This window comes from Luedemannella flava (genome assembly GCF_039528515.1).
In the GTDB taxonomy this organism is placed as follows: Bacteria; Actinomycetota; Actinomycetes; order Mycobacteriales; family Micromonosporaceae; genus Luedemannella; species Luedemannella flava.
In genome coordinates, this window is record NZ_BAAALT010000247.1 from 1 (window position 1) to 43,175 (window position 43,175).

Annotated in this window: 38 protein-coding genes; 10 read left to right on the plus strand and 28 right to left on the minus strand. The window is 72.2% G+C overall.

The annotated features are described in order from the left end of the window. Window positions 1-234: 234 nt before the first annotated feature. The 3 genes from ABD211_RS28145 to ABD211_RS28155 form a co-directional block, all read right to left on the minus strand. A complete protein-coding gene (locus ABD211_RS28145) occupies window positions 235-600 on the minus strand; it encodes an STAS domain-containing protein (RefSeq protein WP_344138374.1) in 366 nt (121 codons plus the stop codon). Window positions 601-646: 46 nt separating this feature from the next. Next, window positions 647-1,411 (minus strand): ATP-binding protein, encoded by a 765-nt coding sequence (locus tag ABD211_RS28150; protein WP_344138376.1) that lies wholly within the window; start codon window positions 1,409-1,411, stop codon window positions 647-649. A 103-nt stretch (window positions 1,412-1,514) separates the two neighbouring features. Next, window positions 1,515-2,447: an NADP-dependent oxidoreductase gene (locus ABD211_RS28155; RefSeq protein ID WP_344138378.1), complete on the minus strand. Its 933-nt coding sequence runs from the start codon at window positions 2,445-2,447 to the stop codon at window positions 1,515-1,517. A 684-nt stretch (window positions 2,448-3,131) separates the two neighbouring features. On the opposite strand from ABD211_RS28155, the gene ABD211_RS28160 reads away from it, so the two are divergent. Then, window positions 3,132-4,028 (plus strand): pectate lyase family protein, encoded by an 897-nt coding sequence (locus tag ABD211_RS28160; RefSeq protein ID WP_425560548.1) that lies wholly within the window; start codon window positions 3,132-3,134, stop codon window positions 4,026-4,028. Between the two features lie 64 nt (window positions 4,029-4,092). Here the strand turns inward: ABD211_RS28160 and ABD211_RS28165 are convergent, their stop codons facing one another. Genes ABD211_RS28165 through ABD211_RS28175 form a run of 3 tightly spaced genes read right to left on the minus strand, consistent with a single transcriptional unit; the run spans window position 4,093 to window position 6,244 of the window. Further along, window positions 4,093-4,911, minus strand: coding sequence for an SGNH/GDSL hydrolase family protein (locus ABD211_RS28165; RefSeq protein ID WP_344138382.1), 819 nt, complete (start codon window positions 4,909-4,911; stop codon window positions 4,093-4,095). Next, window positions 4,908-5,552: a nucleoside/nucleotide kinase family protein gene (locus tag ABD211_RS28170; protein WP_344138447.1), complete on the minus strand. Its 645-nt coding sequence runs from the start codon at window positions 5,550-5,552 to the stop codon at window positions 4,908-4,910. Before ABD211_RS28170 ends, ABD211_RS28165 begins: the two co-directional genes overlap by 4 nt. A 2-nt stretch (window positions 5,553-5,554) precedes the next feature. Continuing rightward, window positions 5,555-6,244 (minus strand): class I SAM-dependent methyltransferase, encoded by a 690-nt coding sequence (locus tag ABD211_RS28175; RefSeq protein WP_344138384.1) that lies wholly within the window; start codon window positions 6,242-6,244, stop codon window positions 5,555-5,557. Between the two features lie 171 nt (window positions 6,245-6,415). Between ABD211_RS28175 and ABD211_RS28180 the strand changes: the two genes are divergently transcribed. Both ABD211_RS28180 and ABD211_RS28185 read left to right on the plus strand, forming a co-directional pair. Continuing rightward, a complete protein-coding gene (locus tag ABD211_RS28180) occupies window positions 6,416-7,402 on the plus strand; it encodes an SCO2521 family protein (RefSeq protein WP_344138386.1) in 987 nt (328 codons plus the stop codon). Continuing rightward, the gene (locus tag ABD211_RS28185) at window positions 7,392-8,270 is read left to right on the plus strand and encodes a hypothetical protein (protein ID WP_344138388.1); all 879 of its coding nucleotides are present in this window, start codon (window positions 7,392-7,394) and stop codon (window positions 8,268-8,270) included. Before ABD211_RS28180 ends, ABD211_RS28185 begins: the two co-directional genes overlap by 11 nt. A 2-nt stretch (window positions 8,271-8,272) precedes the next feature. Here the strand turns inward: ABD211_RS28185 and ABD211_RS28190 are convergent, their stop codons facing one another. The 5 genes from ABD211_RS28190 to ABD211_RS28210 all read right to left on the minus strand — a co-directional run bounded on the left by ABD211_RS28190 (window position 8,273) and on the right by ABD211_RS28210 (window position 14,050). Next, the gene (locus ABD211_RS28190; protein ID WP_344138390.1) at window positions 8,273-9,262 is read right to left on the minus strand and encodes an SCO2522 family protein; all 990 of its coding nucleotides are present in this window, start codon (window positions 9,260-9,262) and stop codon (window positions 8,273-8,275) included. Beyond that, window positions 9,259-10,182 (minus strand): SCO2523 family variant P-loop protein, encoded by a 924-nt coding sequence (locus ABD211_RS28195; RefSeq protein ID WP_344138392.1) that lies wholly within the window; start codon window positions 10,180-10,182, stop codon window positions 9,259-9,261. Before ABD211_RS28195 ends, ABD211_RS28190 begins: the two co-directional genes overlap by 4 nt. 10 nt (window positions 10,183-10,192) lie before the next feature. Beyond that, window positions 10,193-12,079, minus strand: coding sequence for an SCO2524 family protein (locus ABD211_RS28200; RefSeq protein WP_344138394.1), 1,887 nt, complete (start codon window positions 12,077-12,079; stop codon window positions 10,193-10,195). 12 nt (window positions 12,080-12,091) lie between these two features. Beyond that, entirely contained in the window at window positions 12,092-12,907 is an 816-nt protein-coding gene (locus tag ABD211_RS28205) for an SCO2525 family SAM-dependent methyltransferase (protein WP_344138396.1), read from the minus strand. Window positions 12,908-13,069: 162 nt separating this feature from the next. Next, entirely contained in the window at window positions 13,070-14,050 is a 981-nt protein-coding gene (locus ABD211_RS28210; protein ID WP_344138398.1) for an FAD-dependent oxidoreductase, read from the minus strand. Window positions 14,051-14,222: 172 nt separating this feature from the next. Here ABD211_RS28210 and ABD211_RS28215 point away from each other — a divergent pair, with 172 nt between their 5' ends. The 5 genes from ABD211_RS28215 (at window position 14,223) to ABD211_RS28235 (ending at window position 19,783) form a co-directional block, all read left to right on the plus strand. Then, on the plus strand, window positions 14,223-15,695 hold the full coding sequence (locus ABD211_RS28215) for a pyridoxal-dependent decarboxylase (RefSeq protein WP_344138401.1): 1,473 nt from the start codon (window positions 14,223-14,225) through the stop codon (window positions 15,693-15,695). A 409-nt stretch (window positions 15,696-16,104) separates the two neighbouring features. Next, on the plus strand, window positions 16,105-17,127 hold the full coding sequence (locus tag ABD211_RS28220; RefSeq protein WP_344138403.1) for a sulfate ABC transporter substrate-binding protein: 1,023 nt from the start codon (window positions 16,105-16,107) through the stop codon (window positions 17,125-17,127). Window positions 17,128-17,131: 4 nt separating this feature from the next. Then, window positions 17,132-17,980: a sulfate ABC transporter permease subunit CysT gene (gene cysT, locus ABD211_RS28225; RefSeq protein ID WP_344138405.1), complete on the plus strand. Its 849-nt coding sequence runs from the start codon at window positions 17,132-17,134 to the stop codon at window positions 17,978-17,980. Then, window positions 17,973-18,797: a sulfate ABC transporter permease gene (locus ABD211_RS28230; RefSeq protein ID WP_344138407.1), complete on the plus strand. Its 825-nt coding sequence runs from the start codon at window positions 17,973-17,975 to the stop codon at window positions 18,795-18,797. The genes cysT and ABD211_RS28230 overlap by 8 nt, the downstream gene beginning before the upstream one ends. Continuing rightward, window positions 18,794-19,783 (plus strand): sulfate/molybdate ABC transporter ATP-binding protein, encoded by a 990-nt coding sequence (locus ABD211_RS28235; RefSeq protein ID WP_344138409.1) that lies wholly within the window; start codon window positions 18,794-18,796, stop codon window positions 19,781-19,783. The genes ABD211_RS28230 and ABD211_RS28235 overlap by 4 nt, the downstream gene beginning before the upstream one ends. Before the next feature lie 3 nt (window positions 19,784-19,786). Here ABD211_RS28235 and ABD211_RS28240 read toward each other — a convergent pair whose 3' ends face one another. From ABD211_RS28240 to gltB, 9 genes are all read right to left on the minus strand, one after another. Further along, on the minus strand, window positions 19,787-20,242 hold the full coding sequence (locus ABD211_RS28240; protein WP_344138411.1) for an RrF2 family transcriptional regulator: 456 nt from the start codon (window positions 20,240-20,242) through the stop codon (window positions 19,787-19,789). A 42-nt stretch (window positions 20,243-20,284) separates the two neighbouring features. Then, on the minus strand, window positions 20,285-21,121 hold the full coding sequence (locus tag ABD211_RS28245) for a carbohydrate ABC transporter permease (RefSeq protein ID WP_344138413.1): 837 nt from the start codon (window positions 21,119-21,121) through the stop codon (window positions 20,285-20,287). After that, window positions 21,118-21,960, minus strand: a complete 843-nt coding sequence (locus ABD211_RS28250; protein WP_344138415.1) for a carbohydrate ABC transporter permease — start codon at window positions 21,958-21,960, stop codon at window positions 21,118-21,120. The genes ABD211_RS28245 and ABD211_RS28250 overlap by 4 nt, the downstream gene beginning before the upstream one ends. 158 nt (window positions 21,961-22,118) lie before the next feature. After that, complete coding sequence (locus ABD211_RS28255) at window positions 22,119-23,408, minus strand: ABC transporter substrate-binding protein (RefSeq protein WP_344138417.1); 1,290 nt, start codon at window positions 23,406-23,408, stop codon at window positions 22,119-22,121. A gap of 374 nt (window positions 23,409-23,782) precedes the next feature. Then, window positions 23,783-24,565 (minus strand): N-formylglutamate amidohydrolase, encoded by a 783-nt coding sequence (locus ABD211_RS28260; protein ID WP_344138418.1) that lies wholly within the window; start codon window positions 24,563-24,565, stop codon window positions 23,783-23,785. A gap of 141 nt (window positions 24,566-24,706) precedes the next feature. Then, complete coding sequence (locus ABD211_RS28265; protein ID WP_344138420.1) at window positions 24,707-25,600, minus strand: acyl-CoA thioesterase; 894 nt, start codon at window positions 25,598-25,600, stop codon at window positions 24,707-24,709. A 42-nt stretch (window positions 25,601-25,642) separates the two neighbouring features. Beyond that, the gene (gene pyk, locus ABD211_RS28270) at window positions 25,643-27,067 is read right to left on the minus strand and encodes a pyruvate kinase (RefSeq protein ID WP_344138421.1); all 1,425 of its coding nucleotides are present in this window, start codon (window positions 27,065-27,067) and stop codon (window positions 25,643-25,645) included. 220 nt (window positions 27,068-27,287) lie between these two features. Then, on the minus strand, window positions 27,288-28,766 hold the full coding sequence (locus ABD211_RS28275) for a glutamate synthase subunit beta (protein ID WP_344138423.1): 1,479 nt from the start codon (window positions 28,764-28,766) through the stop codon (window positions 27,288-27,290). Further along, the gene (gene gltB / locus ABD211_RS28280; RefSeq protein ID WP_344138424.1) at window positions 28,759-33,387 is read right to left on the minus strand and encodes a glutamate synthase large subunit; all 4,629 of its coding nucleotides are present in this window, start codon (window positions 33,385-33,387) and stop codon (window positions 28,759-28,761) included. Before gltB ends, ABD211_RS28275 begins: the two co-directional genes overlap by 8 nt. Window positions 33,388-33,695: 308 nt before the next feature. Between gltB and ABD211_RS28285 the strand changes: the two genes are divergently transcribed. Then, window positions 33,696-34,349, plus strand: coding sequence for a GNAT family N-acetyltransferase (locus tag ABD211_RS28285; protein ID WP_344138427.1), 654 nt, complete (start codon window positions 33,696-33,698; stop codon window positions 34,347-34,349). 878 nt (window positions 34,350-35,227) lie between these two features. Here ABD211_RS28285 and ABD211_RS28290 read toward each other — a convergent pair. Both ABD211_RS28290 and lgt read right to left on the minus strand, forming a co-directional pair. Continuing rightward, window positions 35,228-36,430 carry an FAD-dependent oxidoreductase gene (locus tag ABD211_RS28290; protein WP_344138429.1) on the minus strand — a complete coding sequence of 401 codons (1,203 nt, stop codon included), beginning with the start codon at window positions 36,428-36,430 and terminating at the stop codon, window positions 35,228-35,230. Beyond that, on the minus strand, window positions 36,430-37,527 hold the full coding sequence (gene lgt, locus ABD211_RS28295; RefSeq protein ID WP_344138431.1) for a prolipoprotein diacylglyceryl transferase: 1,098 nt from the start codon (window positions 37,525-37,527) through the stop codon (window positions 36,430-36,432). Before lgt ends, ABD211_RS28290 begins: the two co-directional genes overlap by 1 nt. 114 nt (window positions 37,528-37,641) lie before the next feature. On the opposite strand from lgt, the gene ABD211_RS28300 reads away from it, so the two are divergent. Further along, window positions 37,642-38,160: an NUDIX hydrolase gene (locus tag ABD211_RS28300; protein ID WP_344138433.1), complete on the plus strand. Its 519-nt coding sequence runs from the start codon at window positions 37,642-37,644 to the stop codon at window positions 38,158-38,160. On the opposite strand, the gene ABD211_RS28305 is transcribed toward ABD211_RS28300, so the two are convergent. The 6 genes from ABD211_RS28305 to ABD211_RS28330 form a co-directional block, all read right to left on the minus strand. Beyond that, a complete protein-coding gene (locus ABD211_RS28305; protein WP_344138435.1) occupies window positions 38,153-39,376 on the minus strand; it encodes a cation:proton antiporter in 1,224 nt (407 codons plus the stop codon). The genes ABD211_RS28300 and ABD211_RS28305 overlap by 8 nt on opposite strands. A 5-nt stretch (window positions 39,377-39,381) precedes the next feature. Further along, window positions 39,382-39,864: a cation:proton antiporter regulatory subunit gene (locus tag ABD211_RS28310; protein WP_344138437.1), complete on the minus strand. Its 483-nt coding sequence runs from the start codon at window positions 39,862-39,864 to the stop codon at window positions 39,382-39,384. Window positions 39,865-39,899: 35 nt separating this feature from the next. After that, on the minus strand, window positions 39,900-40,703 hold the full coding sequence (gene trpA, locus ABD211_RS28315) for a tryptophan synthase subunit alpha (protein WP_344138439.1): 804 nt from the start codon (window positions 40,701-40,703) through the stop codon (window positions 39,900-39,902). Then, complete coding sequence (trpB, locus tag ABD211_RS28320) at window positions 40,700-41,902, minus strand: tryptophan synthase subunit beta (RefSeq protein ID WP_344138441.1); 1,203 nt, start codon at window positions 41,900-41,902, stop codon at window positions 40,700-40,702. The genes trpA and trpB overlap by 4 nt, the downstream gene beginning before the upstream one ends. Next, the gene (trpC, locus tag ABD211_RS28325) at window positions 41,899-42,708 is read right to left on the minus strand and encodes an indole-3-glycerol phosphate synthase TrpC (RefSeq protein ID WP_344138443.1); all 810 of its coding nucleotides are present in this window, start codon (window positions 42,706-42,708) and stop codon (window positions 41,899-41,901) included. The genes trpB and trpC overlap by 4 nt, the downstream gene beginning before the upstream one ends. Before the next feature lie 175 nt (window positions 42,709-42,883). Next, on the minus strand, window positions 42,884-43,175 hold a 292-nt coding region (locus ABD211_RS28330; RefSeq protein ID WP_344138445.1), incomplete at its 5' end, for a Trp biosynthesis-associated membrane protein.

A 43,175-nucleotide genomic window follows, 5' to 3' on the forward strand; every position in this document is an offset into this window, starting at 1 on the left:
GGCGGCTCGGCCTGCGGGCCGGCGCCGCGTCGCCGTGGGGCCGACGCCGGCGCCGGCGCGGGCGCTGACTTCTTGGCGCGCAGGTCCTGCTCCAGCGCCGCCTGGCGCGCCACGACCTGATCGAGATAGGCGTTGTTCTGCTGCGACATCGGCAGGGTCCTCCCGGGCACCGACTCGGGCCACGCTCCGCTATGGACGATCGGGGCCGAGTCTGCCGGGCGGTGTCAAGCGGGGTCAGCCCTCCGCGGGCTGCGGGCCGGCCGTCGCGGCGGCGACGCCCTCCTCGACGGTGGCGTAGCTGCCGAACATCTCGGCGAGGCCGCTGATCTCCAGGACCCGGCGCACCATCGGGCTCGGCGCGGCGACGAGGAACCGCCCGCCGGCCTCGTCCAGCTGGCGCCGGTAGCGGACGAAGACCCGCAGGCCGGCGGAGTCGCAGAAGCTCAGGTCGGCAAGGTCGAGCACGACGTTCACGCGGCCCTGCTCGACCTGTCCGTCGATCGCGGCGGCCAGGTCCGGCGCGGTGGCCAGGTCGAGCTCACCGTTCACCGCCACCACCGCGAGGTTGTCCCGCTCGTCCACACCGATCGTCAGAGACATGCCACCGTCCGTCCGCTCAATATTGTTCGGGCCATGCGGGAGCGGGTCACTCCCGCAGGTCGGCCCAGACGACCTTGCCCTCCGCGATCGGCGTGGCGCCCCACGCCGTCGCGAACGCGTTCACCAGGGTGAGACCCTGCCCGCCCTCGGGGCTGACGTCCTCGACGCGGCGCATCCTCGGCAGCCGGGGGTTGGAGTCGCGCACCGACACGTGCATGCCGTGGTCGGTCAGCGTGGCCACCACGAGGAACCGCCCGGTCGCGTGCAGCACCGCGTTGTTCACCAGCTCGGTCACGACCAGCTGGGCCGCGGGCAGGACCCCGTCGAGGCGCCACTCGGCGCACGCCTGGGTGACCATGCGCCGGGCGTCGGCGGACGCGGCCGGGGAGCCCTCCAGCTCCTGCCAGCGGCGCGGGGCCGAGGGCGTGGCGTGGACATGCTCGATGGCCTGTTCCGTCGTCGCGAAGATCGGGACCTGGGGCGGGCGGAGGCTGTCGTGCCGGCGGCACATCGCCAGCGCCCGGCCGGGCCACGCCCGGGCCTGGACGGCGACCGGGTGCAGGGACTCGCCGGCCCCGGGGTCGGCGACGAGGTCGCCGAGGTCCACCACGAGCCCCTCGGGGCTGTCGGCCAGCGCGTCGGTGATCCACCGGCAGGCGCGCGCGCCGTCGCCCCGGCGCAGCCGGCCAGCCACCAGCAGCACGGGGACCGGCTCGGTCTGGACGGTCTCGGCGCGCAGCTCGCCGGGTTCAGCGGCCGCCGCGGTCGCGGTGGAGTCGCCTTCGCCGTCGTCGTACCGCAGCCCGCTCAAGACACACCCCTTCGCCGCACCGAGCCTAGTGTGACACGTGTGATCGTCCCCAACTGACCCGCGCACCCCCACTCAGCGCTAACTGTGCCCGGTCGGCCAGGAGCTAAACCAGCACGTGCGCCGACGTGACGCGGAGCACGATCTTGCCCCGGCCGTGCCCGGTCGCCAGGTCACGGTGCGCGTCGGCAGCGTCGCGGAGCGGGTACACGCGCCGCAGGTGCAGGCGGAGGTCGCCGCGCAGGGTCAGGCGCACCAGGTCGGCCAGCCGGGCGCCCGAGCGGGCCGGCGTCAGGGCCGGGATGCCCAGCTCGAGCGCGGCCTCGTCGGAGACCATGGTGCGCACCCGGCCGCGGTCGCGCACCAGCTCGGCGGAGGCGTACAGGGCCTCGGGGCCGGCCGCGTCGAGGGCGGCGTCGACCCCGTCGGGCGCCACGGCCCGGACCCGGTCGACCAGGCCGGGCCCGTACGCCACCGGGACGGCACCCAGCGAGCGCAGGTAAGCGTGGTTGGCCGGGCTGGCCGTCCCGATGACCGTCGTGGCGCCCCAGGCCCGGGCCAGCTGGACCGCGATGGTGCCCAGGCCGCCGGCGGCGGCGTGGATGAGCACGGTGTCGCCGGGACCGACCCGCACGGCCTCCAGCGCCATGTGCGCGCCCTGGCCGTTGCCGGACAGGCCGCCGGCGACCTCCCAGGGCAGCGCGGGGGGCTTCGCCACGACCTGGTCGGCGGGCACGACGACGCGCTCGGCGTAGCCGCCCAGCAGGCCGTAGCCGAGGACCTCCGCCCCGACGGCGACCCCGGTGACGCCCTCGCCGACCTGGTCGACCACGCCGGCGAACTCGTTGCCGGGCACCACCGGGAAGGTGAGGTCGACGGACGGGGGCGCCCAGCCCTGGCGTACCCCCAGATCGAAGGGCAGCACCCCGGCGGCCCGCACCCGGACGCGGACCTGGCCCGGACCGGCCTGCGGGTCGGGCAGGTCGGTCAGGGTGAGCACCTCGGGTCCGCCGAACTCCGTCAACGCCGCAGCCTTCATGGAAAACGACGCTAGGACCTCAACCGGACATGAGGTCAAGCCGATAGTTGATCTCTGCAACAAACCTGCAAACGCCGCGCATTGACTGACACCCACGCGGGTGCGACGGTCGGCTATTGGAATGCGCTTTCCTCGCGCTGCCCGTTCCCGTCCACATCGAACAGGAGTTACGCATGCGCGTACGGACAGTGGCTGTCCTCTCCACTTGCGCCGCGGCCGCGGCCGGGGCGGTCGCCGCGACCCTGCCGGCCAGTGCCGCCACCGAGGCNGGCCGCCGCCCAGGCCGCCGGGCCCACCCCCGCCGCCCTCGCGCTGGGCCGGCAGGTCCTCGCCGCGAACGACGGCTGGGCCGCCTCCGGCGCGGGCACGACCGGCGGTGCCGCCGCCGACGACGCCCACGTGTTCACGGTCAGCTCCCGCGCGGAGCTCATCGCGGCCCTCGGCGGCGACAACACGACGAACCTGAGGAACGCAACGCCGAAGATCATTTTCATCAAGGGCAGAGTCGATTTCAACACGGACGACGCGGGCAACCCGCTGACCTGTGAGAACTACTGGGACCCGGCGTACACGCTGCAGGGCTACCTGACCGCCTACGACCCGGCCACCTGGGGCATGGTCACCCCGACCGGGCCGCTGGAGGAGGCCCGGGTCCGCTCGGCCGCCAACCAGCGGGCCCGGGTGATGGTCAACGTCGGCTCGAACACGACCATCATCGGTCTCAGGGGCGCCAAGATCCTCGGCGGCAACCTGCTGGTCGGCAGCTCCAGCGTGTCCGTGTCCAACGTCATCATCCGCAACATCGCGTTCGAGGACGCCCGCGACTGCTTCCCGGCGTGGACCCCGACCGACGGCGCGACCGGAAACTGGAACTCGCTCTACGACAGCGTGACGCTGTCCCGGGCGACGAACGTCTGGCTGGACCACAACACGTTCACCGACGGCGCCAACCAGGACTCGACCCAGCCGGTCTACTTCGGCCGGCCGTACCAGGTGCACGACGGGACCTCGGACATCATCCGCGGGTCGGACCTCGTCACCATCTCGTACAGCAACTACTTCGAGCACGACAAGACGATGCTCATCGGCTCGACCAACACCCCCGGTGACCCGACCACCAACCCCGGCGCCGACCTCGGCCGGCTGCGCGTCACGCTGCACCACAACCGCTTCGCCAACCTCGGCCAGCGGGTGCCGCGCGTCCGGTTCGGCCAGGTCGACGTCTTCAACAACTACTACTACCAGACCGACGAGGACGCCTTCGGCTACGCGTTCGGCGTGGGCGTCGGGTCGGCCATCTACGCGGAGAACAACTTCGTGCTGCGCAGCGCGGACATCCCGCTGGACGCCTTCGTCTACGACTGGGGCGGCACGAGGATGACCGAGAAGGGCACCCTGGCCCGCGTCGGCACCGGCGTGATCACCCCGGTGAACCTGCTCGACGCGTACAACGCGACGCACACCACCCAGCTCGGCACCGACGCGGGCTGGACGCCGGTCCTGCGGACCGGGCTCGACCCGACGGCCAGCGTGCCGGGCCTGGTCAGCGCGCAGGCGGGCGCGGGCAAGCTGCCGCTGTAGGCGGCACGACCCGCACAACCTGTGGGGCCGGCGTCCGCCGACACGGACGCCGGCCCCACGGCCGTCAGGACATGCCCGCCAGTACGGGTTCCAGCGCGGCGAACCACCGGGCGGCGATCTTCTCGTTGCCCGACCAGACGGGATGCACCCCGTCCGAGGTGTCCTTCGCGGTGTCGAAGCCCGTCCACAGGTCCACCGGGAGCACCGGCGAGGCGGGCGTCGACGTGGCGTTCACCCACGCCGGGATCGCGCGGTTGAGCGCGGTCACCCGCTCGGCGCAGGACGGGCAGTCGGGCGGGTCCATCGGCAGGATCTGCGCGACCAGCACGACCATCGCCGGGTCGGCCGCCCGCAGCTGCGCCACCAGCGCGGTGTAGGCGTCCAGGACCTGCCGCGTCGTGCGCCCCCGCCAGACGTCGTTGGTGCCCAGGTGCATGAGCACGACGCGGGGGCGGGCCCGCTCCAGCCAGCCCGGCAGGGCGTTGTCGGCCACCATCCGCTCAGCCGTTATGCCGCCGTGGCCCTCGTTGTCGCCGTCGTGCCGCGGGTACTCGCGCGGGTAGTCGGTCGGGCAGGCCTGCCTGCCGCGCGTGCCCACGAAGTCGATCGCCGCCCGGGCGCCGGCGGGCGTCGGCGCGGCCGCCGTGCCCGTCGGCAGCGGCGGGGTGTTGCCGTCGGCGAAGCCGGCCCGGCGCAGCCGGTCCCACAGGTACGCCCGCCAGCAGCCCGGCGTCCCCGTGATCGAGTCGCCCAACGGCATGATCCGCACCGCCGTGCGCACCGGCCCTGATGTGGTGGTGGCGGGATGTGCGGGGCCGCTGCAGGCGCCGCCCAGGGCCACGACGACCGCCAGGGCCGCCGCCGCGCGCCAGTCCCGCCTCATCGGGACGACGGCTCGCCGAGCAGCGCGAGGGCCGGGTGCCGGGGGTCGTCCACCCGGACCACCACGTCCGCGATGAGCTCCGGCGCGACCTCGGCGGCGTAGCGCTCGAACGCCGGCAACGTCCACAGAAGATCCTCCGGGGTACGCCGGGCGAGCGCGGCCGGCGACACCGACAGATGCACGACCAGGTCGAACGCCAGGCCCGCGCCGAGCAGCAGACCCCCGCTGACCAGCGCCACGCCGCCGGGACCCACCGGGACCGGGGCCGCCCGGCTCGCCCGGTCGACCGTGGCGTCCCAGTGCACGGGCCGCACCCGGCCGGACCCGCCGGGCTCCAGCGGAGCGAGCACCTCGCGGCTCAACGCGGCCAGGTCCAGCCAGTCGGAGTAGTACGCGTCCGGATCGGTGCGGCCGTGCTCGAACCGCAGCGACGCGGGGCGCAGGTAGTCGGCGGCGCGCACGCGCACCACGTCGCGCCCCCGCAGCCGCACCCTCGCCGCGACGGCGTCCGCCAGGTCCTCGGGGCGGGCCGCCGGCGCGCCGTCGACCGCCACCCGCAGCCACCGGCCCGGCTCCGTCGCGGCGACCCGCTCGCCGAGCTCGCGGGCGAGCCCGTCCGGCGAGATCGGCCGGAACCGCATCGTCACCTGACCAGTATGGGTGCCAGGAGGGTGCTGCTCTTCCAGTACTGGCAGTCCTCCGGCGGGTCCACCGCGACGATCTCCGAGTCGATCCGCTCCCGGACGAAGCCGGCCGCCAGCAGCATCGCGAGGTGCTCGGGCCGGTAGTCGCGGGCCTCGTCGGAGAAGTACGTGAACGTCCCGCCCGGACGCAGCTTCCGGTACGCGACGGGGGCGAACCGGGCCTGGTTCATCACCTCGGACTCCTCCAGCGGGTACGCGTCGTAGAGGATGCCGTCCACGCTGCCGTCGGGCACGCGGTCGATGACCTCCTCCCAGAGTCCCTCATGGACCCGGCAGTCGACGCCGTCGACGGTCGCCGCGAACCGCCGCGCCCGCTCGGCCACGTCGTGGTTCGCCTCGATGATGAGGTGCTCGGTGACGCCCGGCGTTGCCGCGATGAAGCCGGCCGAGATGCCCATGCCGAAACCGATCTCCAGCACCCGCCCGCCGCCGCGGGCCGCGATCCCCGCGAGCACCCGCATGTACGGCCGCTCCCAGTCCTCCATCACGGGATGCCCGAGGATGCGCAGCGTGTGCTCGTCGTACACCGCCTCGGCGGTCTTCCACGCGTCCCGGGCGTGGAAGCCGATCCCGCCGTACACGGCGGACAGCTCGTCCCGTTCGTCGGGTGTCGGGATCTCAGGGGTCATGGCCCCATCATCCCTCGCGCGATCACCATTGTGGATGCTCGACAAGCCGGTGCGTCAACGTGGCATCGCTAACAGTGACGTTCTTCGGTTGCCCGGCTGTCGCACGATGGGATGAAATGAGGGCCGCGGCCTGGCGGGTCGACGCGACCCGCGGGTAGAGGGGAGGACGGCATGGGCTCAGCTCCTGCGGCTGACCACGGGTCACGCGCCGCCCGTCTGCCCATCTTCGGCGAGGTCCACACCGGACTCCTGCAGCACTCCACCGCGCTGTCCTCGGCGGAGGCCCGGCAGCTGCTCGGCATCGTGCCCGGGCACCAGGCGCAGACCTTCGAGCGCCCGATCCAGTACGCCCGCTCGCCCATGATCCTGTCGGGCCTGGACTGCGACCTGATGGACGCGTCGGGCGCCGTGCTCGCGCACGTCGTGGGCACGGCGGGGGCGCGGGTCATCGTCACGGGCGGGCACGTCCTGCAGGCCACGGCCTCGGTGCGGCTGCAGCACCACCCGAGCGGTCAGCGGCGCGCCTGGTCGCACTACCTGTCCCAGCCCGGGATGGCGCACCTCACCGGCCGCACCGGCGCCGAACAGATCGCCGCGCTCGAGCTCGCCTTCCTCCGCCGCCCGCGGCGGGCGCGGATGGTCGACCTCGGCTCCATCAGTGCCGCCCTCGCCGACCACGTGCAGACGACGCACCCGACACTGCTCGACGGCCAGCCGCCGGTGCGGGTAGGGCGGACCCAGGTGCGGTGGAGCGCCCGGGTGGGCGAGGCGTTGAACATCCGCTTCGCCCTGGAGAACGCCCAGCTGCGCACCATCCGGCTGACCGTGCGCGAGCAGGACCTGCCGGTGGTGGCGGCGTTCTGCGAGGACGTGGCCCTGCACGACTGGCTGCTGACCAGCCTGCTGCAGGTGGTCGACCGGACCAGGGCCACCACCGACCCGCGCCTGACCACGAACCGGCTCCGGCCGGTCCTGGACCACCTCGTGCACCTGTGGATGCCGTCGGTGCGGCACAACGGCCGGGTGGCCCACCTGTGGCAGGGGCTCGACCAGTACACCGGGTTCAGCCGGCAGTGGGACGCCTCGGCAAGTCGCATCCGGGACCGGTTCACCGCGGCGGCGGCCGCCCTGATCAACCCGGCGAAGAATGGCCTCTGACAAGGCGGGGCGCCAGCGCGCCTGGCTGCGCGCCGTGTGGGGGCAGGCCAGCTGGCGCATGCGCCGGCTGGCGCTGACCATGTGGCTCGGCGCCCTGGCGATGACCGCGCTCGGCGTCGTGGGCGACCTGCTGCGCTGGTGGGAGCATCTGCAGTTCGTCATGAACCTGGTGTCGTCGCTGGCGGGCGCGCTGTTCGGCCTGCCGGTCGCGCTGATCTACCTGCAGCGGGCCAACGCCGTGGAGGCCCGCCACCGCCGCCGTCAGGACCTGGTGCTGCTGGCGCGCCGGGCGGTGGAGGACATGGTCGACCACGTCAGCGCCATCACCTACGACCCCGACAAGCTCGACGAGCTGACCGAGGTCATCGACCGCCTGACCCCCCAGGCGTTCGCGGGTGCGGACGGGTTCGACAACGGGTCGACGCTCGACCAGCTGCTCGTCGACTGGCAGCAGGTACGCCGGCTGATCCCGCAGATCTTCGTGGACGACGTGGCCGGTCACGCCGCCATCAGCCGGGCCGAGTCGGAGTGGACCGGGCTGCGCGACGGGCTCGGCCCGGAGCTGCGCGAGCACGGCCTGCACTGGACGACGACGCCGCAGGCGCAGACCCTCGACGGGCTGCGGAGCCTGTCCCTCGACGGCCTCGTGGTCGGCGACGAGCTGATCGAGGCGATCGAACGGGCGGTGCGGCTGCGCTCGTTCTGGGACTACGACGCCAACGCGGCGGAGGTCGAGCTGCCGCTGGCCGGCATGGAGGAGTACGTGCGCGACGTGGCCCAGGTGGTGCGCAGCGTGGACGAGGTGCACACCGCGGCGCTGCAGCTGCAGGCCGTGATCCGCGAGGAGCACACGCGCTCGCGCACGTGACGTCAGAAGAAGACGTACCCGACGCGCGCGGCGATCGAGGACGGCAGCTGCGCGCCGGCCGCCTTGGCCTGCCGCTGCAGGTCGGACACCACCCGGGACTCGACCTTCAGCTGGTCCAGCACGACGGACACGGCGGCCTCCACGAGCTGGTTGCCCCTGGGCAGCACGGACCACGTCCGCACGGCCGAGAACGGCGGCGGGTCGGGCGTCAGCTGCACGACGGGCGGCAGTTCGGACCACACCCGGGGCAGCGCCCCGCCCCACGCCTGCGCGACGGCCACCCGCCGGCCGTCGTCGCGCAGCAGGCCCAGCCGCAGCGCCTGCCACACCGCCGCGAGGAACGCGCACGACCAGGTGCGGTGCCCGCCGGCCTCGTCCCACAGCTGGACGTCCATGAAGATCGAATGACGGTGCGTGCCGCTCTGCCGCGGCGGCTGCCAGGTGTCGGGCACCATCGCCTCCGACGGCGCACCCGACCGTTGGCCGTTGGACAGCCAGCCGCTGATGTGCGGCGGCGGACGGTACCCGTACGTGCCCGGGGGCGGGTCGACCACGAGCTTGCCGGCCAGCAGCCGGGCGGGCTCGATGGGCGGCCGGTCGTCCGCGCCCGGGTCGGCGTAGCTGGCGCACGCCGACTCCCGCGCGACATAGTCGATCGTCAGGCCGTGGCTGGCCGCCGCGTCGCGCAGGGCCGGGATGACCCGGCTCGGGTCGCGGATCATCGACCGCGGGTCGCCGGAGGCGAAGTAGTCGTCGACCAGGAAGCATGTGCTCACCTGGCCCGCCTCGAACTGGCCGAGGACGGCGCGCGCCTGCGCCGCCACGGCCGCGAAGTGCCGGTTGAGCCGGTCGGCGCCGCGTTCAAAGTCCTCGTGATGGACGTGGCCGAGCTCCACCGAGACGTGGGCGAGCGGCACCGACTCCAGGTGCCGCTCCGCGCTGCGCTGCTCGAACACCACCTCAACGGACGTCGCGTCGTTAGCGGCGGTCATAGTCCTTCCCACATGGCGTCGTCGATGACGTTGACGGAGAGGTCGTGGAAGGCCTCCACCGTCTCCGGGTTCGCGATCTCCCGCTCGACGTCGCTGTCGGTGATGAGCTGCTCGCGCCACTGCAACAGCGGTTCGAGCGGCACCTGACCCAGCACGTTGGTGGTGCCGACGCCCTCCCGGTGGGCCAGCCCGCGCAGCACCTCGTCGGCGCGCAGCAGGAACGCGACCTGCGCCGCACGGAGCACGTTGACCTGCTCGGAGTTCGGGTTCACCACCGCGGTGCGGACGAACCGGACCATGTTCGCCAGCACGTGGTCGTTGTGGCCGAGCCGGCGCCCGGTGTCGACGATGCCGTGCGCGCCCTGCCAGAGCGCCGACGCGGCCACGATGTGCTGCCGGGTCCACCGGTGGAAGACCAGCCACCGGGCGGTCATCCCCGGCAGCAGCTTCTCGTGCGCGGTCGCCGCCAACGCGATCTGGGCGGCATACGAGCGGCCGGCGCTCAGGTCGACCAGGCAGACGTCGTAGTCCTCCTTCAGCCTGTTGAACAGCCGCACGCACCGCTCGACCACGTCGCTGTTGGCCGCGAACTCCCCGCCGTTGCGGTCGCCGGGCAGCAGCACCAGGCGCCCCGCGTTGGGCGGCCAGTTGCGCAGCTCGGACCGGTCGGTCTCGCTCCAGACGTCCACCTCGTGCGGCTGGTCGGTCCGGCCCAACAGGTAGGAGTGCAGGCCCGTGCGGGTGTTGGTGCCCCGCCCCACCTCGTCGACGTGCAGGATGGTGCCGGCGGTCGGCGAGCCGAAGTCGAAGTCGAGGTAGCAGACGTTGCGCCCCGCCAGAGACGACCGGTAGAGAATGTTCGCGCTGGTGACGGAGCGCCCGGTGCCACCCTTGTCGGAGATCGCGAAGACGAGAATCATCGGTCGCCCCTCAGTCGACGTTCGACCGAGCGGCAGCCAACCGGTCCAGATCCTCCAGCACCGTGATGACCAACGAGAACGCGGTGCCGGGCCGTTCGTCGATGATCTCGCGCACCCGTTCCAGCTTGACCCGCACCCGGTAGAGCAGGTCGCGCAGCGGCGGACCGCTGCTGTCCGAGCCGGCGAGCTGCTCCCGGTCGAACAGCTGCTCGGCCTCGTTGAGCAGGTCGCGCGCGCGGGCCGCGAGGCGCTCGTTGCGCAGCGTCGCGGCGTTGATCACGGTGGACGCCTCGAGCACGCACTCCACGACGCGCTCCGTGTAGTACCACGACGGGCTGCTCGCCTCGAGGTCGATCTGCGGGTACACGTGGGAGACCTGGTCCCACAGGTCGTGGGCGGGTCCGTCGTGGATGCGCCGCTCCAGCAGGTTCTCCCAGATGGCGTCGGCCTTGGTCAGCAACTGGCCGCGCAGGTCCGTGTCGCTCATCAGGTTGGCGACCTGCAGCACGCGCTTGAGCAGCACCGGCGTGTAGTCGGTGCAGGGCCACGTGAGCACCGGGCCGCCGTTGACATCACTGCCGTTCAGCGTGATCGGCACGCCCGGCCAGTGCATGTTCAGCGCCGGGTCCTGGATGTGCGGCTCGCCGGGCCGGTACGTGGTCAGCGAAGGGTCCCGGATGAGCGGGCGACGGGTGATCCGGCCACGGACGGCGAGCTCGTCGAGCACGTCGACCACCCGCAGCAGGTCCTGGTCGGACGCCCGTCGGGCGAGCAGGTCCTGCACGGTCATGGCCGTCACCAGGAGACTGAAGTAGTCGGACTCCACGTTGTCGGCGGTGCGCCAGGGGATGTCCTCCAGCGGCCAGCGGCCCGAGCCGAAGCTCGCGAGCGTCGACCAGTACCGCTGGGTGATCTCCCAACGCAGCTGCAGGGCGGTGGCGAGGCGGACCTGTTCGGCGTTGAGCAGGCCCAGGGTGCGGGTCCGCTCGGTGAAGAGGTTCGCGATGCCGTTAAGGGCCACCACGGAGAAGTACAGATAGGGCGCGGCCTCGGCGATCCCCGGCTCCTGCTCCCCGACCGGGTCGTTCGTATCGACGCGCGGCGCACCCCGGGCGACCCCCCACGTCCAGCCGCACTCGAACAGCCGGTGCTGATGGTCGAGGTCGATGATGTTGTCCGGGTCGAACCCGATGGTGACCTCGCGCAGCGCGCCCCGGATGTCGGCGAGGGAGCGCCAGAGGTCGTCGGCCACCTGGCGGGCGGGCAGGCGCGCCTGGTTGACCGTGTCGACGAGCGTGCGACCCTCGGGCGAGTCCCACTCGAAGGAGTTGACCGTGAAGCTGCGCAGCATGCCGATCATGGCGGCGGTGAGCCGGGCGCTGGCCTTCTCCTCCAGCGCCCGGACCTCGTCGATCAGCTCCTGCCGCCGCAGCGACGAGCGGAAGCCGCGCGAGAAGGTCAGGGTGGCCAGCGTCAGGCCGATGGACATGGTGAACGAGTCGACGACGTTGATATTCGCCTGCTCGGCCGTGGGTGGCGGTGACCCGGGCGCGGTGGAGAAGTAGGCCTGGCCGGAGAAGACCGGGGTGCCCGTGTCGTCGGTGTAGCGGTCCATGTACTGGGTCAGCGCCCGCACCAGCCGCAATGGGATGTCGACCGCGTTGCCCAGCCCGCGCAGGGCGCCGACGACGTCGTCCGGCGTGGAGTTGGGCTGGTCCAGGCCGAACGGTCCGACGGCGGTGGCCGGCAGCAGGATGCAGAGCAGCTGCTCGGCGTCGCTGAGCGAGTTGGTGCCGGTGACGCCGCCGAAGACCCAGTTCTTGTCGCCCTCCGCGGACGACAGGCGCACCGTCGCCTTCCAGATCTCGAGCAGCGTCTGCCTGGGCTGCAACCTCATGGTGCCTGCCTCCTACGCGCCGTTGGGTGGGCCCGCCGTGCCGACGGCCACGATCATTCCCGTATAGCCCTCGCGCAAGGGCTTGTCGCCCCTGTCGATGCGTTGGATGTCCACAGTGTGCGCCACGGTGGCAAGGCACCGGGCGACGTCGTCCACGCCGACCGGGACCGCCGGGAACTGGTAGGACACCGGCGGCAGCGCCTCGTCGAACACGACCGGCACGGAGTAGCCCTCCGAGCCCTCCATGAAGGCCGCGGCGAACGGCGCGCCGGGGCGGAGGCTCTGCACGAACCGGCACAGCGCCCGCTCGAACTCCTCCGGCAGCGCGGACATCGACTCCGCCACGAAGAACATCGTGCCCGCGTCCCAGGTGTGCCGGGGCAGGTGGAAGACGTGCCCGTGGCGCACGTGGGCGCGGTCGGCGACGGCCAGCCGCGGGTCGCCGACGGCGGTATAGGAGGGCCGGTCGACGAGCTCGGCCCAGAACGGATCCCACTCCGGCCGGTAGTGCGCGACCTCGCGACCCAGCCACTGCGCGTTCTTCCGGGACCACTCCCAGAGGGTCACCGCCTGGCACAGCGGCAGCATCGCCAGCACGGGATAGAGGTTCGCGCCGGTGCCGACGTCGATGCCGTGGCCGCCGCGCAGCGGCTGCCGGTCGAAGAACTCGCCGATGAACCGCAGGATCCGCTGGTCGACGTCCTGCAGCGTGCGGTAGTTGTGCGCCCAGTAGTAGTCGGTGTCGAACAGGTCCCACGGCTGCTCGTCGTTGCGCCCGTGGGCGGCAGGGTGGGCGTCCGGGTCGGCGCGTGGGGTCGAGGGCCGCATAGAGGTCACCGAACTCCCTTCGGCATCGAGACATGTCGATGCAGTGCCGCTCAACTCCCGGAGTGAGTCTACAGTGAACCGTTGGATCAACGAACCCCGTGACTACTGTCCGTCCGGACACACCCACGCAGCGAAACCGTCAGGTGCGGGGATTGTCCACTGTCAACCGAGCAGGGCCCGCACGTGGTCCGCGACATCGGCGGCGCAGCCCCAGGACAGGCTAACCCCGCCGCTGCCGTGTCCATAGTTATGGATCACATCGCGCCCGGCGATCCGCTCGTGCTCCAGCCGCACCCGGTCGCGGATGCACCGGAACCCGACCCGCTCGTCCAGCACGTGCGCGGCCACCAGCTGCGGATAGATGCTCACGCACCGGTCGATGATGCCCTGACGGATGTCGCGGTCGGGCTCCGGACACCGGTTGTGCCGCTCGAAGGTGCTGCCCAGCACGACCTGCTCAGCGTTCATCGGGAAGATGTACGTCAGGTTCACCTCGTGCCCGCCGTGCTCGGCGAAGAACTCCCCGATGCCGGGGTTCTCGACCACGACCAGCTGTCCACGCACGGCCTCGACGGACGGGTCGGGCACGAGGTCGTGCGCGCCGGCGCCGGAACAGTTGACCACCACCCGGCCGGGCAGGTCGTCCTGCAGCCGACCGACCGGGCGCACCTCCAGCCGGCCACCGGCCGCGACCAGCCGCTGGCGCAGGAACGCCAGATACACCGGCATGTTGATCAGCGGCGCGGCGTAGCGCCAGGCGACCGCGAAGCCCTTGAGGCACGGCCCGGTCGACGCCCCGTCGAAGCGCTCGATGTCCGGCACCAGCACGCTGCCGATCTCGCCGGTCTCGTCGCGCAGGAAGTCGGGCAGGTCCACCTTGTCCCGGCTGGCCTCCAGGCCGTACAGCTGCCAGATGCCCGCCTCGGGGCCCTCCAGGTCGAGCAGCGCCCGCCGGGTGACCGCGCTCCACCGGGGCACCTCGGGGTGGCGCGAGTCGATCGGCCCCCAGATCGCGCCGGCCGCCCAGGAGGCCGTGCGCTCCGGCTCGCGTGCCCACACGACCACATCCACGCCCTGCTCGGCGAGGACGACCGCGGTCGTGAGGCCGCACACACCGGCGCCGATGACGAGTGCGTCCACCACGGGGACACAATAGGCGGTTCCGCCCGGCCCGACGCGCCGCCCCTCCGCGCACCGACCCCGTGTTCACGGGGCAAATCCGCAGCTCAGCGCCACTGTCGACAAACCGCTGCCGGGACCTGGGACGCCTGTCCGATCGGCGGAGGACACCCCGCCGGACGGCTACTCTGCCACCATGGATGATCTTTCTGTCCCGCCGCACATGTCGCCTGACGAGTTCCGCACGTACGGGCACCAGCTCGTCGACTGGGTCGCCGACTACTGGACGTCGCTGCCACAGCGGCGGGTGCGGCCCGCCGACCCGCCCGGCGCGGTGGCGGCGAAGCTGCCCGCCGGCCCGCCGGCCACCGGCGACGGGTTCGCCTCCCTCGTCGACGACCTGGACACGATCATCGCGCCCGGCCTCACGCACTGGCAGCATCCCCGGTTCTTCGCCTATTTCCCGGCGAACACCTCGGGCCCGAGCGTGCTGGGCGACCTGGTCGCCGCCGGCCTCGGCGTCCAGGGGATGCTGTGGGCGACGGGGCCGGCCTGCACCGAGGTGGAGACCGTCGTCCTCGACTGGCTGGCCGACCTGCTGGACCTGCCGGAGAAGTTCCGCTCGCGGTCCACGGGCGGCGGCGTCATCCAGGACTCGGCGTCGTCGGCGACGCTGGTCGCGACGCTCGCGGCGCTGCACCGGGCCAGCGGCGGCGACTGGCGCGCGGAGGGCACGCGCCGCCGCTACACCGTCTACACCTCCACCGAGGGCCACTCGTCCATCGAGAAGGCCGCGCGGATGGCCGGCATCGGCGACGCGGGCCTGCGACTGATCGAGGTGGATGAGGAGACCCTCGCCATGCGGCCCGACCGGCTGCGCGAGCGGATCGCCGCCGACGTCGCCGCCGGCGCCGTGCCGGCGCTCGTCGTCGCGACGGTCGGGACCACCTCCACCACCGCGGTCGACCCACTGCCCGCGATCGCGGAGATAACCCGGGAGTACGGGATATGGCTGCACGTCGACGCGGCGTACGCCGGGTCGGCGGCGGTGTGCCCCGAGCTGCGCGCCGGCCAGGTCGGCCTGGAGCACGCCGACTCGTACTGCTTCGATCCGCACAAGTGGCTGCTCACCGGGTTCGACTGCGACGCGTTCTGGGTCGCCGACCGGGCCGGGCTCATCCAGGCGCTGTCCGTGCTGCCGGAGTACCTGCGCAACGCGGCGACCGACAGCGACGCGGTCATCGACTACCGGGACTGGCAGGTGCCGCTGGGCCGGCGGTTCCGGGCGCTGAAGCTGTGGTTCGTGCTGCGCTGGTACGGCGCCGAAGGGCTGCGGGCGCACATCCGCTCGCACGTGGCGCTGGCGCGGGACTTCGCGGCGCTGGTGCGCGCCGACCAACGGTTCGAGATCGTCGCTCCGTACCCGTACGCCCTGGTGGTTTTCCGGCTGCGCGGCGCCGCACCCGACGACGCGGACCGGGCCAACGCGGCGCTGCTCGAGCGGCTCAACGCGGACGGCGGGGTGTACCTGAGCCACACGCGGGTGCGGGGGCGGTACGCGCTGCGACTCGCGGTCGGCTCGCCCCGGACGACGGCGGCGGACGTCGCCGCGGCGTGGGACGCGATCCGGTCGGCGGCCGACGCCGTGGCTGGCGGATCTTCCGTGTGATGCCGCCGAAACGTCGGCGCGCCATCCACCGATAGGACGTATCACCGCAGGCCAGCGCCTTCGTTTGCGCTGGTCACGGCTCCGGCTGTCGATGTCCGGCGAATCATGGGATGGCGGTCCCGATTGACGGGACGGTTCCCGACCACTTACGGTTGACCCACTAACCCGATCAACCCGATCGGAAATACCGGGAGCGGACGATGAACCTTCGGGCCAAGTGCTGTACGTCGCGGGTCGACGGTCAGCTCCGCTAACCGCGATACGGGCCATCCCCCTCGACCCGCGCACCGCCGTGACACAGCCGTCCGTGGCCGTAGTCCAGAACTGGACCGGCGTAAGACCACCGAACTGATTGCCAACGGCGTCGTCGTGACCCCCGCGCGCGCCTGAAGAAGGACAGGTCCCTCACATGAAGACCCGGATCAGAGCCATAGCCCTCACCCTCGCCGCCGGTCTGGCGCTGACCGCCTGCGGCGGCAACGACACGCCGTCGGGCAGCTCGGACGTCACCCTCAACATCGTCGGCTTCGCGGTCCCCGAGGCGGCGAACAAGGCGATCGCCGCGGAGTGGAACAAGACGGACGCCGGCAAGGGCGTGAAGTTCAAGACCTCGTACGGCGCCTCGGGCGACCAGAGCCGCGCGGTGGTCAACGGCCTCAAGGCCGACTACGTGCACTTCTCGGTGAGCAGTGACGTCACCCGCCTGGTCGACGCCGGCCTGGTCGACGCGGGCTGGAACGCCGGCCCGACCAAGGGCATCGTCTCCTCCTCGGTCGTGGTGTTCGCCGTCCGCAAGGGCAACCCCAAGGGCATCAGGTCCTGGGACGACCTGATCAAGCCGGGCATCGGCATTGTCACCCCGAACCCCGCCTCGTCGGGCGCCGCGCGCTGGAACGCGCTCGCCGCGTGGGGTCACATCAGCGCCAACGGCGGCACCGAGGCCCAGGCCTCGGATTACCTGACGAAGCTGTTCGCGAACGTGGTGTCGCTGCCGGGCAGCGGCCGCGAGGCCACCACCAGCTTCCTCGGCGGCACCGGCGACGTACTGCTGGCGTACGAGAACGAGGCCATCCTGGCGGTGCAGAACGGCCAGGAGCTGGAGTGGGTCTACCCGGACACGACGATCCTGATCGAGAACCCGGGCGCCATCCTCAAGGACGCCAACCCGAAGGCCAAGGAGTGGATCGACTTTGTCCTCAGCAGGGACGGGCAGCGTCAGTTCGCGCTGAAGGGCTTCCGTCCTATCATCGACGGCGTCGACACGACGGGCATCAAGGGCGTGCCGGACGCCGCGAACCCGTTCCCCAAGCCCGCCAAGCTGCTCACGGTCGCCACCGACTTCGAGAGCTGGTCCGCCCTGTCGAAGAAGTACTTCGACGAGAAGGACGGCCTCATCGTCAAGATCATTGCCGCCTCCGGGAAGGCTAAGTAGGGTCGTGTCCACGACGACGGTCGCCACGGACCGGCCGGCGGGCAACCGCCGGTCGGTCCGGGCGGGTCTCCCCCTTACCCGGGCCTCGGGCCTGGGACTTGGCATCGCCATGCTGTGGTTCAGCCTGCTGGTGCTCATTCCGCTCGCCGCGGTGGTCGTCACCTCGGCGGGCGGGGGCTGGTCCAACTTCTGGCAAACGGTCACCAACGAGCAGACGGCCGCGGCAATCAGGCTGACGGTCGGCTTCGCGTTTCTGGTGACGCTCGTCAACGTGGTCATGGGCACGCTGATCGCGTGGGTGCTCGTGCGCGACAACTTCTTCGGCAAGCGCGCCCTCGAGGTGCTCATCGACATCCCGTTCGCGCTGCCGACCATCATCGCGGGCCTCGTGCTGCTCTCGCTGTACGGGCCGGAGAGTCCGTTCGGCGTGAACGTCGCGAACACCCGCGCCTCCGTGTTCCTCGCCTTCCTCTTCGTCACGCTGCCCTTCGTCGTGCGGACCGTGCAGCCGGTGCTCGCCGAACTGGACCGCGACGCCGAGGAGGCCGCGGCCTCGCTCGGCGCCAGCCGGCTCACCATCTTCCGGCGGATCATCCTGCCGAGCCTCACCCCCGCGATCGCGGCGGGCGCGGCACTCTCGTTCGCCCGCGCCGTCGGCGAGTACGGCTCGCTCGTGCTGCTGTCGGGCAACCTGCCCATGCGTACAGAGGTCACCTCGGTGCGCATCCTGTCCAGCATCGAGAACGACAACCTCGACAGCGCGGCCGCCGTGGCGACCGTGCTGCTGGCGATCTCGCTGGTCGTCATCGTGACCCTCGACGTCCTGCAGCGGAGGATGGTGCGCCGTGGCTGAGCCCCGCACGCCCGCCCGGGCCCGTCCCACGCGCTATGTCCTGCGGCTGGTCGTCGTGGCGTACCTGGTGCTGCTCGTCGCCTGGCCGGTGACGCTGGTGGCGCGCAACGCGTTCGCCGACGGGATGGACAGCCTGACCGGCATCTTCGACGACCCGGACCTGACCCACGCGCTGAGCCTGAGCGTGCAGGTCGCGCTCATCTCCGTGGTCATCAACACCGTGTTCGGCGTCGGCATCTCGCTGCTGCTGGTGCGCTACCGGTTCCCCGGCAAGCGGCTGCTCAGCGCCCTGTTGGACATGCCGCTCTCGGTGTCCCCCATCGTGGTCGGCTTCTCCCTCGTGCTGGTCTACGGCGGGCGCACCGGCTGGTTCGGGCCGGCCCTCGAGGACGCCGGCTTCCAGATCATCTTCGCCACCCCGGGCATCGTCATGGCGACGACCTTCGTCGCGCTGCCGCTGGTCATCCGGGAGGTCGTGCCGGTGCTGGAGGAGATCGGCGACGAGCAGGAACAGGCCGCGCGCAGCCTCGGGGCCAACGCGGCGCAGACGTTCTGGCGCATCACCCTGCCGGCGATCAAGTGGGGCGTCGTCTACGGGGTCGTGCTGAGCCTCGCCCGGTCGTTGGGCGAGTTCGGGGCCGTCAAGGTCGTCTCCGGCAACGTGCTCGGCGAGACCCGCACCGCCACCCTCGCGGTCGAGGAGCTGTACCAGAACTTCAACACCGACAGCGCGTACGCCATCGCGTTCCTGCTCACCCTGGTGGCGGTGGCCGCCGTCATCATCGTGTCCGTCATCCGCCCGAAGGAAGACCGTTGAGCATCGAGATCGAGAACGTCACGAAGCGGTTCGGCACGTTCGTCGCGCTCGACGACGTGTCGCTGTCCATCCCCGCCGGTCGGCTCACGGCGCTGCTCGGCCCCTCCGGCGGCGGCAAGTCGACCCTGCTGCGCATCATCGCCGGCCTGGAGAGCGCCGACAGCGGGCGGGTGGAGATCGAGGGCGTGGACGCCACCCACCTGACGCCGCAGAAGCGCAACGTCGGTTTCGTCTTCCAGCACTACGCCGCGTTCAAGCACCTGTCGGTGGCGCGCAACGTGGCTTTCGGCCTGGAGATCCGCAAGCGGCCCAAGGAGGAGATCCGCGCCCGCGTGCAGGAGCTGCTGGCCCTGGTGCACCTGGAGCAGTTCGCCGACCGGCTGCCCGCCCAGCTCTCCGGCGGCCAGCGCCAACGCATGGCGCTCGCCCGGGCGCTGGCCGTCGAGCCGACGGTGCTGCTGCTCGACGAGCCGTTCGGCGCGCTGGACGCCAAGGTGCGCAAGGAGCTGCGCGACTGGCTGCGCCGGCTGCACGACGAGGTGCACGTGACGACCATCTTCGTCACCCACGACCAGGAGGAGGCCCTGGAGGTCGCCGACGAGATCGTGGTCATCAACGACGGCCGCATCGAGCAGATCGGCAGCCCCGACGAGCTCTACGACCAGCCGGCCAACGACTTCGTCATGCGCTTCCTCGGCCCGGTCACCCAGGTCGGCGACCGGCTCGTCCGCCCGCACGACCTGGAGCTGGACACCGGCGACCCGGACCCCGACGCGGTGAGCGGCCAGATCAGCCGGGTCACCCGGGTCGGCTTCGAGATCCGGGTCGAGGTGACCGCCGGCGAGCAGGTGATCCTGGTGTCGCTCACCCGCGCCCAGTTCGTCCCGTTGGGCGTCGGGGTGGGCGACACGGTGCACGTCCGGGTGCCGGAGGGGATCAACACGACGGTCGTCGTGCCCAAGCCCCGGGTCGGCGCCGCGGCGTAGGAGTCAGACCCAGGCGGTCGGGTCGGAGATGAGGTCGCGGACGCGCTCGGGGAGCTCGTCCGCGACCACGTCGGCGATCGTCACCAGCTCCAGGATCTCCCGCTCGCTGGCGCGCAGGGCGATCCAGACGTCCTGCAGCGCCCGGGCGGAGCCGCCGTACCCCAGCTCCTCGGGGCGCTGGCCGCGCACGTGCGCGAGCGGGCCGTCGATGATCCGGATGATGTCGGCCAGGGCGATCTCGCCCGCCTGCCGGGCCAGCCAGTAGCCGCCCTCCGGGCCGCGCTGGGCGTTGACCACGCCGCCCCGGCGCAACTGGAGCAGGATGCTCTCCAGGAATTTCGGCGGGATGCTCTGCGCCGTGGCGAGCCGCTCCGAGGTCACCGGCCCCGCGCCCTCCCCCGCGGCGGCGAGCTCACAGACGGCACGGAGGGCGTAATCGACCCGGGCTGACAGGCGCATACGGAGGATTATCGTCGGACCGCGCCGCCGCACATCATCGGCCTACCCGTTCATGCCCGTGGTCGCCACGCCCTCGACGAGCAGCCGCTGGAACACCACGAAGAACAGCGCGATCGGGATCAGGGTGAGCACCGACATGGCCATCATCGCCCCGTACGAGGTCTGGCTGGTCTGGTCGATGAACAGCCGCAGGCCCAGCGGCAGCGTGTAGTTGTCCGGGGTGTTCAGGTAGATCAGCTGGCTGAGGAAGTCGTTCCACGACCAGATGAACGTGAAGATCGCCGTGGTGGCCAGGGCCGGCCGGGTCAGCGGCAGCACCACGTGCCCGAAGACCCGCACCGCCCCGCACCCGTCCAGCCGGGCCGCGTCCGCCAGGTCGCGCGGCAGGCCCCGCATGAACTGGACGATGAGGAACACGAAGAACGCGTCCGTGGCGAGCAGCTTGGGCAGGATGAGCGGCCAGAACGTGTCCACCAGGTCGAGCCACTGGAAGATCGTGTACTGCGGGATGAGCACCACGTGCACCGGCAGCATGATGGTCGCGATCATGAACGCGAACAGCGGCCCGCGCAGCCGGAAGCGCAGCCACGCGAACGCGTACGCGGCCAGCGAGCAGGAGATCACCGTGCCGATCACGGCGCCCGTGGAGACGATGAGCGAGTTGCCCAGGAACCGCCACACGCTCACCCCGGCCATGCCGCGCAGCACCTCGGCGTAGTTGCCGAGGATCCACCTCCGGGGCAGCAGCGCCAGGCTGGACAGGATCTCGTGGGCCGGCTTCACCGAGGCGAAGACCAGCCACACCACGGGGTACAGCAGCACCGCCAGGGCGGCCAGGCAGACCAGATGCCAGGCCACGCGGCGCGCGGTCGCCGTCATCGTCCGTCCTCCCCGGCGTAGAACACCCAGCGCCGCGAGCTGCGGAACAGCAGCGCGGTCACCGCGGCGATCACGAGGACCAGCAGCCACGCCATCGCGGAGGCGTAGCCCATCCGGAACTCGTTGAAGCCCTTCTCGTACAGGTACAGCGTGTAGAACAGGGTCGAGTCGCCCGGCCCGCCGCGCCCGCCGCTGATGACGAACGCGCCGGTGAACGCCTGGAACGCGTGGATCGTTTCAAGCACCAGGTTGAAGAACACCACCGGCGTCAGCATCGGCAGCGTCACCGAGCGGAACGTGCGCCACGACCCGGCCCCGTCCACCGACGACGCGTCGTAGAGCTCCCGGGGGATCTGCTTCAGCCCGGCCAGGAAGATCACCATGGGGGCGCCGAACTGCCACACCGCCAGGGCCACGATCACCAGCAGGGAGTACTCCGGCGAGGACACCCAGCCGCCGGTGTGCACCCCGACCGTCGACAGGCCCCGGTCGACCACGCCGCCGGTGTCGAAGATGACCCGCCAGACCAGGGCCACCGCGACGCTCGCGCCGAGCAGCGACGGCGCGTAGAACGCCGACCGGTACACGCCCTGCAGCCGGCTGGCCCGGTTGAGCAGCACCGCGACCGCGAGCGCCGCGGCGAGCTTGAGCGGCGTCGAGATCAGCACGTACTTCGCGGTGACCCAGATCGCGGTGAGGAAGCGCGGGTCGTCGGTGAACAGCTGCCGGTAGTTGTCCAGGCCGACCCACCCGGGCGCGGTGAACAGGTCGTAGTCGGTGAACGACAGGTACAGCGAGGCCAGCATCGGCCCCACGGTGAGCAGCAGCGCCCCGGCCACCCACGGCGAGAGGAACAGGTACGCGATGGCGGGCCGCTCGCCGTAGCGGTCGCGGCCGCGCCGGGGGGGGGGGGGGGGGGGGGGGGGGGGGGGGGGGGGGCCCCCCCCCCCCCCCCCCCCGACCCCTGCGCCCCCTGTGCCAAGGTCGGTTGCACCATCTACGGAGTGATCGCCTTCTGCGCCTCGGCGAGGAACTTCTCGGCGGCCGCCTCGATCGTGGTGCGTTCGAAGATGACGTCGTCGTACACCCGCTGGAAGGTGCTCTTCACGGTGCCGGCGCCCTTCGGCGGCGGCGGCGGGGCCTGGTCGAGCTTCGGGCCGACCGCCTGCTCGTACTGGAAGGCGACCAGCGGCGGGCCGGTGAGCTTGCCACCGACGCCGTCGCGGACGGTGCCGTTGGCCGGCAGGCCGCGCGACATGCCGAGGATGGCGCCCGCCTCCGGGTCGTTGACCAGGAAGTTGATCAGCTTCGCGGCCTCGGGCTTGTGCTCCGAGCGCTGGGCGACGCTGAACATCATCGCCGGCTTCGCGTACTGCCCGAGCCTGCCCGTGTCGGACGGGAACGGCGCGAGCCTGAACTCCCGGCCCAGCGTCTCCCAGCTCGTCGGGGTGAAGCCGCTGTCGTAGCCGAAGCCCGAGGTCGCCTTCTTCTGCGTCACCGGGTCGTTGGCCTGCGAGCCGTCCACCTTGGCCGTCAGCTCGGCCGGGGTGGACGCGCCGCTGCGCCGCCAGCCGTCGGAGAGCTTCCACCACGCGACCACGTCGGCCGCCGTGTAGCCGAGCTTGCCCTCCGGGGTGTAAAGCGCCTTGCCCTGCTGGCGCAACCACACCTCGAACCAGTCCTCGATGCCGCCGAAGTCGCCGATGCCGTGGACCTTCCTGCCCGAGGCGTCGTAGATCTTCTGCGCCGCGGCCTGCAGGTCGGCCCACTTCCAGCCGTCCTTGGGCGCCGTGGCACCGGACTTGGCCCACTCGGCGAAGTCGTAGCTGAACACCTGCGTGTTCTGGGTGGGCGGGATGCCGAACAGCTTGCCGTTCACCGTGCCGCCGGAGAGCACCTGCGGGGTGACGCCCGAGGTGTCCACCTTGGCGTCGCCGGCGTCGAGCCGCGCCAGGACGTTGCGGTCGGCGTACTCACGCACGTACCGGTAGTCCATCTGCAGCACGTCCGGCGCGCCGCCGCCGGCGATCTGCGTGGCCAACTTCTGGAAGTACGCGTTGAACTCCGCGTACGACGTCTCGACCTTGATGGTCGGGTTCTTCTGCTCGAACAGGTCCACGGCCTTCTCGGTCACCGCGGCGCGGTCCGGGTTGCCCCACCAGTCGAACCTGATCGTGGTCCTGCTGTCCGCCGCGTCGTCCCCGCCGCACGCCGCCGCGCCGCCGAGGATGAGCGTGGCCGCCGCCGTGGCGGCCAGGAATCTGTTCCATGCGTGCGCGGAGCGCATGCGTGTCCTCCCCTTATACGGCCTCCCCTGTGGACGTGTGGGCCACGTGAGGCAAGCGCTATCCGGTGACGAACGTCGAGCCGCCATCTCCTCTTGAAACGATTCGAACGGCCTCCTGGCGAGCGAAGCTATGCCCCACGCAACGCGTCTGTCAAGGACGCGATGCGTGTCGACACATCCGCATACGACTATGCCGAGGTCAGCTTCACCTGCTTCTTCTCGCGAACGTTTTGAACGGCGTCGCGTCCACCGAGCGAAGCAGAGCATGACGCGCATCGATCGCACGGTTGCCGGCGCGACCGTGCGACCCGCCGCGCTCGTGTCGCGAGTGGACCGGCGCACCCGGTCGAAACTCTCGGCGCCCCCGCGATCGCTCAGCGACCGCCGGCGGCGTCGACGAGGACGGCCAGGCCGTGGACCAGCACGTCGATGCCCGCCGTCGGACGCCCGCCCGGCTCCACCAGGTACGTGTCGCGCCGGATCTCCACCATGATCGCGGCCACCCGGTCGTCCCTGCCGTAGTGGCGCAGCGGCACGTAGCAGCCGGCGAACGGCGTGTTCCAGCCGACACCGAGGTCGCCGAACGCCCGGCGGCCCGCGTCCGCGAGCCAGCCCGGCGTGTGCGCGTCGTCGGTGCCCAGACAGACCGGTGGCCGGGGACCGTCGTGCAGCTCGTACGGCAGGCGCGCGGACGGGTACGAGTGCACGTCGATGACGACCGCCCGCCCGCACGCGGCCAGCCGGCCGTCGACCAGTTCCGTCATCGCTTGCGCGTACGGCCGGAAGTGGGTGGCGAGCAGCTCCTCGGCGCGGTCGGGATCGTCGGCGCGCAACATCGCCCCGTGTGACGTTCGGGTGTAGACCGCGCCCATGCCGACCGCGGTCATCTCCTCCGCGTCGGGGTCGGGGAACCGTTCCGGGTCCACCACCAGCCGCGACGCCAGGTTGACGAACCGCCACGGCGTACCGCCGGCCCGCACCGCCGCCCGCTCGGCGATCACGTCGGTGTGCGCGTCGGTCATGAGGTCGAGCTCGGCGGCCAACGCCTCATCGTCGAGCACGATGCCGGCGCGCGCGGCCGGCGTGACATGCCGCGACGCGTGCGGCACGTGCAGGATCACGGGCGACGCGTCGTCCCCGGCGAGCACCTCGAACACCAGCCGCCCTGCCCCCGTCCGCTCCCAAGATCGCACATCCGCTGTCCCCCACCGCCCAGACAGTACGCTGGCACGTTCCGCGGTCGCCCACACACGACGTAGCCACCAAACCGGCAAGCTTCGAGACGCGGGCCGGCGGTCTCAGCCGCCGACGCGGCGGAGGAGGCCCTCCTGAACGGCGCTCGCCACGTGGCGGCCGTCGCGGGTGAACAGGCGGCCGGTGGCCAGGCCGCGGGCGTCGGACGCGGACGGGCTCCAGCAGTCGTAGAGCAGCCATTCGTCGGCCCGGAACGGGCGGTGGAACCACACCGCGTGGTCCAGGCTCGCGCCGATGACGCCGCCCGGCCCCCAGACCTCGCCGTGTGCCGACAGCACCGAGTCGAGCAGCGTGAGATCCGAGGCGAAGGTGAGCGCGCAGGCGTGCAGCAGCGGGTCGTCCGGCAGCGTGCCGTCGATGCGCATCCAGACCCGCTGGTGCGGCTCGGGACGCCGGTTGCCGGGGCGTACCCAGCCGGGCTCGCCGTCGTAGCGTACGTCGATGGGCATCTCGCGCAGCGCGAGCGCCCGGGCCCGCTCGGGGTACGGCGCGAGCCGCTCCAGGAGCGTGGGCAGCTCCTCCGGCGGCGGGACGACGCGGTCGTCGGGGGCGCCGGGCTCCTCGCTGTCGCTGGGCTTCGCGCCCGGCACCACCCGCGGGGCGGGCGCCTGGTGGTCCAGGCCCTCCTCCGGCACGTGGAACGAGGCGGACATGAAGAAGATCGTCTTGCCGTGCTGGGTGGCGACCGAGCGCCGCACGGAGAAGGACCGCCCGTCACGGACCCGTTCGACGGCGTACGTGATGGGCTCGGCGGGGTCGCCGGGGCGGACGAAGTAGCCGTGCAGCGAGTGGACCGCGCGCGCCGGGTCGACCGTCCGGCCGGCGGCGACGAGCGCCTGGCTGGCCACCTGGCCGCCGAAGACGCGCTGGGGGCCGACGGGCGGGCTCACGCCGAGGAACGTGTCGGGACCGAGGTCCGACAGGTCGAGCAGCGCCACGAGCGCGTCGACCGCCGCCTGACCGGCAAGTGGCGACCGAGGTCACGAGGAGAGCGTACCGATCTGGTGCAGCCGCAGGGTGTTCGTCGAGCCGGGCGTGCCCGCGGGCGTGCCGGCGACGATCACCACGTAGTCGCCCGGCTCGGCCACGCCGAGCCCCATGAGCGACTGGTCCACCTGCCGGAACATGTCGTCCGTGTGCTGGACGAACGGCACCAGGTACGCGTCGACGCCCCAGCTGAGCGCGAGCTGGCGGCGCACCGCCGGCTCGGGGGTCAGCGCGATGAGGGGCAGCTCGCAGTGCAACCGCGCGAGGCGGCGCACCGTGTCGCCCGTCTGGGAGAACGCGACGAGGGCCTTCGCGCCGGTGGCCCGGGCGATGTTCGAGGCCGCCGCGGTGATCGCGCCGCCGCGGGTGCGCGGGTCGTGCTGCAGGCGCGGCACCGGGATCGGGCCGGACTCGGTGGTGGTGATGATGCGGGCCATGGTCCGCACGGTCTGCACCGGGTGGGCACCCACGCTGGTCTCGCCGGAGAGCATCACCGCGTCGGCGCCGTCGAGCACCGCGTTGGCGACGTCGGAGGCCTCGGCGCGGGTGGGGCGCGAGTTCTCGATCATGGAGTCGAGCATCTGGGTCGCGACGATGACCGGCTTCGCCTGCTCGCGGCCGAGCTGCACCGCGCGCTTCTGCACCAGCGGCACCTGCTCCAGCGGGAGCTCGACGCCGAGGTCACCGCGCGCCACCATGATCGCGTCGAACGCGTCCACGATGGACTCGAGCTTGGCCACGGCCTCCGGCTTCTCGATCTTGGCGATGACCGGCAGACGGACGCCGACCTCATCCATGATCTCGTGCACGAGCTTGATGTCGTCGGGCGACCGCACGAACGACAGGGCGATCATGTCGACGCCGAGCTGCAGCGCGAAGCGCAGGTCCGAGGCGTCCTTCTCCGACAGGGCCGGCACGCTCACCGCGACGTTGGGCAGCGAGACGCCCTTGCTGTCCGACACCGGACCGCCCTCGACGACGGCGCAGCTGATGTCGGGACCGGTGACGCCGAGCACCTCGACGGCGACCTTGCCGTCGTCGATGAGCAGGCGGTCACCGACGCGGACCTCGCTGGGGAGCCTGCGGTAGGTGCAGGAGACGCGGTCATGGGTGCCGAGGATCTCGTCACTCGTGATCACGACGGTCTCGCCGGTGCGCCACTCGGTGTGGCCCTCGGCGAACTTGCCCAGTCGGATCTTGGGACCCTGCAGGTCGGCGAGGATGCCGATGGGCCGGTCGGCCTCGGCCGCGGCGGCGCGGACGAGGTTGAAACGGTTCTCGTGGTCGGCCTGCGCACCGTGGCTCATGTTGAGCCGGGCGATGTCCATGCCGGCGGCGATGAGTTCGCGGATCCGCTCCGGGGAGTCCACGGCGGGCCCAAGGGTACAGACAATCTTCGCGCGACGGGTCACGGTCATCAGGCTATGCCTCTCCCAGGTCGACCGATCGGCCGACCCCATATCGTCAAGTGAACGTTCCGCAAATAACAATTAACGGACATTTCTTCCGGGCGGAACCACCGACAAGACTACGCCGCGGCGGGCAGCACTGCCCGCGCCGGTCCACGCCCCGACCGCATAGTGGTAACCGGGTGTGAGCATCGTCGCTGACGTCGCACCCGGTGTCCCGAGACCATCCTCAGCGGGCCACGAGCGGGCGGTCCGCCGGTTCCACCGGTGCCGGCAGGATCCCGGCACCCCCCAGGTACGCGTGGACCGCGGCGGCCGCGGCCCGTCCCTCGGCGATCGCCCACACCACCAGCGACGCGCCACGGTGCATGTCACCCGCCACGAAGACCCCGGGAGCGTCCGTCTGCCAGTCCGGGCCACACGCGATCGCGCCCGACGGCGTACGCAGCAGGCCCAGCTGGTCGAGCAGCGGACCGTCCTCGGTACCGGCGAAGCCGATCGCGAGCAGCACCAGGTCGGCGGGCAGCTCCCGCTCCGTGCCGGGCACCGGGCTGACGACCCGCTGGCCGTTCTTCTTGGCGACGGTGACCTCGGCGATGCGCACCGCCCGCACATTGCCCTCGTCGTCGCCGACGAACTCCTGCACCGCGACCGCGAAGGCGCGGTCGCCACCCTCCTCGTGGGCCGGGTAGTTGCGCAGGATCGTGGGCCAGGTGGGCCACGGGTCGCGCGACTCGTCGCGCTCCGCGGGCGGCAGCGGGTAGATGTCGAACTGCGTCACGCTCGCCGCGCCCTGCCGGTGCGCCACGCCGAGGCAGTCGGCCGCGGTGTCACCGCCGCCGATGATGATCACGTGCCGGCCGGCCGCGTCGATCTCCGCGGTCTCCTGCTTGCCGGCGACCACCCGGTTGGCGGGCACCAGGTGCTCCATCGCGAGGTGCACGCCCTTGAGCGTGCGACCGGGCGTCTCCGGGGTGTCGCGGCCCGCGAGCGCGCCCGCCGCGAGCACCACGGCGTCGTACTCCGCCCGCAGCTGGTCCGCGGTGACGTCGACGCCGACGTTGCAGCTGGTGACGAAGCGCACGCCCTCGGCGCGGAGCTGGTCCAGGCGCCGGTCGATGTGCTGCTTCTCCAGCTTGAAGTCGGGGATGCCGTAGCGCAGCAGGCCACCGGGCTCGTCGTCGCGCTCGTAGACGGTCACCTCGTGACCGGCCCGGGCGAGCTGCTGGGCGGCGGCGAGGCCGGCCGGGCCGGAGCCGACCACCGCGACGCGCCGGCCCGACGGCGTCGGCGTCGGGCTGGGCACCACGGTGCCCCGCTCGAACGCCCGGTTGATGATCTCGACCTCGACCTGCTTGATCGTCACCGGCTGGCCGCCGTTGATGGCGAGGACGCAGGCCGCCTCGCACGGTGCCGGGCACAACCGCCCGGTGAACTCCGGGAAGTTGTTCGTGGCGTGCAGCGCCTCGATCGCGAAGTCCCAGGTGTCGGTGCGGACGAGGTCGTTCCAGTCCGGGATCCGGTTGCCCAGCGGGCAGCCCTGGTGGCAGAACGGGACGCCGCAGTCCATGCAGCGGGTCGCCTGCTCGCGGATCAGCTCGTCGCTGGCCTGGGGATAGACCTCATGCCAGTCCAGCAGGCGCACCGGCACCGGCCGCCGGGCCGGCAGCCGCCGGTCGTAACGCAGGAAGCCGTTCGGGTCAGGCACTCGCCACCTCCGTCCTGGCGACCTGTCGCGGCTTGGCCACCTCGGCCGCCGCGGCCGGACCGGCCGCCAGCTCCGCCATGATCGACTCATCGATGTCGCGACCGGCGGCCTCGGCGGCGCGGATGACCTTGATTGCGCGCTTGTAGTCGCGCGGCACGACGGCGGTGAACTCGCCCAGCGCCGCCTCCCACCGCTCCAGCAGCCGGCCGGCGATCGCCGAACCCGTCTCGTCGTGGTGGCGCTCCACGAGCTGGCGCAGCAGCGGCTCCTCCTCGTCGCTGACCGGGCTAAGGTCGACCAGCTCCGGGTTGACCCGCGACGGGTCGAGCTGCCAGACGAACGCCGTACCGCCCGACATGCCGGCCGCGAAGTTGCGCCCGGTGCGGCCCAGCACCACCACGGTGCCACCCGTCATGTACTCGCAGCCGTGGTCGCCCACCCCCTCGACGACCGCGACCGCGCCGGAGTTGCGCACCGCGAAGCGCTCGCCCACCTGGCCGGAGAGGTAGAGCTCGCCGGAGGTCGCGCCGTACAGGATCGTGTTGCCCGCGATGATCTGCTCTTCCGCGGCGAACGGCGCCGAGGAGTCCGGACGCACGACCACCCGGCCCCCGGACAGGCCCTTGGCCACGTAGTCGTTGGCGTCGCCGGTCAGGCGCAGCGTCAGGCCCTTGGGCGCGAACGCGCCGAACGATTGCCCGGCCGTGCCCCGCAGCTCGACGTGGACCATGTCGTCGTCGAGCTTCGTGCCCGAGCGCCGCACGATCTCGCCACCGAGCATCGCGCCGACGCTGCGGTTGTCGTTGCGCACCCCGGACGTCAGGGAGATCCGCTCGCCGACCTCCAGCAGGTCCAGCCCGACGCCGGCCTGCTCGATGAGCCGCCGGTCCAGGGCGTGCTGCAGGCCGTGATCCTGGGCGGTCGCCCGGATGCGGGACGCGCCCTCGGCCAGGTCCGGCACGTGCAGCAGCGGACGCAGGTCGAGGCCGTGCGCCTTCCAGTGGTTGGTGGCGGGGCGGGTGTCGATCAGTTCGGCGTGCCCGATCGCCTCGTTCAGCGTCCGGAAGCCCAGCGCGGCCAGGTAGCCGCGCACCTCCTCGGCGAGGAACGTGAAGAAGTTCTCCACGAACTCCGGCCGACCCGTGAAACGCTTGCGCAGCACCGGGTTCTGCGTGGCGATGCCGACCGGACACGTGTCGAGGTGACAGACGCGCATCATGATGCAGCCCGACACGATCAGCGGCGACGTGGCGAAGCCGAACTCCTCCGCGCCGAGCAGCGCCGCGATGATGACGTCGCGGCCGGTCTTGAGCTGGCCGTCGACCTGCACCGTCACCCGGTCGCGCAGGCGCTGGACGAGCAGCGTCTGCTGCGTCTCGGCCAGGCCCAGCTCCCACGGGGTGCCCGCGTGCTTGAGCGAGTTCAGCGGGGACGCGCCCGTGCCGCCGTCGTGGCCCGAGATGAGGATGACGTCGGCCTTGGTCTTGGCCACGCCGCTGGCGACCGTGCCCACGCCGATCTCCGAGACCAGCTTCACGTGGATGCGCGCGGCCGGGTTGACGTTCTTCAGGTCGTAGACCAGCTGCGCCAGGTCCTCGATCGAGTAGATGTCGTGGTGCGGCGGCGGCGAGATCAGGCCCACGCCCGGCGTGGCGTGCCGGGTCTTGGCGATCCACGGCCACACCTTGTTGCCGGGCAGCTGCCCGCCCTCGCCCGGCTTCGCGCCCTGCGCCATCTTGATCTGGATATCGTCGGCGTTGACCAGGTATTCCGTCGTGACGCCGAACCTGCCGCTGGCGACCTGCTTAACGGCCGAACGCCGCTGCGGGTCGTAGAGGCGCTCGACGTCCTCGCCACCCTCACCCGTGTTCGACTTGCCGCCGAGGCGGTTCATCGCGATGGCGAGGGTCTCGTGGGCCTCCGCCGAGATCGAGCCGTAGGACATGGCGCCCGTGGCGAACCGCTTGACGATCTCGCTCGCGGGCTCCACCTCGGACAGCGGCACCGGCTCGCGTACCCCGATTTTGAGTTCGAAGAGACCGCGCAGCGAGCCGGACTCGGCCGCGTTCTTGTCCACCGCGGCCGTGTACTGCTGGAAGACGTCGTACCGGCGGGCCCGGGTGGCGTGCTGGAGCAGGAAGACCGTCTCGGGGTTGAACAGGTGCAGCTCGCCCTCGCGACGCCACTGGTACTCCCCGCCGACCTCCAGGCGGCGGTGGGCGCGCTCGGCCTCGTTCGCCGGGTAGGCCGTGGCGTGCCGCGCGGCGACCTCGGCCGCGATCTCGGTCAGCCCGATGCCGCCGATCTTCGTGTCCGTACCCGTGAAGTAGCGCTCGACGAGCTTCTGCTCCAGGCCGACCGCCTCGAAGACCTGCGCGCCGCAGTACGACGAGACCGTCGAGATGCCCATCTTGGACATGATCTTCTGGACGCCCTTGCCGAGCGCCTTGACGTAGTTGCGCACCGCCTTCGCGGGCGCGACGCCGGTCAGCGCGCCGGTGGCGATGAGGTCCTCGACGCTCTCGAAGGCCAGGTACGGGTTGACCGCGGCCGCGCCGAAGCCGAGCAGCACCGCGACGTGGTGCACCTCGCGGCAGTCGCCCGACTCCACGACGAGCGCGACCTGGGTGCGCGTCTGCTCGCGGATCAGGTGCTGGTGCACGACGGCCGTGAGCAGCAGCGACGGGATCGGCGCCAGGTCGGCCGTCGAGTCGCGGTCGGACAGCACGAGGATGCGCACGCCGTCCTCGATCGCCTCCGACACGTGCCGGCAGATCTCGGTCAGCCGCGCCTTGAGACCGGCGGCGCCGTCGCGCACCCGGTAGAGGCCGGAGACGCGCACCGTGCGGAAGCCCGGCATGTCGCCGTCGTCGTCGATCGAATAGATCTTCGCGAGCTCGTCGTTGTCGATGACGGGGAACGGGAGCACGATCTGACGGCAGCTCGCCGGGCTCGGGTCGAGCAGGTTGCTCTCCGGCCCGATCGTCGACGCCACACTGGTGACCAGCTCCTCGCGGATGGCGTCCAGCGGCGGGTTGGTCACCTGGGCGAACAGCTGGGTGAAGTAGTCGTAGAGCAGCCGGGGCCGCTTGCTCAGCGGCGCGATCGGGGTGTCAGTGCCCATGGACCCGATCGGCTCGATGCCGGCGCGCGCCATCGGCCCGATGAGGATCTTCAGCTCCTCCTCGGTGTACCCGAACGTCTGCTGACGGCGCTGCACCGAGTCGTGCGTGTACACGATGTGCTCGCGGGCCGGCAGGTCGTCGAGGTGCATGAGGCCGGCCGACAGCCAGTCGTCGTACGGCTGGGAGGCGGCCAGCTCCTTCTTGATCTCGTCGTCCTCGATGATGCGGCCCGCCGCGGTGTCCACCAGGAACATGCGGCCCGGCTGCAGACGACCCTTCTGCGCCACGGTGGCGGGGTCGAGGTCGAGGACGCCCGCCTCGCTGGCGAGCACGACGAGGCCGTCGCTGGTGCGCCACCAGCGGCCCGGTCGCAGGCCGTTGCGGTCGAGCACCGCGCCGACCAGCGTGCCGTCGGAGAACACGACGCTGGCGGGGCCGTCCCACGGCTCCATGAGCGAGGCGTGGAACTGGTAGAACGCGCGGCGGTCCGCGTCCATCGCGGCGTCGTTCTCCCATGCCTCCGGGATCATCATGAGCACCGCGTGCGGCAGGGTGCGCCCGGCCAGGTGCAGCAGCTCCAGCACCTCGTCGAGGTTGGCCGAGTCGGACGCGTCGGGCGAGCAGATCGGGAACACCCGGCGCAGGTCGCCCGGGATCAGGTCGCTGCGCAGCAGCGCCTCCCGCGCGGCCATCCAGTTCTTGTTGCCCCGGATGGTGTTGATCTCACCGTTGTGCGCCATGAAGCGGTTGGGATGCGCCCGCGGCCACGACGGGAACGTGTTGGTCGAGAAGCGGGAGTGCACGAGCGCGATGGCGCTGTCCACCCGCTCGTCGAGCAGGTCGGGGAAGAACTGGGGCAGCTGGTCGGGGGTGAGCATGCCCTTGAAGACCATCGTGCGGCCCGACAGAGAGGGGAAGTGCACCTCGACGCCGCGCTCGCGGGTCTCGCGCTCCACCTGCTTGCGCACGCAGAACATGACGCGCTCGAGCTCGATGCCGTGCAGCGCCTCGCCGGCCGGGCCGGCCGGGCCGCCGGTGAGCCGGTGCGCGGCGAGGAAGACCTGCCGCACCCGGGGCATCGCGGCGAGCGCGGACTCGCCCAGGTCGCTCGCGTCGGTCGGCACGTCCCGCCAGCCGAGCAGCTCCGCGCCCTCGACCAGGGTGTACTTCTCGATAATCGTCGCGGCGCGGGCCGCGTCCGCCTCGTCGACGGGGAGGAACACCAGGCCCGTCGCGTAGTAGCCGGCCGGCGGGAGCTCGAAATCGACGACCGCGCGGACGAACGCGTCCGGAATCTGGATCATGATGCCGGCGCCGTCGCCGGTGTTCGGCTCGGCGCCCCGGGCGCCCCGGTGGTCGAGCCGCACGAGGGCACCCAGACCCTGCTGGACGACGTTGTGCGAACGCCGCCCGGCAACGTCGGCCACGAACGCCACGCCGCACGCATCCCGCTCATGGGCGGGGTCGTACAAGCCCTGGGCCGGCGGTGCGGTCATGGGTGCCTCCAGACGTCGTCATCAGAATTCGCGGTGGGACGACGTCGGCCCGTCTGTGCAGTGTACGCGACCGCCGTTCCGCCCCAGATCAACAAAGGTGTCGGCGTCTCATCAAGTGGGCGTTAAGGTAAACGGCCGTGACTGTCTCCACCGGAACCCTCGCCGCGATAGAGCAAGCCTACGACCAGTTCCCCCGCAACGGCGGAGCCCTCGTCGAGTCCGCCGGACCCTTTGAGATCTTCGGGATGGGACGTGCCGGTTGGCCCTATTATGCCCGGCCGCGCATTGGAACGACGTTGGTAAATGTCATGGACGTCGATGCGGTCCGCGCCCGGCAGCGCGAGTTGGGCGTACCCGAGGCCGTCGAGTGGGTGCACGAGACCACCCCCGCCCTGCTCGACGCGGTCCGCGCCAGCGGGCTGGAGGTGCTCCTCGCCCCGCTCATGGTGCGCGCGTCGACCACCGCGCCCCCGCCCTTGACCGACGCGCGCGTCCGCCTGATGGATCCGGATGATCCGGACTTCGCGCGCGATTTCGCCGTCCGCTCCGCCGTGGCGAACCTCGGCTTCGGCAACCTCGGCACCGCCGTCGGACCCATCGGCCCGGCCGAGCGCGACGCCGCCGTGACCCCGACCGCCGAGGGCCAGCTCGCCTTCGTCGCCGAGGCCGCCCGCGCCGGCTTCCTGCAGCACGTGGTGGCCGAGACCGACGAGGGCATCGTGGCCACCGGCGCCGTGCAGCTCGCCCCCACCGGCGCCGAGGTCGTCGGCGTGGCCACCCTGCCCAGCGCCCGCCGCCGCGGCCTCGGCGCGGCCGTCAGCGAGCTCCTCGCGCGCTACGCCCAGGATCAGGGCAGCCCGCTCGTGTTCCTCTCGGCGGAAAGCGAGACCGTGGCCCGCGTCTACGAGCGCAGCGGCTTCGTCCGCATCGGCACCGCCTGCATCGCCGAAACCCCTTCCTGAGTACGCCCCGGCGCGCGCCTCGCCCATCCCCACTGACCGAATCGCGCGCACCTGGCGGATCGGGCCACGCGGTGCCCCGCGGCCAGATGTGCGCAGCTGGGAGCACCCCAACCCGCAGCCTCGACCCACGCGCGCATCTGGCGGATCGCCCTCCCACCCCGTCGCCAAATGTGAGCATCTGGCGGCCCACCCACCGCTCCCTCCTGCCACATGCGCACATCTGGCGAGCGCCGCCGCGGTCCACCTCGCCAACTGCTCACATATGGCGGGCTACGCGGCGCGTCCGGTCACCACATGCGCACATCTGGCGAGCACCGCCGCAGTCCACCTCACCAACTGCTCACATATGGCGGGCTACGCGGCGCGTCCGGTCACCACATGCGCACATCTGGCGAGCACCGCCGCAGTCCACCTCACCAACTGCTCACATATGGCGAGCACCGCCGCCATCCACCTCACCAACTGCTCACATATGGCGGGCTACGCGGCGCGTCCGGTCACCACATGCGCACATCTGGCGACAGAAGCGATGCCACCCAACCAGAAGCGCACATCTGGCGGCTACCCGGCAACGGCGCCCTCACCACATCACCAAGTCGGGGCTCCGGCATGCAGCGCGCCGCGACCGCTCGCCAAGGGCGACCCACTGGCGGGCGCCACCACCTCGGGTCCCGCCAAGGCGACCCACAAGCGCGGCGCGCCACGCCGCCACCCACCGAGAGCGACCCCTTTGGCAGGCGAGCCCGCCGCGGCCCCTCGCCAAAGACGACCCCATGGCGGGCGCGGACGCGTCTGGTCCCGGCAGAACACGGTCCGCTGGTGGGTGCGTCTCGTCGGCACCGCGGACGGCGACCCGCGCGCGGTCGCGGGCGGAGAGGTCAGGCCGGGGGTTGCCAGTCGGCGGCCGTGTCGCGGGCGCGCAGGAGGAGGCGCGGCGCCAGGGCGCCCAGCGCCGCGCCGCGTGCGCGGACCGTGAAGCGGCCCTGCGCCTGCAGGACCCGCCCGAGCCGGTGGGACGACCGGGCCACGCGCGTCACGCGGGGCCGGCGGACGCGGGTGTAGGCGTCCAGGGCCGCGACCAGGTCCGGCCCGGGCTGCGCCCCGGCGACCAGTGACTGCAGGGTGGCCGCGTCCTCGAACGCGAGGCACGCGCCCTGGGTGAGGTTCGGGGTGGCCACGTGGGCAGCGTCGCCGAGCAGCACGAGGCCGCCCCCACCGACGGGCCGGTCGAACCGGGCGGGCAGCGGCCGCAGCTCCTCGCCCAGGCGTTGCACCAGGTCCTCGGGCTCGGTGGCGGCGAGCAGGTCGCCTACGGGGGTCTGCCAGTCGGCGAACCACCGGCGCAGGAGGGCGAGCTGGGTGGCGGGCGACTCGGGGCGGGCGGCGCCGGGCGCCGTGGCCGCCCAGTAGATGCCGCCGCGCGACGAGCCGCCGGCCGCGCCGCGCTCGCCGAGCGTCGCGTGCAGGAAGCGCCGGCCGGCGCCGAGCATCTCGCCGGCATGCGGCACGGTGTCGGGCAGCTTGGGCGCCCGGAACCACGGGATGACCGCGCGCCACGTCGTGAAGCCGGCCGGTACGAGCGACGAACCGGTGGTGGCCCGGCGGCGCAGCAGCGAGTCGGCCCCGTCCGCCGCGATGACGAGGTCCGCCTCGAACGTGTGCCGACCGGTCGTTACGGCCGGGCGGTCGCCGGGTGCGGTGCGGATGCCGGTGACCTCGGTGCTGGTCCGGATCTCGAGCGTCTCGCCGAGGCCGGCCATGAGGGTGTCGTGCAGGTCGTCGGCGTGCACGACCACGGGTTGTTCGGTGGGCACGGCCGGCTCGCGGGCCTCGACCAGCCAGCGGCCGTCGGGGCGCCGGATGCCGGAGGCCATCGTGGGAAACGCGATCGCGTCGAGGCCCCGCCCCAGCCCGAGGGCGCGCAGCGCGGCGACGCCGTTGGGCCAGATCAGCAGGGCCGCTCCCCCGCCGCGCAGCCGGTCGTCGCGCTCCAGCAGCGTGACCTGCCAGCCGGAGCGGGCCAGCGCACCCCCGACCGCGAGGCCGCCGACGCCCGCGCCGACCACCACCGCGGTACGCATCAGCCCTTGTTCCTGGGCTTCTTCGTCTCGTCCGCCGAGTCGATGAGATCGTCGTCCGACGGGTCGTCGGCCGGCACCTCCGGCTCCGCAGCATCGGCGGCCTCAGCCCGCTCATCGTCCGCGGCCTCTTCCACGTCCTGGGCCGACGGCGCGCCCACGCCGTCGGAGCGGCCCTTGCGGTGGCGCCAGTCGATCGGCGTGCCGTCGGCGGTCACCAGCGTCATCGTGCCGTCCTCGGCGGTCAGGATGTGCTCCTGCGGGCCGCGGACCAGCACGAAGTAGGCGAGCGCGCCGAGGAAGACGGCGATCGACACCCAGCTGTTGACCCGTAGGCCGAGCCACTCGTGCGCGGTGTCGGTGCGCATCGCCTCGATCCAGAACCGACCCGCCGTGTACGCCATGACGTACAGCGCGAACGCGCGGCCCCGGCCGAGCTTCCAGCGCCGGTCGACGAGCCAGACGAGCAGCGCGACGCCGAGATCCCACACCGCCTCGTAGAGGAACGTCGGGTGGAACGGCCCGCCGGACACGAGGATCGGCTCGCCGGTGGCGGGGTCGACGACCGCCTTGCCGGCGCCCAGGTCGTACTCGTAGACCTTGAGGCCCCAGGGCAGGTCGGTGTGGCCGCCGAAGAGCTCGTTGTTGAACCAGTTGCCCACGCGGCCGATCGCCTGGGCGACCGGCAGGCCGGGCGCGAGCGCGTCGGCGAAGACGCTCAGCGGCAGGTTGACCTTCCGGCAGGCCCACCAGGCGCCGAGCGCGCCACCGGCCACGGCGCCCCAGATGCCGAGGCCGCCCTCCCAGATCCGGAAGGCGCGCAGCGGGTCGCCGTCGGCGCCGAAGTAGTCGTCGGGGGAGGTGATCAGGTGGTAGATGCGCGCGCCGATGATGCCGGCCGGCACGGCGTAGAGGGAGATGTCGAGCGTCAGCCACTTGGGCGCGCCCCGCCGGCGCAGCCGGGCCTCGGTGATCAGGACCGCCGCGACGATGCCGAGCAGGATGCACATCGCGTACGCCCGGATGGGGATGGGGCCCAGGTACCAGGCGCCCTCGGTCGGGCTGGGGATGTCGGCGAGGATGGTCGCAGCCGTGGTCACGGGTGCACACGCTACCGCTAACCCGGGGCGCGCCACAGACCGCGTTGACATCGGGCGACTTCGCACGTCGTGCCCGCTAGGCGGTGGGTCCGTCCGGTTCTAGTCTTTTGTGGCATGACAGCGCTCACTTCGGCGGTCGCCGCGGTCATCACCGACCCGGCCGGCCGCGTCCTGCTCTGCCAACAGCGACAGGGGCACCAGCTCTGGGGCCTGCCGGGCGGCGGCGTCCGCGCCGGCGAGAGCCCGGTGCACGCGGTCGTGCGTGACGTGCGCACCGACACCGGCACCGAGACGGAGCTCGTCGACCTGGTCGGCCTCTACCAGCTCACCGGCGACGGGTGCGGGGACGACCTGCCCGACGTGCTCGTGCACGTGTTCCGGGGCCGGCTCGCCAACGCCGACGTGGCGGTGAACGCGCCCGACCGGATCAGCCGGCTGGCCTGGCACGACCCCGCGTGCCTGCCCGAGCCGATGACGGCCACGACCCGCGCGGCCGTCGCCGACGCGCTGGCCGGGCGCTCGGGCGTGCTGCGCGACGTGCTCCGCGACGTCGACCCGCGGTCGGCCGACGACGAGCCGTGGGACGAGGCCGCCATTCCGGCCCAGCAGCCCCCGGCCGTCCCCGTCAGCTGACCTCGCCGGGGCTGACCTCGCCGGGGCCGGCCTCGACGACGCGTTGCCGGCGGCGGCTGAACCACCCCGCCACCGGCTCCACCACGCGTGCCGCGACCGGCCCCGCGATGGCCATCAGCAGCACGTACGCGGTGGCGAGCGCGGCCAGTTCGCCCCCGACCGCGCCGGACGCGACCGCGAGGCCGGCGATGACGATGGAGAACTCGCCGCGTGCCACAAGCGCGGCGCCGGCGCGCAGCCGGCCCAGCCGGGCCACGCCCTGCCGGCGCGCCGCCCACCAGCCGGTGAGCAGCTTGGTCAGCGTCGTGACGATCGCGAGCAGCACGGCCGCGCCGAGCACCGGCGGGATCGTGGCCGGGTCGGTGTTGAGGCCGAACAGCACGAAGAACACGGCGGCGAACAGGTCGCGCAGCGGCTCCAGCAGCTTCGTCGCGTTCTCCGCGGTGGACCCGGAGATCGCGATGCCGAGCAGGAACGCGCCCACGGCCGCCGACACCTGCAGCGCCGAGGCGAGGCCCGCGACGAGCAGCGCCGCGCCGAGCACGCGCAGCAGGAAGACCTCGGGCTCGCGCGCGTCGACGACGGCCGAGACGATCCGCCCGTACCGCAACGCCACGACGAGCACCACCGTGATCGTCACCAACGCGATGCCGAGTGCCTTGAGCCCACCCACCAACCCCACCCCGGCGAGTACGGCGGTGAGGATAGGCAGGTAGAACGCCATCGCCAGGTCCTCGAACACGAGGATGGACAGCACGACGGGCGTCTCACGGTTGCCCAGCCGGCCCAGGTCCCCCAGGACCTTCGCGACGATGCCCGACGACGAGATGTACGTGACGCCGGCCATCGCGAGCGCTCCGATGGGCCCCCAACCCAGGATCACCGCCACGGCCGCGCCGGGCGCCGCGTTGAGCACGATGTCCACGATGCCCGCGAGCCACGACCGGCGCATGCCGGTGATCAGCTCGTCGGCCGAGTACTCCAGGCCGAGGAGCAGGAGCAGCAGCACGACGCCGATCTCGGCGCCCAGGCCGGCGAAGGACCCGATGCCGTGCAGCGGGACCAGGCCGCCGGCGCCGAACGCCAGGCCGCCGAGGAGGTAGAGCGGGATGGGCGAGACGCCGATGCGCCAGGCCAGCCGGCCGAGGACGCCCAGGCCGAAGAGGACGGCCCCGAGTTCGATGAGTGCGGTGGCGGTGCTGTGGCCGTCCCCCATCCGGCTCAGCCGTTGTCGATGATGCGGGCCGCCTCGGCGAGACCGTCTGCAGTGCCGACGACGACGATCAGATCCCCGGCGGTGAGGCCGAAGTCGGGGCGGGGGGAGGGATGTACGGTGCCGCCGCGCAGGATCGCGACGATCGACGCGCCGGTGCGCGTACGCAGCGTGGTGTCGCCCAGCGTGCGCCCGTCGAACGGGGAGCCGGGGACCACGGCGAGCTGGTGGGTCTCGATGCCGGTGACGTCGCGGTTCTGCGCGGCGATGTGCTCCACCAGGTGCGGCGCGCCGAGCAGGCTGGCGAGCGTGCCGGACTCCGCGGCTGTCAGCGGCACGGCCACGATGACGGCGTCGGGATCGTCGCGGCGGAAGACGAGCAGCTCCGCGTGACCGTCCTTGTGGGTGATGACGCCGAGGCGCCGACCGTCCCGGGTCGCGAAGTCCTGCTGCACCCCGATGCCCGGGAGCGGAGTCACGTTCACGTTCACCCGCGTGATCCTAACGGATCACGAATTGGTAACGGTCAACGCTTGACGGCGCGCACCCCGCCCGCCAGGTCCGCGCTGAGCTCGCGCAACGCGCCCAGGCCCGCGTCGAGGTCGGCGGCGTCCAGCAGCGTCCTGATCAACGCGCTGCCCACGATGACCCCGTCGGCGTAGGCGCCCACGGCAGCCGCGTGCTCCCCGTTGCGTACTCCCAGACCGACGCCGACCGGGATCGTGGCGTCCGCCGCGCGGACCCGGGCGACCAGCGCGGGCGCCGCGTCCGACGTCTGCTCCCGCGCGCCGGTCACGCCCATCACGGCGGTGGCGTAGCAGAAGCCCCGGCACGCGGCCGCCGTCATGGCGATGCGCTCGTCCGTCGACGACGGGGCGACGAGGAAGACCTTGTCGAGCCCGTGCGCGTCGGCCGCGGCGATCCACTCGCCGGCCTCTTCGGGGATGAGGTCGGGGGTGACGAGCCCGGCCCCGCCGGCGGCGGCGAAGTCGCGCGCGAAGCGCTCCACGCCGTAACGCTCGATGGGGTTCCAGTACGTCATCATGATCACGGGCGCGCCGGCGGTCGCCGCGGCCTCGATGATGCGCAGCACGTCCGCGCTGCGCACGCCGCCGGCCAGGGCGATCTCGCTGGCCCGCTGGATGACGGGGCCGTCCATGACCGGGTCCGAGTACGGGAACTCGACCTCGATGATGTCGACGCCCGACTCCACCATGGCCTTCATCGCGGCGATGCTGCCGTCGACGGTCGGGAAACCGGCCGGCATGCAGCCCACCAGCGCGGCCCGCCCCTCGGCCCTTGCCTTCTCGAAGGCCACGGACACACTCATGCCTGATCCTTGAACAGTCCGAAGTAGTCACCCGCGGTCGACACGTCCTTGTCGCCGCGACCCGACAGGTTCACCAGGATGGTGGCGTCCGGACCCAGTTGCTTCGCGAGCCGCAGGGCGCCGGCGAGCGCGTGCGAGCTCTCGATCGCCGGGATGATGCCCTCGGTGCGGCACAGCAGTTGGAACGCGTCCATCGCCTCGGCGTCCGTGACGGGCTCGTAGACAGCCCGGCCGGTCTCGTGCAACCACGCGTGCTCCGGCCCGACGCCCGGGTAGTCCAGGCCCGCCGAGATCGAGTGCGACTCGATCGTCTGGCCGTCCTCATCCTGCAGCAGGAACGTCCGGTTGCCGTGCAGCACGCCGACCGAGCCGCCGGTGATGCTGGCCGCGTGGCGGCCCGTCGCGACGCCGTCGCCGCCGGCCTCGAAGCCGTAGAGCTTCACCGACTCGTCGGGCACGAACGCGTGGAAGATGCCGATCGCGTTCGACCCGCCGCCCACGCACGCGACCACCGCGTCGGGCAGCTTGCCGGTGAGCGAGAGGACCTGCTCACGGGCCTCCTCGCCGATGCCCTTCACCAGGTCCCGCACGATCATCGGGAACGGGTGCGGGCCGGCGGCCGTGCCGAGCAGGTAGTGCGTGGTGTCGACGTTGGCGACCCAGTCGCGCAGCGCCTCGTTCAGCGCGTCCTTGAGGGTGCGCGAACCGTTGGTCACCGGGATGACCGTGGCGCCGAGCATCCGCATACGGGCGACGTTGAGCGCCTGCCGGCGCGTGTCCTCCTCGCCCATGTAGACCACGCACTCCAGCCCGAACAGGGCCGCGGCCGTGGCGCTCGCGACGCCGTGCTGGCCCGCGCCGGTCTCGGCGATGACGCGCGGCTTGCCCATCCGCTTGACCAGCAGGGCCTGGCCCAGCACGTTGCGCACCTTGTGCGCGCCCGTGTGGTTGAGGTCCTCCCGCTTGAGCAGGATGCGCGCGCCCGCCGCCTCGGACAGCCGGGTGGCGTCGTAGAGGCGGCTGGGCGTGTTCGCGTACTCGCGCAGCAGCCGGTCGAACTCGGCGTGGAACGCCGGGTCGTCGAGCGCCTCGCGGTAGACCTTCTCCAGCTCGTCGAGCGCCGCGATGAGCGCCTCGGGCACGAACCGGCCGCCGAACCGCCCGAAGTGTCCGGCGAAGTCCGGCAGGGTCCCGGTCATCGGACCGGCCTCGGCGTCGCGGGGTGCGAGCCGGCCGTCACCAGCTCGGCCACCGCCTCGCGCGGGCTCTTCTGGGTCACCAGGCCCTCCCCCACCAGGACGGCGTCGGCGCCGGCCGCCGCGTAGCGGATCAGGTCGTGCGGGCCCCGCACCCCCGACTCCGCGATCTTCACGACGTTGTTCGGCAGCCCGGGCGCGATGCGCTCGAACACCGACCGGTCGACCTCCAGGGTGGCGAGGTTGCGCGCGTTCACGCCGATGACCTTGGCACCGGCCGCGAGCGCCCGGTCGGCCTCGGCCTCCGTGTGCACCTCCACCAGCGCGGTCATGCCCAGCGACTCGACCCGCTCCAGCAGGCCCGTGAGCGTGTTCTGCTCCAGCGCGGCCACGATCAGCAGCACCAGGTCGGCCCCGTAGGCCCGGGCCTCGTGCACCTGGTAGCTGGAGACCACGAAGTCCTTGCGCAGCACCGGCACGTTGACCGCGGCCCGCACGGCCGCCAGGTCGTCGAGCGAGCCGCCGAACCAGCGGCCCTCGGTCAGCACGCTGATGCAGCGGGCGCCGCCGTCCGCGTACTCCTTGGCCAGCTCGGCCGGGTCCGGGATCTCCGCGAGCTGCCCCTTCGACGGGGACGAGCGCTTCACCTCGGCGATCACGCCGACCCCGGGCGACCGCAGCGCGGCATAGGCGTCGAGCGCCGGGGGCGCCGCCGCGGCGGTCTCCTTCAACGCCTCAAGCGGAACCCGCGCCTGCCGGGCCGCGACGTCCTCACGGACCCCAGCCAGGATCTCCTCGAGTACGCTCACCGGCCCACCTCCACCCGCGGGCTCCCCAATCCGGGTGTCGTCATGCGGCCGATGGTAGGGGTAACGAGGATCGCGCCCAAGTCCGGGGTATGCCGTTGCTAACCCTGTGGAATGCGGCATAATGCCTGCGCCCCCGGATGCGGTATAAGGCCCCGGATCGCCGCGGTTCCCGCTGCTAGTCCGCGGTCGGATCGTCACCACGGTCGATGGCGTCCCAGAACTGCCCCGTCGACCTCCGGCCCGGCGTCCGCGCGGGGTCGCCCCTTCCTTCCGGGGTACGCCCCACCGCGACGGGTTGGGGCGCAACCACTCCGGCAGGCCGCTCGTAGCGGGAACCCATCGACGGCCATGCCCAGCCGCGCCGCAGGACGACCGCGCCGACGGCCACGATCGCCACGCCCGCCGCCACGCACAGGGTCGGCCACAGCCGGCGGCCGGTGTCGGCGTCCGGGAAGGCCAGCGCCGCC

Excerpts from the sequence above, each read along its gene's own strand:
- ABD211_RS28145 (WP_344138374.1), bottom strand. The coding sequence starts at position 600 with ATGTCTCTGACGATCGGTGTGGACGAGCGGGACAACCTCGCGGTGGTG.
- ABD211_RS28155 (WP_344138378.1), bottom strand. The coding sequence starts at position 2,447 with ATGAAGGCTGCGGCGTTGACGGAGTTCGGCGGACCCGAGGTGCTCACC.
- ABD211_RS28160 (WP_425560548.1), top strand. The coding sequence starts at position 3,132 with ATGGTCAACGTCGGCTCGAACACGACCATCATCGGTCTCAGGGGCGCC.
- ABD211_RS28165 (WP_344138382.1), bottom strand. The coding sequence starts at position 4,911 with ATGAGGCGGGACTGGCGCGCGGCGGCGGCCCTGGCGGTCGTCGTGGCC.
- ABD211_RS28170 (WP_344138447.1), bottom strand. The coding sequence starts at position 5,552 with ATGCGGTTCCGGCCGATCTCGCCGGACGGGCTCGCCCGCGAGCTCGGC.
- ABD211_RS28175 (WP_344138384.1), bottom strand. The coding sequence starts at position 6,244 with ATGACCCCTGAGATCCCGACACCCGACGAACGGGACGAGCTGTCCGCC.
- ABD211_RS28180 (WP_344138386.1), top strand. The coding sequence starts at position 6,416 with ATGGGCTCAGCTCCTGCGGCTGACCACGGGTCACGCGCCGCCCGTCTG.
- ABD211_RS28185 (WP_344138388.1), top strand. The coding sequence starts at position 7,392 with ATGGCCTCTGACAAGGCGGGGCGCCAGCGCGCCTGGCTGCGCGCCGTG.
- ABD211_RS28190 (WP_344138390.1), bottom strand. The coding sequence starts at position 9,262 with ATGACCGCCGCTAACGACGCGACGTCCGTTGAGGTGGTGTTCGAGCAG.
- ABD211_RS28195 (WP_344138392.1), bottom strand. The coding sequence starts at position 10,182 with ATGATTCTCGTCTTCGCGATCTCCGACAAGGGTGGCACCGGGCGCTCC.
- ABD211_RS28200 (WP_344138394.1), bottom strand. The coding sequence starts at position 12,079 with ATGAGGTTGCAGCCCAGGCAGACGCTGCTCGAGATCTGGAAGGCGACG.
- ABD211_RS28205 (WP_344138396.1), bottom strand. The coding sequence starts at position 12,907 with ATGCGGCCCTCGACCCCACGCGCCGACCCGGACGCCCACCCTGCCGCC.
- ABD211_RS28215 (WP_344138401.1), top strand. The coding sequence starts at position 14,223 with ATGGATGATCTTTCTGTCCCGCCGCACATGTCGCCTGACGAGTTCCGC.
- ABD211_RS28220 (WP_344138403.1), top strand. The coding sequence starts at position 16,105 with ATGAAGACCCGGATCAGAGCCATAGCCCTCACCCTCGCCGCCGGTCTG.
- ABD211_RS28240 (WP_344138411.1), bottom strand. The coding sequence starts at position 20,242 with ATGCGCCTGTCAGCCCGGGTCGATTACGCCCTCCGTGCCGTCTGTGAG.
- ABD211_RS28245 (WP_344138413.1), bottom strand. The coding sequence starts at position 21,121 with ATGACGGCGACCGCGCGCCGCGTGGCCTGGCATCTGGTCTGCCTGGCC.
- ABD211_RS28255 (WP_344138417.1), bottom strand. The coding sequence starts at position 23,408 with ATGCGCTCCGCGCACGCATGGAACAGATTCCTGGCCGCCACGGCGGCG.
- pyk (WP_344138421.1), bottom strand. The coding sequence starts at position 27,067 with ATGACCGTGACCCGTCGCGCGAAGATTGTCTGTACCCTTGGGCCCGCC.
- gltB (WP_344138424.1), bottom strand. The coding sequence starts at position 33,387 with ATGACCGCACCGCCGGCCCAGGGCTTGTACGACCCCGCCCATGAGCGG.
- ABD211_RS28285 (WP_344138427.1), top strand. The coding sequence starts at position 33,696 with ATGGACGTCGATGCGGTCCGCGCCCGGCAGCGCGAGTTGGGCGTACCC.
- ABD211_RS28290 (WP_344138429.1), bottom strand. The coding sequence starts at position 36,430 with ATGCGTACCGCGGTGGTGGTCGGCGCGGGCGTCGGCGGCCTCGCGGTC.
- ABD211_RS28300 (WP_344138433.1), top strand. The coding sequence starts at position 37,642 with ATGACAGCGCTCACTTCGGCGGTCGCCGCGGTCATCACCGACCCGGCC.
- ABD211_RS28305 (WP_344138435.1), bottom strand. The coding sequence starts at position 39,376 with ATGGGGGACGGCCACAGCACCGCCACCGCACTCATCGAACTCGGGGCC.
- trpA (WP_344138439.1), bottom strand. The coding sequence starts at position 40,703 with ATGAGTGTGTCCGTGGCCTTCGAGAAGGCAAGGGCCGAGGGGCGGGCC.
- trpB (WP_344138441.1), bottom strand. The coding sequence starts at position 41,902 with ATGACCGGGACCCTGCCGGACTTCGCCGGACACTTCGGGCGGTTCGGC.